The organism is Microthrixaceae bacterium, from assembly GCA_023957975.1.
GTDB lineage: Bacteria > Actinomycetota > Acidimicrobiia > Acidimicrobiales > Microtrichaceae > JAMLGM01.
In genome coordinates, this window is sequence record JAMLGM010000001.1 from 1 (window position 1) to 56,584 (window position 56,584).

The window sequence follows — 56,584 nt, forward strand, 5'->3', positions numbered from 1 at the left end:
CGCCCCGGGGGGGGGGGGGGGGGTGCTCCCCCCCCCCCCCCCCCCCGACCGTCGCGTTTTGGCGGCGGGAGGAATACGGCTAATTGAGGCGAATGACTCAGATTTGATACCTCGTGATCTTGCATGTGTCATGCGTGGTGACATTTCTGGTAATTGGTCACATTCACGAGAATTTTCCACCTGGATGGCGCGGAAACCCGATTTCTGCGGCCTAGCATGGACCTTATGAAACGCTCTCTCGCGATTACCGCCGCATCCGTCACCATGCTCGCCAGCGCCTGCATCACCGACCAAGCCCTGTGGGGATCATGCAACCCCGCAGGCGATCCGTGGGGAACCGACGGCCACTGGGTCCTCTACTGCGACAAGGGCGAGTGGGTCCCCACGATGACCGCCCAGGAGTTCGTTGACATCTCCTCCGGCAAGAACGTGACGATCGGAACCCTTCCGACCAAGCCGGCGCCGACCACGACGTCCACCACCTCGACCTCGACGTCCACCACCTCGACCTCGACCACGACCTCGACGGTGCCCGTGCCCTTGCCGGTCTATGCGTCCGGCCCACTTACGGGTGCGCCCGGAGATTCCATCACGTGGACCGGTACCTTCGACAACCTGGGCGATACCCCAGAGGTGAACTTCAACGCATTTCCGGTGGAGGTGACCGCATCGAGCCCGACCAGCATCACGTTCACGGTGCCGGCGCTCGGGTTCACACCCCCCTTGGAGGCAGACCCGTTCGTCGCCGGCGACTACGCGGTCACCGTCAACACGTGGGGCGGGACCAGCGTTCCCCAGACCTTCACTGTCACGGCGCCCTGATTCTTCGGCGATTCAACGTCGGCACAGAGCTGATGAACTTGGTCGTCGGTCATCAAGACCGACGACCAAGTCGCCTTTTTGGGCGAGAGTTCGGCGCCGCGCGGTCGTTTGTCCGGGTCGGGCCGATGCCCCGAAGCCGATAGCGTGGCGGCCATGTCCGACTTCGTTCGTGAGAAAGTGCAGGCCGACATCGATTCCGGAAGGTACGGCGGTGTCGTGCAGACCCGTTTTCCGCCGGAGCCGAACGGCTTCCTGCACATCGGCCATGCCAAGTCGATCTACCTGAACTTCGGGATCGCGGAGGAGTTCGGCGGCCAGTGCTTCCTGCGTTTCGACGACACCAATCCCGAAACCGAAGACGTGTCCTACGTCGACGCCATCCAAGAGGACCTGGCCTGGCTCGGCGTCACCCCGTCGGGGCCGCCGAAGTTCGCCTCCGACTACTTCGAGCAGCTCTATGAATGGGCCGAGGAACTGGTGCGCCAGGGGCTCGCCTATGTCGATGACCAGGACAAGGAAACTATCTCGGCCCAGCGCGGCGGTTTCGGCCAACCGGGAATCGAGAGTCCCCATCGTGACCGCTCGGTGGAGGAGAACCTCGGGTTGTTTCGCCAGATGCGCGACGGAGCGTTCGGCGAGGGCGAGCGGGTGCTTCGCGCCAAGATCGACATGCAGGCCGACAACATGTGGCTGCGCGATCCGGTCCTGTACCGCATCCGCAAGGTGGCCCATCACCGTACCGAGGACCGTTGGTCGATCTATCCGACCTACGACTGGGCACACGGCCAATCCGATGCCATCGAAGGCACGACGCACTCGATCTGCACCCTGGAGTTCGCCGAGCATCGTCCGCTCTACGACTGGTGTCTCGACCACATCGCCCTTCCTTCGCACCGGCCCGAGCAGACCGAGTTCGCTCGCCTGAACCTCACCCACACGGTGCTGTCGAAGCGCACGCTCAAGACCCTCGTCGACACCGGCGCGGTGCAGGGTTGGGACGACGCCCGTATGCCGACGGTTCGGGGGCTGCGCCGCCGCGGCTATCCGGCTGAGGCGATCCGGGCGTTCACCGATCACATCTCGGTGGCCAAGACGAACTCGGTCGTCGAGATCGAACTGCTCGAGTCCTTCGTGCGCACGCACCACAACACCCATGCCCTGCGACGCATGGCGGTGGTCGAGCCGCTCAAGTTGACCATCACCAACTGGCCCGAGGGTCACGTCGAGTGGATGGACGTCGTCAACAATCCCGAGGACCCGGCCGCGGGCACCCGGTCGGTTCCGTTCACGGGTGAGTTGTGGATCGAACAGGAGGACTTCATGGCCGACCCGCCGCCGAAGTACTTCCGCCTCACCCCCGGCCGTGAGGTGCGCCTTCGCAACGCCTATTTCGTGACCGCGACCGAGGCCGTCACCGATGACGACGGAAACATCATCGAGGTGCTCGCCACCTACGACCCCGAGACCAAGGGCGGCAACGCCCCCGATGGCCGCAAGGTGAAATCGACGATGCACTGGGTGTCACGACCCCACGCCGTCGAGGCGACGGTGCATCGTTACGAGCGCCTGTTCCGAGCGGCACATCCGGGTTCTGAGACCGGTGATGTGCTCGACGACCTCGATCCGAACAGCCGCGTGACCACCTCCGCACGTGTCGAGCCGGCACTGGGGGAGATCGCGCCCGGGGAAGTCGTGCAGTTCGAACGACTCGGATATTTCGCGGCCGACCTCGACGATCCGAGCGTGTTCCATCGCACGGTGGGGTTGCGCGACGAGTGGGCGAATATCCAGAAGCAGAAGAAGTAGGGCGCCTGGCCCTCAGGAGACGGTGCGAGAATTGCGTTCTCGTTCGCGAGATCGATATTCTTCGACCGGGTAAGTACGGGAGGCTGCTGATGAACGACGTCGTGACCGTTACGCCGGTGGCGGGATCGCTCGGCGCTGAGATCTCTGGAGTTGACCTCGGCGCCGAGCTGGACAGCGGCACGGTCGCCGCCATCCGGGCCGCATGGCTCGAGCACTTGGTGCTGTTCTTCCGCGATCAGCCGCTCACCCCGGAACAGTTCCTTGGGTTCGCCCGCACGATCGGCGAACCGGTCGAGTACAAGTTCGTTCCCGGAATCGACGGCTTTCCCGAGATCATCTCGGTGCTCAAGGAGGCCGATGAAACGGTGAATTTCGGCGGAATCTGGCACAGCGACGGCACCTACAACGACGAACCGCCCATGGCGACAATGCTCGTTGCCCGTGAGATCCCGCCCTATGGCGGCGACACGATGTTCGCCAACATGTACGACGCGTACGAGGCGCTGTCACCAGCGATGCGCGAGTTGCTCGATCCGTTGAAGGCGGTGAACAGCTCGGCGTTGGCCGATGTCTCCAAGACCCGCGAGGACCGCTACCGCGAATCGCACGACGACGATGACGAGGTTCCGCTGTATGAGGCGGTGCACCCGGTGGTGCGCACCCATCCGGAGACGGGCCGCAAATCGCTGTATGTCAACGTCGCCCACACCGAACGCTTCGACGCGATGACCGTTGAGGAGAGCCGCCCGCTGTTGGAGTTCCTGTTCCAACACCAGGTGCGTCCCGAGTTCACTTGCCGGTTCGTGTGGAAGCCGGGATCAATCGCCATGTGGGACAACCGCTGCGCCATGCACAACCCGGTGAACGACTACCACGGGTTCCGCCGCATGATGCACCGCATCACGCTCCGCGGCGAGCAGCCGGCCTAAGCCCGCCTCAATCTCGCGTTTTGTAGGTACTTTCTGTTGCTGTGGCAACAGAAAGTACCTACAGAACCGTCTTGGCTGGGCCGACCGCCGGTCGTTGCGTCACGGCCGTGGTGATGGCTGCGCTGTCAACACTGGTTGCGTGTGGCGGCGGTGAGGCGGCGACATCGCCGGCCTCGACTGCCCGCCCCGAGGCGACCTCGACGACACAGAGCCGTGGTTCGGGCGATTCGGTGTCAGAGGCGACCGATGCGCCGCTCGCGCCCGGCGCTGCGATCCAGGCTCGGCTCGCCGACGAGTTTCAGGACGCCCAGCTCGCCGCGGAGGTGTTCGCCGGATTAGGCGAGGAAGGCCGTCAGCAGTTGATCGACCGCGTCGGCGAGGATGCAGCGACGAGCGGTGTGTTGACCTACCGTCCCAAGCCCATCCCCGCTGAATCGGTCGACGCGATCATCGTGTTCTCCTTCGGGTACCGGGAAGCGGCCGACGGGTCGGTGATCGCCGGGCCGCCGAACGAACAGCTGGCCGCTGCGGCGAAAGAGTTCGCAACCGAACACGGGGTGCCGATCTACGCGCAGTTCGAAGTCGGCGACCTCCTCGTGAACAGCGGCGTCGAGCGCGTCACCTCCATTCGCCCCGACGTCGACGAGAACGGCCAGATCGTCTACCTGAGCACCAAGGGCGTCCTCGATAAGGCGCTCGCTGCGGCGGCCGGCGATGGGGTCGAGATCGGCACGGCGGGTGTGCTGTGCTTCGCCGATCACGTCGGCCGCTGCCTCATGAACGTTCGCTCCGCCGGCCTCGACGCTGGGGTGCCCGAGGGTGTCGCCTTGCCGAGTGAGTACGACCCGGAGTCTGCCCAGCCATGGACGCGCACCCGGGCCGCGTACCTCGCAACGGATCTCGCCGCACGCGCCTCGTCCTGAGCGGTCGTGTTCTGGCGTTGGGCCGTTCTGGCATTGGGCCGTTCTGGCATTGGGCCGGGCTGGCGTTGCGCGGTTCTGTAGGTAATCGCGGTGGTCATGGCAACCGCGATTACCTACAGAACGGCTGTGGCGGGTGGGCGCGGGCGCGGCAGTGGGGCGGGCGCGGGTCAGGCGGGTGGGCGCAGGTCGTCGTCGAGCGGGGTGCCGCACACGTTGAGCGCCATGGCGAGGACCCCATACGCGCCGACAGTGAAGACGAGGTCGAGCACCTGTTGTTCGTCGAACTCCCGGCGTAACGCAGCGTAGGTGTCCTCGCCCATCTGCGCGTCGGCCACCAGTTCGTCGACGGCCCGCAACAGCGCCGAGTCGAACGGCGACCAACCGGGGGCGTCTGGTCCGGCGGCGATGCGGTCGAGGTCGTCGGCGGTGATGTCGAAGTCGCCGGCGATGATCTCGTGTTGGGCCCACTCGTAGTCGCAGTGGTACACCGTGGCGACCCGCAACACGACGAGTTCACGCTGGCGCTCGGTGAGGGTCGTGGTGTGCATGACGTGCGCGTTGAATTGCATGAACGCCGCGGCCAGCGTCGGGTGATGGGCGAAGGTTCCCAACACGTTGAGCCCCTTGGGCCGACCGGGCGGCTGGGGAGGTCGCCCGTAGCGTTCGGCGCTGAGCGGAGCGAGGGCGTCTTTCATCTCCCGAGGCCAGCGTTGCGGCGGCAGGGGAGCGATGCGAGGGTTGAGGTCGTCGGTCATGGTGCTGAATATCCTCCGTCGACGACGACCGCCGAGCCGGTTTGCCATCGGGACGCGTCACTTGCCAGATAGTCATAGGCCCCGACGAGATCCGCGGCGGTGCCGAGTCCGAGCGGGTGTTTCGCGGCGATGGTGTCGATGGCCTGTTGGGGCAATTGTTCGTGGATCGCTGAGCGAAACGTTCCGGGGCACACGCAGTTCACCCGGATGTTGTCGCGGCTGTATTCGACCGCCGCAACCTTGGCGAGTTGGATGACCGCCGCCTTGGTCGCACAGTACGGCGCGGCGTGAGACCATGCGGTCAGCCCCGACACCGATGCGGTCAGGATGATCGAGCCGGATCGCCGCTCGCGCATCGAGGGCACGACCGCGGAGATGGCGTTGACCGCCCCCATGACGTTGACGTTGAAGGCCCGTTGCCAGTCTTCGGGCGTCAGGTTGTGGATCCGACCGTTGGGCGACAGCACCCCGGCGTTGGAGATCATGGCGTCGACGGCGCCAAAGCGTTCGAGCGCGAGATCGACCACCGCCTGCACGGCGGCCGGTTCGCTGACATCCGCGAGCCGGGTGGCGAGGTTGACGGAGTCACCTGTGGCCTCAATGGCGTCGAGGGTTGCGCTGAGGGAGGCGTCGCTGAGGTCGCTCAAGACGAGGTTTGTCGCCGGGTCGGCGGCGAAGTGGGTGGCGAGCGCGGCGCCGAGCGAGCCGCCCGCTCCGGTGATGACGACGGTGCGTCGAGCCGAGTTCGGGGTCGGGGTCGAGTCAGTGTCAGAGTCAGAGTCAGAGTCAGAGTCAGAGTCAGAGTTGCTGGTCATACGAGGAGATACCCTCCGTCGACGTTGATGACGGTGCCGGTGATGAACGCCGAGGCGTCCGAGGCGAGGAACTGATAGGCCCCGACCAGGTCGGTGTTGGCCCCCCAGCGGTGTTGGGCCGTGTGGCTGAGGACCCGGTCGGCGAGCTTGGGATTCTTCTTCCATCCCTCGGCGAGCGGGGAGTCGAACCATCCGGGGGCGACGACGTTCACCGTGATTCCCTCATCGGCGAAATCGAGGGCCAGGCTCTTGGCGAGGGCGACGAGTCCCGCCTTGGAGGCCCCGTAGGCGCCGAGTCCACGTGCCGATCGTTCGCCGAGGACCGAACCGGTGAACACGATCCGACCACCGGGTTGCATCACCTTCGCGGCTGCTCGGGCGCCGAGAAAGGCCGAGGTGAGGTTGACCTCGAGCACCTGTCGCCAGGTCTCCAGATCAACCGAGCGGGCATCGGCGACGACGGGGGAGATTCCGGCGTTGGAGATCCACACGTCGAGTCCGCCCCATTCGGCGATCGTGTCTGCGGCAATGCGTTCGTTGACCTCTTCGTCGGAGACGTCACCCACCACGATGATCGAGGGGCCGGGTAATTCGCTGGCGAGGGCGACGAGGTCGTGGCGGGTTCGTGCCACCAGTGTGAGTTTGGCTCCCGCGGAGGAGAACCCATGGGCAAGGAGGCGGCCAAGGCCACGGCTCGCACCGGTCAGCACGACCCGCCTTCCCGCGACGTCGCCTGGGTTGGGCCACGTCGCCGGAATCTCGATCTGTGCCGCCTCGACCTGTGCCGCCTCGACCTGTGCCGCCTCGACCTGTGCTGCCTCGGATGTGTCGCCCACGGCGTCCCCCAGAAAGTTCGGATCCCGATTCGCCCCCAGGATCTTGTACCGACCGGTACGATAACCGCTCATGGCCGGCAACGATGAACTTCTCGAGATGTATCGACGCATGGCGGTGATCCGCGGCTTCGAACAGCGCGTCTCGGTGCTCTACCGCAACGGTGAGGTGCCGGGGTTCGTCCACCTGTCGATCGGCCAGGAGGCCACCGCGGTCGGTGCGTGCTGGGCGCTGCGGAGCGACGACGTCATCACCTCCACCCATCGCGGTCACGCCCACTGCCTGGCCAAGGGGCTCGATCCGACGGCGATGTTCGCCGAACTGATGGGTCGCGACGGCGGCACCAATCGAGGTCGAGGCGGGTCGATGCACATTGCCGATCCGAACCTGGGGATCTTCGGAGCGAACGGCATCGTCGCCGCTGGCCTGCCCATCGCCGCGGGTGCGGCCACCGCGGCCCAGCTGCGGGCCGACGATGCGGTGGTCGTCGCGTTCTTCGGCGACGGTGCGGTCGCTCAGGGAGCCTTTCACGAGGCGGTGAACCTGGCGGCGGTCTGGGAACTGCCGGTCGTGTTCTTCTGCGAGAACAACGGGTACGCCGAATTCTCGCCAGCCGAAGCCCAGCACGCAGCGCCACTGTCGAGCCGTGCCGCCGGCTATGGGGTGGGGTTCACGGCGATCGACGGAAACGACGTCGTCGGCGTGGCCGAGGCGATGGGCGGAATCGTCGAATCGGTCCGCACGGGTGCTGGACCGGTGATCGTGGAGGCGACCACCTATCGCTGGCACGGCCACTACGAGGGAGATCCCGAGCGATACCGCACCCCCGAGGAAGTGGAGGCCGCCAAGGATCGCGATCCGCTCGTGGTCGCCCATCGTCGTCTGGTCGATTCCGGCACTGCGAGTGACGACATCGACCGAATCGATGTCGAGGTCGCAGCAGAACTCGACTCGGCGATCGTTACGGCTCGGGCGATGCCGGTGCCGCCGTTGGAGTCGTTGCGCGACTTCGTGGTGCGCGAGCGCCCGAGGATCGACGAGGTGGGGTGTGACACTTCTTGTAGACGGTCGTTACCAGGAAGGAATGACAGGACGATATGTCTACGAATCGCAGGAAGTTCACCGATGAGTTCAAGGCCGACGCGGTCCAACTCGTCGTGGCTGGTGACCGGCCGATCGCGCAGGTCGCCAGGGAGCTGGAGGTCAATGAGAGTTCGCTCGGGTATTGGGTGAAGGCGTACCGGGCGCAGCACCCGGACTCGGAGATCGCGCCGATGCCGGTGGAAGCGGCGCGGATCGCTCGACTGGAGGCGGAGAACCGGCGGCTGGCCGAGGAGAACGCGTTCTTGAAAAAAGCGGCGGCCTTCTTCGCGAGGGAGCAGCGGTGAGCGAGAAGTTCACGCTGATACACGCGCAGAAGGCCACCTTCACGATCGAGTTGATGACACGACTGCTCGGGGTTTCACGCGCTGGCTACTACGCGTGGGCGAAGCGTCTGGGCTTGCTGTCACCGATGGCGACGCGGCGAGCGGAGTTGACCGAGCGGATCAAGAAGATCCACGACGACTCGAACGGTGTCAACGGGTTCCGGCGGGTGCTCGCCGAGCTGGCCCGTCAGGGTGTCGCGGCGTCGGAGGGCCTGGTGCGCAAGATCATGCGGGAACTGGGGATCTTCGGGGTCCAGCCCCACACCCGCAAGCGCACCACGATCCCCGCTGAAGATGCCGTCGATCGTCCCGATCTGCTCAAGCGGGACTTCACCGCCGACCGGCCCGGTGTCCGCTTCGTTGGTGACATCACCTACTTGCGCACCGGGGAAGGATGGCTGTATCTGGCGACGGTGATCGACTTGTTCAACCGAGAGGTGGTGGGCTGGTCGATGGCCGACCATATGCGCACCGAACTGATCACCGATGCCCTGAAGATGGCCCGCACCCACGGGCGCATCGAGCCGGGCGCCCTGTTCCACTCGGATCGCGGAAGCCAGTACACCTCTGACGATTACGCCAAACTCGCGAAGGCTTTCGGAGTTCGTTTGTCGGTCGGGCGGACGGGGGTGTGCTGGGACAACGCTGTCGCGGAATCGTGGTTCTCGATGCTCAAGAACGAGATGTACTACCGGCACGCCTTCCCCACCCGGCGGAAGGCGAGATTCGCCGTGATGCAGTACATCGAGGTGTTCTACAACCGCCGCCGGCTTCATTCAGCGCTCGGCTACCGCACCCCCGTCGAGACCCGCGCCGACTACTACGCCCGGACCGCAACCGCGGCCTGAAATCCACAAAGAGACCGTCTACAAAACTTGACACAGCCCAGTCGGTGGCGTGTCAGGCGAGTAGAGCGATGTGTTGGTAGGCGTGGGTGAGGACTTCGGCGGTGGGCCAGGTGTCGATGATGCGCACGATGCTTTGGCGAGCGGTGCGGATGAGGCGGCCTGGCGTGTGGAACAGGGTCCAGCGGAGTTTCTTTGGGCGCGTGTCAGCCCAGCTGGTGGGCAGGCACACGAGTTGGAACCAGCGCACGAGATCCGCGGCGAGGCAGACGGTTTGGAGCCATGCCTGGTTGGAGTCGAAGTCACGAAACGGGAACCGGCACAGTCCGGAGTCTTTCAACCGTTGAATGTGTTGTTCGACGTGTGCGTGCGCGCGCATCGTCGCGTCCAACTCGATGGGGTCGCCGGGTTGGTCGGTGTAGAACCCCCAGTACCGGTACTCGAAGGACGGGAACAAGGATCGTTGCGCGCCGGGGTGGAGGGGTTCGCGTCGCACGATCAGCCGTGTTCGGTCCGGTAGCTTGTCGTCGTCGATCAACGAGGTGAGTTCACACACCGCGGCACCATCGCAGCGTGGCTCGCCGTTGCGGTCGAGTGCAGGGATCCAGGCGTCAACACCGATCGAATCGCTGATTGCTTCTGTCACGCCTTCGTTGGATCGGGCGGTCACGTAGAACCCGATGTTGCGTTCCCGACACGCGGCCAGGAACCCTTTCGTGCATCCAGCAGAGTCCGCTCGTACTACGACTTGGCGTACGGTCAGGTCCGGGTCGTCGTCGACATGGTGACCGACAGCGATCCTGGTGGGGAGCTGGTTGATCGCAGCGTCCAACACTGTGATGTGGTCGGTGACGGTGTTCGCGCCGGCGTTGCCCGGTCGCAGGACCGCGGCCAAGCATTCACCAGTGCCGTCAGCGAATGCGAACCATTGGGTGGAACCCGAACCCGCCCTTGAACGTTGCAGCAGTGTTCTGTTTGTTCTCCGAGTGGATCTCGATCAACGACGCGTCGATATCCAACATCACCGGCCCGGACGTTGCGATACCCGCTTGGGTCCATACCCGTTCACGCAACGGCGCCAGTACAGCAGCGATATCGGTCCGGTCTGACGCGTCGATTCCCGAGAGCGTGCGAGACACGGTCGTGTCTGAGGGAACATCGCCGAACAACGCTGGGCTGACTCCGAGGTGTTCGACATCGCAACATGTTTCGCCGCCCCCGGCGAGCGTCAACGCTGTCTGCACCAGCACTTTGCCCCGATCATGACCAGGAGTCCCGCGGCCCCGATAGGTCACCGCAGCCGACAACGCTGTGCCGAGTCCGATCCGATCAGCGAACGCCCCCAACGCGTGTAACCCGACATGAGCCACGACACCAGTTCCGCCCGCCTCTACCTTGATCTTGCGTGTGCTGTTAGCGTTCACCTGGCAAGTGCTCCCTCGATCGGCCTTCTCGATGTTTCGCAACACCCAGAAAAGCCCACCGGAGGGGCACTTGTCGCGTTTCGAGTCCCTCAACCCATATCAACCCCGCGAAGAACCAGGGCTAATGGTGTGTCGCGGAATTGATCGTCTGGGTCAGTGCGGCGCGGCCTCGCTGGACCTTGGCGATGATCTCTTCCGCGGTCTTGACCCAGACGAACGGTTTGGGGTCGTCGTTCCAGTGTGAAACCCACACATCGATCGCCTCGACCAGAGCTGCGACGCTGTTGAAGCTTCCGGTCCGCAACCGCTTGTTCGTGAGCTGCGCGAACCAGCCCTCGACCAAGTTCAGCCACGACGCCGAGGTCGGCGTGAAATGCAGATGCCACCGCTTCTGCGCCGGCTTCGCCAACCAGCGCCTGACCGGTTCGGACTTGTGCGCGGACAGGTTGTCCAACACCACATGCACCTCGAGGTGACGCGGGACGTGCAGATCGATCCACTTGAAAAAGGCCAACACATCCTGGCCGGTGTGGGTCTTGCGGGTGTCGTAGAGCACCTCGCCGGTCCCAACGTTCAACGCGGCGAACAGATCAGTCGTGCCGTTCCGCTTGTAGTCATGGGTCATCGTGCGGCCCCGCCCCGCCACCATCGGCAACGACGGTTGAGTTCGGTCCAACGCCTGACACTGGGTCTTTTCATCGAAACTGAACACCACCGCCCGCTCGGGCGGGTTCAGATACAACCCGACGACATCAACCAGCTTCTTCTCGAACTCGGGATCGTTCGACAACTTGAACGTATCGACCCGCCACGGCCGCAACTTCCGCGCCCGCCACACCCGCGCCACGGTGTCTTTACCAACCCCGTGACGCTGCGCCATCGTTCGAGTCGACCACTGCGTCGATCCATCATCAGGGACCGTGTGCAACGTGTCGGAAACGATCGCGTCGATCGTTTCCTGCGCGATCTCAGGTTTGCGGCCCCGACCTTTCGCGATCGACCCGACCGCAGCGATCCCGTCAGCCTCGAACTTGGTACGCCACCGGCGTACCGTCACCGTCGTGGTCCCGCACGCCCGCGCGATCGCCCCGTTCGACTCGCCATCAGCAGCCAACAACAACGCCGAGGACTGCACCACCACCCGATACGGCAACGACGACGACACCGCCATCCGTTCCAACTCGGCCCGATCCTCGGGTGACACCATCAACGGGGCAGCGATCTCTACCGGCACCCCACCACACTAACCCGATTCGCTATTTCAGCGACGAACCACTAAGGTGCTGGACTTCGCGGTTGCGGCTGCAAGCAGTTTCCGTGAGCCAGCTGGCGGAAGTGGCGTGCTGAGGTGCATTTGGTCAGCTGTGGCGTGCAGCTGATTGGCGCGCCACAGCCGTGGGTCCCTGGAGTTGTCCATAGCAGCATGTGTGTCTGCGGGGGAAATGAACTCGCTACTTCCGAGGAGGGATTAGCGATATATCAGTGGGAATGCAACCAGATGTAGATCTATAGACTTGGCCAACTTGCCCATTTGGTAGTTGATCCGGCTCCACCTGATTCGTGGCTCGATACCGCTCCCCTACGGCCGTAATGCTGCACTCGCCAAATGCTTCTTGTAGATCTCTATTGTACGAGATTGCGAAGCCTACTAAGGCTAGTAGCGGAATCACTAGAGCGATGACGAAGACTGCAGCGAATATTGAGCCTGATGTGAGTTTTGGCGGCATGGGCGGAGTGATCTGTTGGCTTTGGCGGGTCGCTGTCATAGGACGCTGCTATCGTAGGCGAATCCGGGAACGAAAGTACTCCGGACATGTCAAAGTTTCGTAGAGACGGTGAGTTTCAGCGGTGGGTGCACGGTCCCGGCATGATTGCCGGCACTGTCGCGCGAGGGGCAACACGGGCGGACTGGAGGTGGGGCGCCTGACGTGCGCGGATGTAGGCGAATCGCCGCCCTTAGGTATCTATGCGCTGGGGGTGAGGGTTCGGCCGATGACCATGTGTTGGATCTCGTTCGTACCTTCGCCGATTTCGAGCACCTTGGCGTCGCAGTAGAAGCGGGCGACGGGCGATTCGAGCATGTAGCCGAGTCCGCCGTGGATCTGCACGGCCTCCGATGCCGCCGACATTGCCAGGCGACTCGCCTTGAGTTTCGCCATCGACGCCTCTTTCAGGAACGGCTTGCCAGCGTCGCGTAACGCCGCCGCCCGGTAGGTCAGCCACCGGGCCGCTTCGAGTTCGGTAGCGATGTCGGCGAGCTTGAACTGAATGGCCTGGAACTTGGCGATCGGTTGGCCGAATTGTTGGCGTTGATGTGCGTAGTCGACGGCCATGTCCAACACCGCCTGCGTGAGGCTGAGCGACAGGGCGGCGATGGAGATGCGTCCGACTTCGAGGGCGCTGAGGAACTGGCTGAGCCCCATCTCGGGGTCGCCGATGAGGTGATCGTCGGGCACGAACACGTTGTCGAAGAAGAGTTCTCGGGTGTCGAGTCCCTTCCAGCCGATGCCGCGCATCTTGGGTCCCATCGTGAACCCCGGAGTGTCCTTCTCGACGACGAAGCTGGCGAACATCGCGTTGTCGTCGGAGCCGGTGCGTGCCAACAGGGTCACCCCGAAGCTCATGTCGGTGCCGGCGTTGGAGATGAACGTCTTGGCGCCGTTGATGAGCCAGCCGCCATCGACACGTTCGGCACGGGTGCGGATACCGCGGGCGTCGGAGCCGGCATCGGGTTCGGTCAGGCCGAACGCCCCGAGCGCGGTGCCTTCGGCGAGGGGGCGTAACCACCGTTCGCGCTGGTCGTCGTTGCCGAACAACAGCAGCGGCAACGAGCCGATCGTGACGTGGGCCTGCCAGGCCGCGGCGACCGACTGGTCCGCGTGGCCGATCTGTTCCATCGCTGCGACGAACCCGACCGTGGTCATCTCGATGCCGCCCCAGCGTTCGGGAATCAACATTCCGAGCAGGCCGAGTTCGCCCATTTCCCGCAGGAGATCGGTGGGACACACCGCCGCCTCCCAGGCCTCGGGTGCCCGTGGGGCGATCTCGTTGCGTGCGAAATCCCGGCACAGATGTGCAAGTTCGCGTTCTGCTTCCGTCAGCTCGAAGTCCACATTTGTATACTAACCGGTCGGTACAAAAAATTCGGGGGAATGGCTGTGCCGGGGGACGCGACATGCAACCAAACGATCTTGAACCGTCCGACCGAGGTGTCGATGTCGACGTGCTCATCGTCGGCGCCGGGGTCACGGGCATCTACCAGCTCTACCGGGCACTCGAGTGCGGGTTCAGCGCCGAGATCGTCGAGGCCGGCTCCGGGGTCGGCGGGACGTGGTTCTGGAACCGCTACCCGGGCGCCCGGTTCGACTCGGAGAGCTACACCTACGCCTACCTGTTCTCGCAGGAACTGTTCGAGGAGTGGGAGTGGAGCGAGCATTTCGCCGAGCAGGGCGAGACCGAGCGCTACCTGAACCACGTTGTCGATCGTTTCGATCTGCGCCGTCACATTCGCTTCGGCACCCGGGTTGCTTCGGCGGTGTGGGACGAGGCCGGCGCACGATGGGTCGTCACCTTCGGCGACGGTTCGAGGCGCACCGCTCGCCATGTCGTCGCCGCCACGGGCGTGTTGTCGGTGCCCTTCTACCCAGACGTCGAGGGCCGCGAGGACTTCGCGGGCGAGTCGTATCACACCGGATTGTGGCCCGCCGAGCCGGTAGATCTCGTCGACAAGCGGGTGGCGGTGATCGGCACGGGGTCAAGCGGCGTGCAGATCATCCCGGTCATCGCGCCCGAGGTCGCCTCGCTCACGGTGTATCAGCGCAGCCCCAACTGGTGCACCCCGCTCAACAACTCGCCGATCACCGCCGCCGAACAGGCCGAACTGCGGGCGAATTTCGAGGAGATGCGCGAGGTGCTCAACACCTCGATCGCCGGCTTCCTGCACGAACCCCATGACCGCAATGCCTTCGACGACACCGACGCCCAACGCCAGGCGTTCTTCGAAAAGATGTGGGCGAGTCCGGGCTTTTCGAAGATGTCGTCGAACTACCTCGACCTGTTGTTCGACGAGGCGGCGAATCGGGCCTGGTGCGACTTCATCGAGGCCAAGGTGCGTTCGATCGTCACCGACCCCGCCAAAGCCGACAAACTCGTTCCCACCGACCATCGCTACGGCGAGAAGCGTCCGCCCTTCGTCACCGACTACTACGAGACGTTCAACGATCCGAAGGTGTCGATCGTCGACCTGCGGGCCACGCCCATCGTTCGGGTGACCGAGACGGGCATCGAGACCACCGAGGGGCTCGTCGAACTCGACGTGATCATCTGGGCGACCGGATTCGACTTCGGCACCGGCGCGCTCAATCGCCTCGGCGTCGTCGGGCGTGACGGGGTGGCACTCACCGAGCATTGGGCCGACGGCCCGACGACCTTCCTCGGCGTGCAGACCAGCCGGTTCCCCAACTTCTATTTCCCGGGTGGTCCGCACGCCGCGGCGGGAAACAACCCTCGCTACAACGGCGATCAGGTCGACTTCGTCATCGACTTGTTGGTCCACGCCCGCGACCACGGATTCGACGTGATCGAGGTCGGCGCCGATGCCGAACGGCGTTGGACCGACATGGTGGATCGGGGGGCGGTGGCCGCACCGTTCGGGGAGAAGAGCTACTTCTTCGGCACCAACATTGCGGGCAAGCCGGTGAAGTACCTGCTGAACTCCGGAGGTCGGCCGAAGCTGTTCAAGGAGATCGAACGCGTGCACAACACCGACTTCGCCGCCTTCGACTTCTCGACTGCTGCGGAGTCCTCGGAGCGATGAGCCCGGCCGCGGAGGTGTCCCGAGGAGTGTTGAGCGGCCCGTCGCTTGAGAGCGTCGAGGGCATTGGCGCGCTCACCCTTGGGGGATTCCTTCGCGAGGTCACCGAACGATTCGCCACCAACGAGGCGATCGTGTTCGACGACCCGCTGACCGACCACGACGCCGGCGTTGCGACCGTGCGCCTCACCTATGCGCAGGTGTGGGAGCGAACCCGTCGCATCGCCGCCGCCCTCGTCGCCGCCGGTGTTGAACCCGGCGAGTTCGTCGGCGTCGTCATGGGCAATCGCCCCGAGGCGATCGAGTCGATTTTCGCCGCGGCCATGATCGGTGCGGTCGCGGTGCCGATGTCGACCTTCGCTCCGCCGCCGGAACTGCAGGCGATGCTCGAGATCTCGGGAGTCTCGGTCGTGGTGACCCAGCCCCGGCTGCTCGCCCGGAGTTTCGGCGACGACCTCTGCGCATTGCAGCCCCGGGTGCCTGGGCTGCGTCGCGTCGAGGTGGTGGGCGAGCCTGGCTGGGCCGAGTTTCTCGCCACGGGCGACGCTGTCGGGTCGGAGGGACTCGACGCTCGACTGGCGGTGGTGAAACCCGAGGACCCCGGCCTGGTCATCTTCAGTTCCGGCACCACGAGCCGACCCAAGGCGATGCTGCACACCAACCGGGCGCCCAGCCAACAATTCTGGGTGCAGGCGCAGATCTTCGGGCGCACACAACAGACCCGCATGTGGACGGCGTTGCCGCTGTTTTGGACCGCCGGGTTCAACACCGCTGTCGGCGCCACCCTCGCGGCCGGTGGGTGTTGGGTCGCGCAGGAGACCTTCGAGGCTGGCGAGGCGCTCGCGTTGATGGGCCGCGAGCGCGTCACCGAGCCCTACGCCATGCCCCACCAGGGAGCGGCGCTCGCCGAGCACCCGCACTGGCCGTACGCCGATCTGTCCTCGCTGCGTTGTGTGTTCGGCAAGTCGGTGTTCGCCCGGCATCCATCGGTCGACGGCGACACCGGCTGGACGATGCCGGTGGGATACGGACTTTCGGAGACCTGCGCGTTCGTGTCGGGTCATCGCAGTGACGCTGGTCGTGACGCCATGAAGCGGTCGGTCGGGGGGTTGCTGCCGGGAATCGAGGTGCGGATCTCCTCCTTCGAGACCGGCGACGCGCTCGATGTCGGCGAGGTCGGCGAGATCACGGTGCGGGGGTCGACGGTGATGCTCGGGTACCTCGGCCGCGACCCCGCAGAGTGCTTCGACGCGGATGGGTTTTTCCACACCGGCGACAGCGGCCACCTCGACTCCGCCGGTGAGCTGCACTACGACGGCCGTGCCACGGAGATGATCAAGTCCGGCGGCGCCAACATCTCCCCGGCCGAAATCGAGGTGGCGTTGCGGGCGTGCGCGGGGGTGAAACTCGCCCGCGTGATCGGCGTCGACGACGAACGTCTCGACCAGATCGCCGTCGCCTGTGTCGAGGTGGCCGACGGCGCCACGCTCACCGCGCACGACGTCACCTCGTTCCTTCGTGAACGGATCGCCACCTACAAGGTTCCGCGGCGGGTGCTGATCTTCGACGCCGGCGAGATCCCCCTCACCTCGAGTGGCACCAAGGTCCGCGACGCCGAGTTGCGTTCACTCATCGCCGAACGCGTCGCCGCCGAACGCCTCGCCGGCGAGCCAGCACCGACCGAACCCGCACCGACCGAACGTTGAATGGAGACCTCATGACATCACAGGACCAGACCTCACAGGACCAGCCGACCCTCGACACCAGCGATCTCGACCGCCACATGGGCGTGCCGATGGAGCCGGGCGAGTTGAAGGAGCCGGTCGCGCTCAACGACATCCGGCGGTGGGTGCAGGCGATGCACTACCCGAACCCCCTGCACTACGACGAGCGCTGGGCGGCCGAAAGCCGTTTCGGAACCATCGTGGCGCCGCAGCCGATGACGGTCGCCACCGACACCAGTCACGGGTGTTCTCCTGCGCAGGTCGGCAAGATTCCCAACAGTCACCTGATCTTCGGTGGCGACGACTGGTGGTTCTTCGGGCCGCGGATCTGGCCGGGCGATCACATGGTCTGTCACCGGATGCCGTACGACTACAAGGTGTCCGACACCAAGTTCGCCGGGCCGACGTGTTTCCAGCGCGGCGACACCCTCTACATCAACCAGCGCGGCGAGCGGGTGGCGCTGCAGCGTTCGACGGCGATTCGCTATCAGGTGCGTGAGGCGAAGGAGAAGAAGCTGTTCTCCGAGCCGAAGGAACCCGAATGGAGCGATGCGAAACTCGCGGAGCTCGACGAGATCAAGGGTTGGTTCATCGATCAGATCCAGACGCTGCGCCACGACCCGCGCACCTATGAGTCGGTGAGCGTCGGCGACATGCTCGCCCCGAACGTGTTGGGCCCCCATTCCCTCGCCAGTTTCACCACCGAGTGGCGGGCGTTTCCCATGACGACGTGGGGTGCGACGGCGAAGGGCCCGACCACCGTGCGGGCCGAGGAGCTCGGTTACACCAAGGAGATGGCGGGCTTTGAAGGCGACCGGCGAATGGAACGCACCAACCCCGAACTCACCGACGGCGCCTACTACGGACCGTCGCGGGGGCACCTGCAGCCTCGCTGGGCTCAACACGTCGGCATGCCGCGTGGCTACGGCTACGGGGCGTCGATGGGTGCGTGGATCATCGACTATGTGGCGGCGTGGGCCGGGGAGTGGGGCTTTGTCACCCACGCCACCTCGCAGTACCGCAACCCGGCCTTCACCGGCGACGCCACGTTCCTGTCGGGTGAGGTGATCGGCAAGGAGATCCTGCGCCGAGGCCGTCACCGCGTGAAGGTCGCTGTCGAGTTGCGCAACCAGGACGAGACGGTGATGGCCAAGGCCACCGTCGAGGTCGAGTTGCCAAGCACCGACACACTGTCCTGAGCAGCACTTTCCTGAGCAGCGCCCGTCAATGCCTTGCCCGTCAAACCCCACCGAACCAGGAGCGAATCATGATTCTCGTCGTCGTCAAACAACCCGTCCGTGCCAAGTACGCGGACGACTGGCCCGAACTCGTGCGCGAGTACACCGAGGCCACCCGCGCCGAGCCGGGCAACATCTCCTTCGACTGGTATCGCAGCCCGGAGGATCCGAACCTGTGGATCCTCGTCGAGGTGTTCGCCGACAAGGCCGCCGGCGACGCGCACACCGCGTCGGAGCACTTCGCCAAGGCGAGTGGCGAGATGGCCCGCTGGTGCGCCGCCATCCCCGAGATCATCCACATGGAGGGGCCGGGGGAGGGCTGGTCGCTCGCCGGCGAGGCCTCCTAGCGCCGTGGCACGTTCGACGATGAGACCATGTCCGAGGGAGGTGCGCCCATGACCAGCGACCGCCAACAGCCGACGTTTCCGACCTTCGACACGGTCGAGGAGGAGCGGCGTCATCGCAAGCAACGTCTCGCCGCGGCGTTTCGTCTCTTCGGGGCCTTTGGGTTCGACGAGGGGGCGGCGGGCCACATCACCGCCCGCGATCCGGAGTTGACCGATCACTTCTGGGTTAACCCGCTGGCGATGAACTTCAAGCGCATCCGGGTGCGCGACCTGTTGTTGGTGAACGCCGCGGGCGAGGTCGTGCACGGCACCTGGCGGGTGAACAAGGCGGCGTTCATGATCCACTCGCACATTCACGAGGCGCGCCCCGACGTGGTGGCGGCGGCGCATTCGCATTCGATCTACGGCAAGACGCTGTCGACCCTTCGCCAGCCGCTGCTGCCACTCACCCAGGATGCGTGCGCGTTCTACGGCGACCATGCGGTGTTCGACGACTACGGGGGTGTGGTGTTCGAACACGACGAGGGCGATCGCATCGCCGCCGCCTTGGGTTCGCACAAGGCGGCGATCCTCGCGAACCACGGGCTGTTGACCGTCGGGGCGACCGTGGACGAGGCGGCGTGGTGGTTCATCACGATGGAACGGTCGTGTCAGGCCCAACTGCTCGCCGAGGCGGCCGGCGTTCCGGTGCCGATTCCCCACGAGCAGGCGGCGGCCACAGCGTCGATGATCGGACATCCGATGTCGGGGTGGTATTCGTTCCAGCCGCTCTATGACTGGATCGTGACCGAACAACCCGACTTCTTGGAGGAGTAGGCGATGGCTGTTTCGTGGTCGATCGCACGGGCGCTCGACGACGTGCTCGCGACCGACCCGGGTCGCGAGGCGTTGGTGACGCGGTCGGCTCGACTGAGCTACGCCGACTTGGACGCCGCCGCGAATCGTGCCGCCCGGGCGCTGGTGTCGTGTGGGGTGCGCCCCGGCGACCGGGTGGCGGCGTCGCTGCCGAACGACGTCGATGTGGTGGTGGCCTTCCACGGTGCGATGCGGGCCGGGGCCGTGTGGTTGGGCATCAACCGTGCCCTCGCCGTGCCGGAGAAGCAGTTCCAACTCGACGACACCGAGGCGGCGGTGTTCATCTGCGAGAACGCCGGAGGCGCTGGGGCTGGTGGCGGTGGCGCTGGTGCCGTCGGCGGGATGACGCTGTCGCTCGGCGAGTGGCAATCGCTCGTGGCGGGGGCGTCGGATGACGCTGTTGGGATCGAGGTCGACCCGCTCGCGCCGGCGGGCATCGCCTACACGAGTGGGACGACGGGGCGGCCGAAGGGTGTGGTGCACAGCCAGCGGGGGCTGCTCGTGCCGGCGACGGTGCTGGTGGAGAGCCGGGGGTACGACTCGACGCTGCGCAAGGCCGACTGTTTCCCGTTCACGATCCTCAACATGACCGTGCTGACCACGCTGTTGGCGGCGAGGGCCGGCGGCACGACGATTCTCATGGATCGCATCGACGCCGAAGGGGTGGCCGAGTGGATCCGCGACGAGGCGGCCACGTTGTGGAATGGGCCGCCCGCGTTGTTGCATTCGCTGGCCTCGATGGACTCGGTAGCGGCGAGCGATTTGGGGTCGTTGCGCGAGGCCTGGACCGGGGGAGCGGACTGTCCAGCGACGATCCTCGACGCGTACGAAGCGAAGTTCGGCCATCGGGTGTTGAGCACCTATGGGCTGACCGAGGCGCCGACCGTGGTGTCCATCGACCCGATCGAGGCCGCGGCGCTCGATGGCAAGGTCGGCCGGGTTGAGGGGGCGAGCGGTCGGCCGTTGCCGCATCTGGCGGTGACGATCCGAGATGAGGCCGGCGATGAGGTCGCGGCGGGGGAGACCGGTGAGGTGTGCGTCGGGCCAGCGGCGGGGGACGATCGCTACCGGCTGATGCTCGAGTACTGGCGCCGGCCCGAGGCCACCGCGGAGACGTTGGCGGGCGGGGTCCTACACACCGGTGACGTCGGGTTCTTCGACGAGGCGGGCTATCTCCACCTGCGCGACCGCAAGAAGCTCGTCATCATTCGGGGCGGTGCGAACGTGTACCCGGCCGAGGTCGAGCGGGTGTTGCAGGAGATCGACGGGGTTGCGGCCTCGGCGGTGATCAGCGTGCCCGACGAGCGGCTGGGGGAGCGGGTCGTCGCGCTCGTCGAGGTGTCCGCCGAGATTGGCGATGGCTTCGACGGCGAGGCTGCCCGAGCCTGGTGCGCCTCGCAACTCGCCAAGTACAAGGTGCCCGAGCGGATCGTCGTCATCGACTCGTTTCCCCGAAACGCGATGGGCAAGATCGTGCGCACCGAGCTGCCCGCTCTCCTCGCGACCTCGGGCGAGTGAATGGCGCGCCCACAGTTCATCTGTCGCGCCCACAGTTCAACTGTGGGTAAATCCGGCCACCTGTCGAACGCCTTTGCCCACAGTTGAACTGTGGGCATAGGCGTTACCCGATCTCAGCGCGGCCGATCTCGGTGCGGCCGAGTTTGGCGGCGGCCTCGGGGACGAACGGTTCGGGAGCGAAGGGGCCGGTCGCCACCGAGGACACCTCGATCTCGGGCAACACGACGTTGGGGGCCAGGGTGTCGAGCCAGGCGATCGTGTCGACCACATCGGAGGTGCGCAGGGTCATCATCGGGAAGTGGACGTCGTCGAGCATGGGGGTCGCCACCGGTCCGGTCGTTACGACGTGCACGGCGATGCCGTCTCGCTCCACCTCCTTGGCGAGCGCCGCGGCGAACGCGTTCAGCCCGGCCTTCGACGCCGAGTATGCGGATTTGCCGGGCTGGGGTGCGTGAGCGGAACTCGAGGACAACATGACGATGCGACCCCCGGCACCCATCGCCGACAGCGCGGCGTGGGTCACCACGAAGGCCGAGGTGAGGTTGATACGCAGCACCGATTCGAACGTGGCGAGCGATTCCTTGCGCACGAAGGTTCCCTGCATGACGCCGGCGGCGTGTACGAGCAGGTCGACGGTTCCAGCTTCGGCGACGACCGCCGCGAACTGCTCGGGATCCGCGCAGTCACCCGCCACCCATCGCGCACCGATCGATTCGGCGGCCTCGGCGAGCACATCGGCGCGTCGAGCGGTGAGGACGACGTCGTAGCCCCGGCGGACCAGTTCGGCCCCGGTCGCCAACCCGATGCCGCTGCTGCCCCCGGTGATGATCGCCCGCCGTCGGGGGCCGTCGGCTCCGTGCGCCGCGGGGCTGTTGAGTTCGCTCATGGAAATCATCGTACCGACCGGTACAACTTTGGTTCTCGGTTTTCGCTAACGTGCTTCCCGTGGCTTCATTCAACGCGTTTCTCCTGTCCAAGACCGACGACGGCCAGTCCCTCGCATGGGCCGAGGTCGACGAGACCGACCTGATGGAAGGCGACGTCACCGTCGAGGTGTCGCACTCGTCGCTCAACTTCAAAGACGGTCTGGCGATCACCGGATCGTCGCCGGTCGTTCGTCGCTGGCCAATGATTCCCGGCATCGACTTCGTCGGAACCGTGCGCGACTCGTCCAACTCGGCATTCGAGGAGGGTGACACGGTCGTGCTGAACGGTTGGGGTGTCGGCGAGACCCACCTGGGCGGCTACGCGGAGTTGGCGAGAGTGCCGGGTGAGTGGCTCGTCGCACTGCCCGAGGGCATCACCCCGAGCCAGTCGATGGCGATCGGCACTGCCGGTTACACCGCGATGTTGTGTGTCATGGCACTGGAGAGCCGCGGGGTGCGACCAGCGTCGGGACCTGTCCTGGTGACCGGTGCTGCGGGGGGTGTCGGCAGCGTGGCGATCGCTATCCTCGCGGCCCGAGGCTATGAGGTCATCGCATCGAGTGGCCGTGCCGAATCCGAGGGCGAATACCTGATGTCGCTCGGTGCGACACAGATCATCGACCGTTCCGAACTCTCCGAGCCTGGGCGTCCGATGGGTAAGGAACGCTGGGGGGCCGCGGTCGACAGCGTCGGCAGTCACACCCTCGCGAACGTGTTGGCACAGACCCGCTACGGCGGCACGGTCGCGGCGTGCGGGTTGGCGCAGGGCATGGACCTGCCCACATCGGTGGCGCCGTTCATCCTGCGCGGTGTCAGCCTGCTCGGCGTCGACAGCGTGATGGCCCCGCTTGAGTTGCGCCACGAGGCCTGGCGACGTCTGGCGACGGACCTTCCCCTCGATCTGCTCGACTCGCTGACCGTCACCCATCCGCTGTCCGACGCTCCGGCGTTGGCCCAGGACATTCTCGACGGAAAGGTGCGCGGACGCGTCGTGTTCGAAGTCGCCTGATTCGTTGGCCGGCGCCGGAGCGGATTGATTGGATCGTCGGCGCTTGTGTGGCTTGACGGTGCGGACTGAAGCGGCGATTACCGGTTCCGTCGAACTGACGGGGCTCCTTACACTCGGGTCATGTCCGTGGCGATCGAGCTGTCGGACGAGGTTCTGCGCCGACTCGAAGCGGCCGCCGCGGCGCTACATGCCCCACAGACAGGCCTTGGCGAAAGCGATGCTCTCGCGAACGTTCTCGCGCTGAACCAACTTGGGTGCGCGGCGGGAGGGGGTGAGGTGGGCCCGGCTCACCGGCAATCGGTGGCGACTGCGAGTGCCTCGCAGATTCCGTGCATTCGGTCGCCGCTGAGCGAGCCAATCCGCTGAACCAACAGGGCGAGCGATACCGACTCGACGGAGTCGAGATTCACTGCACACCTGCGTTCGATCGGATCATCGCCTGGTTCGAGGACGACCTCGCTTGGTAGACCGCGGACCGTCGTCGTGCACGGGGCGATGAGAGCTCGCCCCAGTCGTGGAATGGCGACATCGCGAGACAACACAACGACTGGTCGCCGACCGATCTCCGGGTGTTCACACCACCAGAGATCACCACGTCGAGGAAAGGCGGTCATGTCGAAGCGACGGCGTTGCGGAACGACTCGAGATCACCCCAGTCGTCCGGTTCACCGATGGGGTGGTTCTCGTAGGCCTTGGCATATTCGGCGTCGATCGTCGCGCGTCTCTCGGCTGCGAGAAGCGCGGCGAGCGCAGCGTCGATCAGCTTCGAGTCGGTTGAATCGCTACGAAGGCGCCGAGCGTCGGTGAGGAGGTCGGCGTCAACGGTGGTGCTGATGCGGATTCGGGCCATTCGCAAGTATGGCACGACTATGCCACGACTATGCCACGGAAGTGCCACGGTGCTCGCTGGCGATCTCGTCGGAGGCGATGGCGCAGAATGGGTTGTTCCGCAAGCGCAGGAGCACTGTTGGGCTGATAGGCGTTCGCGGTTCGGGCGTTCGAGATGTTCACGTACGTTCGCGGGTGTAGCGAGAGGGTTGCCGTCGAGATTGACCGAAACGTCCTCGTCGGTAGTCTCCAGTGCCTCGTCGGTGGGTGGTCCGTTATTAGTGGCCACTGACGATTCGACACCGTCACCCAGACAACCCACCAAGTGACCGAACCTGAACCACCAGCGCTGACTGCTGGGCGCTGCAAGCCGCGGTACGCTCGCGCTCTTGGCAGATGTCGACGCGTACCAGTGAGACGCGCTCGAAGCCGATCTCAGGGGAGTACCAATGTCTGAACGAGCGGCGTCCGACCGAGCCGTGTCCGACCGAGCGGCGTCCGAACGAGTGCATGCATTCACCGATGATGCGCTCGGTGATGACGACGCGGTTGCGCTCGCGGAGCGTGTCCGCTCCGGAGCGGTGCATCCCAAGGAGTTGCTGGAGGCGGCGATCGCACGGGCGGCAATGGTCGACCCGACCCTTCGTGCGGTCGAAACCCCGATGTATGACCGACCCCGCACCGGCGCCGGTTCCGACGCCCCGTTTTTCGGCGTGCCGACCTATCTCAAGGACAACACCGAGGTCCTCGGCGTGCCCACCGGTAACGGCAGCGAGGCCTACGTCGCCAAGCCGGCACAGAAGGACGCGCCGTTCACCGGACAGGTCCTGTCGACCGGGGTCACCATCATCGGCAAGTCGCGGCTTCCCGAGTTCGGGCTCAACGCCTCGACGGAGTTCATGACGCGCGAGCCGACCCGTAACCCGTGGAATCCCGCCTATTCGGTGGGTGCTTCCTCGGGAGGTTCGGCAGCGCTCGTCGCGGCTGGAGTCGTGCCGATCGCGCACGCGAATGACGGCGGTGGCTCGATCCGCATCCCGGCAGCGTGTGCGGGGCTCGTCGGGTTGAAGACGACCCGCGGGCGCCATCTCATCAGTGACCGGATGAAGAAGGTGCCGATCGACATCGGAACCGAGGGCATCGTGTCTCGGTCGGTGCGTGACACGGCGGTGTTCCTCGACGGGATCGAGGCCGGCTACCGCAACCCGATGCTGCCGCCCGTGGGACGCATCGAAGGGCCCGGCAACCGGCGGCTGCGTGTCGGGGTCATCTTCGACTCCATCACCGGTCCGCCCGACGCCGACACCCGCGCCGCCGTCGAGCAGACCGTGGCGATCCTCGAGGAAGCCGGCCACCACGTCGAGGAAATCCCGCTGCCTGTCGGCCTCGGTTTCCGCGACGACTTCCTGCAGTACTGGGCGCTGCTGGCCCACGCGCTCATCGATCTCGGCAAGCACCTGGTCGCATCGGATTTCGACAAGACGAAGGCCGACGGTGTGGGGCGCGGCCTACGGGATCATCACCGGGCGAACCTGCGCCACACCCGTGGGGCGATCAAGCGCCTGAAGCAGGTTCCGGCCGCGTACGGCGAGATGTTTCGGGGCCACGAACTCGTCGTGTCGCCGGTGCTTCGCCATCCCGCTCCCGAGATCGGCTACCTGAGCCCCCAACTCCCGTTCTCGACGCTGATCGACCGGCTGTTCTCCTATGTCGCCTACACGCCGCTCAACAACATCGCCGGAACGCCGGCCATGTCGGTCCCGGCGGGGTTGTCGTCGACGGGCCTGCCGGTTGGCGTGCAGTTGCAGGGGGCGTGGGGCGATGAGCGCACGCTGATCGAGGCCGCGTACCTGTTGGAACAAGCCAACCCGTTCCCCCGCATCACCGACTGAGCCGGTCGCCGTCTCGCCGTCTCGCCGTCTCGGTTGCGTCAGACGGTGGCGACGGGGGTGAGCGGCGAGCCGACGACGCCGGGCAGGCGCAGCGGGGGAGCGGTGAGCAGGAACCGGCTTCGGTTGTGCTCGCGCAGCCACAGCGCCAGGTCGTGCAGGTACCACATCTCGCCGAGGGGCACGCCGAGTTTGAACAGGCACAGGTGATGAATGGGCAGGAACGAGTGGCGTTCGGGCTCGCGGTCCTTACCCAGCAGTCCCTCCACGGCGTAGTTGTCGGCGACGAGTGCGGAGATCTGTGAGGCCTCGATCCACTCCAACAACGCCGGGTCCTTCGCGTCGAGATAGCTCGAGGTCGTGAACAGCTTGCGGGGGTCGGGGTTGCCGCCCCATTCGAGGATCCGCGTGGCGAAACCGGTGTGGAGCAACAAGATGTCGCCGGGTTCGACGACCACGCCGTCCTCGTCCATGATCCGCTGCAGGGTCGCCAGGTCGACCGCGCGCCATTCGTCGCTCAGGTGCGCTTCGAGATCGACGAGCACACCTCGCCCCTGCACCCCGTGCGCCGCCATGTGCTCCAACCCGAGGTGATGGGCGAAACAACGGTGGCCGCTGCCGTCGCCGCGGGCGTCCTCACTCGGCCCGACGAGGTCGATGCCCGCCCGGTAGCCGTTGTAGAAGACCGGCTCGTCGACCCCGTCGCCATCCGCGTCGAACTCGGCGCCGACGTGGGCGAGGGAGTCCCACTGGGTCGAATACTGCAGCGACAACGTGACGACATCATCGGTCCACACGTCGACGTATTTCGGGTCGCCGAAGTCGGGCATCTCGCTCATGTGGACGTTGTAGAAGGTGTCGCGCACCCCCTCCATGTCCTCGGTCGGGGCGATGCGCGGCGGGTGGCGACGCTGATTGAGCGCGGTGCCGCCGGGGAAATCGAGCGGCAGGCTCAGGCAGAACGAGATGCCCTCGGTGACCTCGCGCACGCCCTCGAGCACCTTGTTCGGCGTGAGCAGGTTGATGCGACCCAGTTCGTCGTCATCGCCCCAGTCGCCCCAGGTCGAGCCCTCCGGTCGTTGCACCCAACGCTTCGCCACCTTCATACCCCCTGTTGCACGAGCCAGAGCCCGAGCGTGAGACCCCTCGCCCCTCACCCCGCTCGTTCCCCGATAACCAGTGGTCGCTATAGCGACCACTGGTTATCGGAGAACAGGCGGGTGCGGCGACGTCGTTGCCGAATTGTACCGATCGGTCTAACGTACACGCGGATTCGCGATTGAGGAGAATGAAGTATCCGAATCGCCAGAACGTCGCTGTCAGCACTGTCGCTGTCGCCAGAACGTCGCTGTCAGCACTGTCGCTGTCGGCACTGTCGCTGCCAGCACCATGTCGTTGTCGACACCTCGGGGGAGGAACCAGCCATGACCGAACGTGATTTCGTCGTCTCAGCCGACGGGCATCTGCTCGAGCCCATCACCCTGTTCAAGGAGCGCCTGCCCAAGGAACTGCGTCATCTCGCGGTGTGGGAGGAGGAGTTCGAGATCGAGCCCCTCGTCGAGGGCGGCGCCCGAGTGTTTCGCAAGCTCCACACCCCCGGGTTCGAGGGGTGGACCGTCTCTCGCTATCGCCAAACCACCGGGCGCACCCCCGAAGGCGACCCCGAACACATCCTGTCCGACATGGATGCCGACGGCGTCGACGCCCAGGTCCTGCACCCCAACCTGTCGCAGTTCGGCCTGTTCACCGACCATCACGAGATGTCGATCGCTCACGCCCGCGTCTACAACGACTACGTCATCGAGCGTTTCAGCCCGTACTTCCATCGCCTCGCCCCCACCGCACCGATCCCGCTGACCGACATCGGCGACGCCGTCACCGAAATCGAACGTGTTGCGGCCGGCGGATTCAAGGCCGTGCTGCTTCCGGCCACCGCACCTCGTCCGTACTACCTGCGCGACTACGACCCGGTGTGGGCGGCGATCCAGGACACCGGGATGAGCGTGTTCGTGCACACCCAGACCGGCGGCATCCGGGTCAACGATCCCGAGGCGCTCACCCTCAAGATCATGATGGAGAACGCCCAGCAGGTGAACCAGCCGATGACCGAGAAGATGGCGGCCAAGCGCATGGTGACCCAGGCGGTCATGCAACCCGTGGTGCCCCAGACCCTCATCTGTCAGCTCATCGGCGGCGGCGTGCCCGAGCGCTTCCCGGACCTGCATTTCTCACTCATCGAGTTCAACGCGCACTGGCTGGCATCGCTCGTCGGGTCGATGGGCAAATGCTGGGTGACCGGCATCGGTCAGGACCCCGACTGGTGGATCGGCGTGTGGGACGACACCCGCCCCAACGACGACCAACCCGGCATGGCGCAGCTGTTCAAGCTCAACGAGAAATGGCTGTACCCGCTCATGCCGAGTGAGTACGTGCAGCGTCAGTTCCACGTGTCGTTCCAGGACGACCCGGTCGCCGTCGCGTGCCGTCACGTCACCGGCCTGTCGACGATCATGTGGGGCAACGACTATCCGCACGCGGAGGGGACCTTCCGCGGCAGCCAGGAACTTCTGTCATCGCTGATGGCGGGAGTTCCCGACGAGGAGCGCAAGGCGATGGTGGGCGGAACCCTCGCAGATCTGTTGGGCTTCGAACGCACCGCAGCGTGAGCCTCGGCGCCCGAATTGCCTCAGGCCAGGATGCCCCGCAGGAAGATGTCGGCGAAGGGTTCGGCGATGTCGTGGGCGACGACGCCCTTTTCGCCGCGCAACCACAGGTAGGTGTAGTTGTGCATGCCCAGCCAGGCGAGTGTGGTGAGTCGGGGATCGAGGTCGCGGAACTCCCCGGCGTCGATGCCGGCCTGCAGCACCGACTCGACGGCCGCCTCGTAGCGTCGCCTCCGTGCCCGAAACGTCGCCGCCCGCTCCTCGGTGAGCGCCGGGAATTCGTGCAGGAACACCCACACGTGATCGGGGTAGCGGTGAATGACATCGAGCAGTTCGTCGCCGAGCAAGGCCAGCTTCGTGGCCGGGGATCCGTCGCCGTCGATCACCCGATCGGCACCCGCGAGCACCTCGTCCATCACCCGGTCGTGGATCGCTGCGAGCAGCTCCTCCTTCGAGCCGATGTAGTGGTAGAACGCGCCCTTGCCGAGCCCGTTTGCGTCGCACAATTCGACGATGCCGGTGGCGTGATAGCCCTGCTTGGCGAACACCTTGGCCGAGGTGTCGACGATCGATTCGCGGCGAGCGAGCCACTTGTCGCTCCGGGCGCGTTCGTCGGCGGGCGGGGATGGCTCGGCGGGCGAGGATGGCTCTGGCATCGTGGTTGGCTCGGACATCAGGACTCCAACGTTAACGGGGGTTCGCGGCGAGACGGTCGCTGGTACATCAGGGGGTTGGCAGCGTGAACGAACTTTCCTTCGACGACCGGGTGGTCGTGGTGACCGGCGCAGGACGCGGCATCGGACGGGCCTACGCCGAATTGCTCGCGGCGCGCGGTGCAAGCGTCGTGGTGAACGACCTCGGCACCTCGATGGGCGGCCGCGGCACCGACGTTGCGCCGGCGAACGAGGTCGTCGCACAGATCCATGACTGCGGCGGGGTGGCGGTGGCGGACGGCAACGACGTGTCGAGGGTCGAGGGCGCCGAGGCGCTCGTGGCGACCGCGCTCGAACACTTCGGTCGCCTCGACGCACTCATCAACAACGCCGGGATCATGAAGTGGGCGACCATGCCCGAGATCGACCTCGACACGCTGCAGCGCCACCTGGATGTCCACCTGATCGGCTCGTTCAACACGGCCCGCGCCGCGTGGCCACATTTCGTCAAACAGGGTCGGGGCCGCATCGTCATGACCACCTCGGCCGGCATGTTGGGACACCCAGCGAACCTGGCATACGCCGCGGCAAAAGGCGGCGTCGTTGGGCTGATGAGAGCGCTCGCGGCGTCGGGCCGGGGCCACGACATCGCTGTGAACGCGGTCGCCCCCGCGGCTGAAACCCGCATGGCGGGCCAGGCCACCGACAGCCCGCCCGACTCGCCGATGGCCCCGGAGCTGGTGGCGCCGCTCGTCGCCTACCTCTGCCACGACGCTTGCTCGGTGAGCGGCGAGATCTACGCCGCCGGAGCGGGCCGGTTCTCGCGCATGGTCATCGCCACGACCGAGGGGTACCTCGGAGGTCATGACACCACGATCGACGACATCGCGCAGAACTGGGCGGCCATCGACGACACGTCCACGCTGAGCATCTCGGCCGACCTGTTGGAATGGTCGGCCGAGTTCACCAGACACCTCCACGCTGCGGATTGACCAGCCTCACCGCTCACGCAGCTCACCGCTCACGCAGCTCACGCTTGAGCACCTTGCCCGACGGATTGCGGGGGAGTGCCTCGATGAGGGTCACCGCCGTCGGCACCTTGAACTTAGCGAGCCGTGCCCGGCAATGGTCGATGAGTTCGTCGGGCGTGGTCGCCTCGTCGGAGGTCACCACGAACGCGACCGGAACCTCGCCCCAGCGGTCATCGGGTCGTGCGACCACGGCCGCCTCGACGACCGCGGGGTGTTCATAGATCGCCCGCTCGACCTCGGAACTGGCGATGTTCTCGCCGCCCGACACGATCATGTCCTTGAGACGATCGACGATGTAGACGAACCCGTCGGTGTCGCGAACCCCGATGTCGCCGGTGTGGAACCACCCTCCCGCAAACGCCTTCGCCGTCGCGTCGGGGTCACGCCAATAGCCGGTGAACACCTTCGGGCCGCGCAACACCACCTCGCCGGGCTGATCGGCGGGCAGCGACGCGCCGTGTTCATCCCAGATGTCGAGCTCGAGGTACTGACACGGCCGACCGACGCTGCCGAGCTTGGCGATCGTGTGGTCGGGATCGAGAAAGGTGTCTCCGGACACCGTCTCGGTGAGGCCGTACGCATCGGCGAACCAGGCGGAGGGAAAGATGCGACCGATGCGCTCGATCGTCGGGATCGGCATCTTCTCGCCGCCAGCGATGATCACCTTCACCGACGACAGGTCCCGTGTTTCGATGCCCTCGACGTCCAGCACGGCGCGCACCATCGCGGGTGCCGCCCAGATGACGGTTACCTTCGATCGTTCGATCTCGTCCACCACGGCCGCGGGGTCGAAGCTGCGGTGCACGATGGTGCGCGCCCCGACCGACATCATCGAGGTCGTCACGAGATCGAGCGCACCGACGTGATACAGCGGCCCACACGCGAGCCCGACGTCCGCGCTGGTGAACCCGAGCTCCGCGACGTGCGCGGCGTTCTTCCACGCCAGGTTCTCATGGGTGATCATCACGCCCTTGGGGCGACCCGTCGTGCCGGAGGTGTACATGAGCCGGTGCAGGTCGCTGCCGGCCGCAGGGAGTCGCTCGCAGCGTTCATCGGTGGCCGCGAGGTCGTCGAAGCGATGCCACCCGGCGGCAGCTGCTGCCGCGGTCGCGGCTGGGTTGGCGCCGATCGCCACCCGCACGAGTTGGTCGTGTTCGCACAGGTCGGCCGCCGCCGCTCCCAACGCCAGGGTGTCGGCGTCGCACACGAGCGCGACGGCCTGGGAGTGATCGAGGATGTAGCGCACCTCGTCGGGGGCGAGTCGCCAGTTGATCGGCATGGCGACGGCACCGAGGGTGTTGGCCGCGAAAATCGTCGTGAGGAAGTCCGCGCTGTTGTAGGCCAACAGGGCGACGACCTGGCCGTCGTCGACCCCGAGACCCCGCAGCGACGCAGCGACCGCGGCCGAACGGTCGGCCATTTCGGCGTAGCTGATCGCCCGACCCTCGAACTCGACGATCGGCGCGTCCGGACGGCGTCGGGCGTGAAGTTCCAGCACCGCGACCCAACTCATGTCGGGAGATGTCATGGGAGTCGAGGTCATGTCAGGACCTTGCGCGATGCGAACTTCCAGGTGTCGCCGTCTGCGACGAGGCGATCGTGATAGCGGGCCACGAACTGCACCGACCACGCCTCGTCGATCTTGACCAGCAACACGACGTCGCTGATCGCGGTGGCCTCGGTGTCACTCCATGTGTCGACGAGCGTGTTGGACACGAGATGGCGTTGTGGGACTCGGGGCACCCAGCGCTCGTACATGGTGCGCAACGCCTCGATTCCCGCCGCCGGGGGTTTGCCCTCGAGCTCGAAGGACCCGTCGGCGGCGAACGTCGCGATGACATCGTCGGTCCGACCATCGTCGAGGGCCAGCGTGTAGCGGGCGATGGTCGCCCGGACCCCTTCGGACACGTCTGCGAATGTGCGACTCGACATCAAATCCCCCTGATCGACGGTGTTTATCGGAACCGTCGTTGAATGTACCGACCGGTTGGTCTAAACCTACTGCAACGATGTCGCCGGGGACGTCCCGAGCGGCCTCAGGGGGATGGTCGTGACTCACGCGTGGTCGAAACAGCCGATTCCGTATGCGGTCGAGGTGCCGGATCGGGCGCCGAAGGAGCGCTACTACAGCCAGGAGTTCTTCGATCTCGAGGCCGAGCAGCTGTGGTCGCGGACCTGGCAGATGGCCTGTCGTCTCGAAGAGATCCCCGAACCCGGCGACTTCAGCGTCTATGAGATTCTCGACCAGTCGGTGATCGTCATCCGCGGCGAGGACGGCGAGATCCGGGCGATGCACAACACGTGTCGTCACCGTGGGGTGAAGCTGGCGACCGCGCCGGGCAACTGCGCCAAGGAATTCGTCTGCCCGTTTCATGGCTGGTGTTACGACCAAAGCGGGCGCAACACGAAGATCCCGATGCGTAAGTCGTTTGCGCAGCACAACATCGACGCGGATGACGTGAGCCTCGCCCCGGTTCAGTGCGATACGTGGGGTGGGTGTGTGTGGATCAACCTCGACCCCGAGGCGCCGCCGCTGCGTGAGTCGATCGAGCCGGCGGCGAGCATCCTCGATGCGTGGAAGGTCGAGGATCTGCGGGTCGAGTGGTGGTACGCGTGCCGCCTTCCGGTGAACTGGAAGCTGGCCCAGCAGGCGTTTCAGGAGATGTACCACGTCGTGGTCACCCACCCTCAGCTCGTCATCGCGGGGATGCGATACGGCGCGCAACACGGCGAGTTCGACCCCAAACGCTTCGTCGACGCCGAGATCCAGTACCTGCACACGATGAGCGAGGGCATGGCGGGGATGGTGCACGCCACCGACGTCGCGGTTGCGGAGTCGATCCGCGACATCGACCTGCCCGCCGACCCGGCCGCGGCCATGGCGGCGTGGTACCTGGCGCTCAATACCGCTGTGGTCGAGCATCATCGCAGCCTCGGCCACGAGGTTCCCGACCTCGTCGACCTCGAGGCCAAGGGGCTCGCCGAGCCGATGGGCTACGTGTTCCCGCACTACTTCGTGTTGCCGATGTATTCGAGCGCGTCCTCCTATCGCTTCCGCCCGGTCGGGCCCGAGGAGACGATCATGGAGATCTGGTCGATGACCCGGTATCCCTCCGACGCCGAACGGCCTCGCCCGGTCCCGCCGGAGATCTGGCCACACGACGATCCGCGTTGGCCCCCGATTCCGGCGCAGGACTTCTCGAACCTGCCGCGTCAACAACTCGGGCTGCACTCGAAGGCCTTCGAGTTCATGCGACTGTCGCAGACGGGGGAGGGCCACCTGTCGAACTTCGAACGGGTCCTCGACGGGTTCCTCGCCGGGTTGCCCCACGACCGGCTCGCTTCGGCGCTTCGTGAGGTGAACGTCAACCCGCTCGAACGCCACGTCGTCGATATCGAGTTCTGATCGACGCGCCGCCGGCGCGCGGGTGCCGGCGCTGGCGCGCGAACTTTGTGCGGAAAGTGACACCACGTGTCGCTTTCCGCACAAAGTTCGCGGGATCCCGACAGGTGCTTCGCGAAAGCCTGTCAGCGTCGACGATCAGCGCACGGAAACGGCGACCCGTCGAGCGATAGCGGCGCACTGAAGTGCTCGCTCGACCGCTCGCTTGGCCACCGACGCAGCGATGGCATCGGGGTCGTACTCTGCCTTTGTTTTCAAGGGAAGGAGGCGCCGCAGGTGACGCTCGACCTCGGCCCCGTCCGTTCCTGCAACCTGCAGGAGGCTCAGAGCCTGGTCGTGGTCGTCGCCGCCCGACCTTTTGCCCAGGCGCGCACCGCAAACTGCATCGGCTGCGTTGATCGTCGCGTGGATGGCAAGGCTCGTGGCTGCGATGTTGCGGCCAGCATCGAGGTCGCTCGCGGCCGCTTCGGCAAACTCCTGCGACTTGGCCGCATAGGCGCGTACCTGCGCTGCGGTCACAGGCCGAGTCCGCCCCTGCTTACCCAACCTTGATCTCCCGAAGTTCGTCGATGGAACGGCCGTAGACGACTCGCCCCTCGCGACAGATGTCCGCCCAGACCGGATTGTCCGAGGTCAGCTTGTGCGCCACGTCATCAACGCCGACTTCGAGGATCTCGACCTGATTTCCGCTGACGTCGCGCACCCGCTGCCGCAAGGATTCGAGCCCGTCGACCCAGGAATCGTCGTCCTCGTCAATGTGGGTGGGACGTACGACGGCGAGGTCGATATCGCTTTCGGCGTCGGCCTCACCTCGCGCAAGCGAGCCAAACACGATGGCGCTGATCGGTAGGTCCACAAGTTCACTTGCTGCGCGTCCGATCTCGTCGAGGACCGACTGCCGCGAAGCCGCGAGGGCAAGCAAGGGGCCAGCGGCCACGTGGTCGAGAGCAAGGCTGAACAACGATGCTGGTGGCACCTCCCGCCGGCGAACGATGCCGAGGTAGGCGAGTCGTGGAAGCACCCGCGAGGTTTGTGCGGGGCTGATGCCGGCCAAGCGGGCAATCGTGCGAAGGTTCAGTTCATCGGTCGTTCGCGCGAGTACCTCGAGCACCCGTCCCTGAGCCCCAGGCACGATCGCCTCGATCGGTCGCACGAAGTCCATGTGCAGAGTCTATCCGGATAACTGCATTTATGGAACGAGTGTTTCAGAAAAGAGGTGAATAGCTGCGCCAACGCGGGGTCCGAACGCGAACTTTGTGCAGAAAGTGACACCACGTGTCGCTTTCCGCACAAAGTTCGCGGGATCCCGCCGAAGAGAGCCCGCCGAGCCCGGCCGACGATCAGCCGATGATCAGAGGTACAGGCCGCCGGCGACCGTGAGGGTCTGCCCGGTGATGTACTCGGCGCCGTCGGACGCGAGGTAGGCCGCCGCTGCGGCGGTGTCGTCGGGCGTGCCGGCGCGCCCCAACGGGATGTGCGGGGCAACGGCCTCTACCCCCGGGAAGTCGCCGGACTCGACCGCCTGGTCGACCATCGGCGTGTCGATGAGACACGGAGCGATCGAATTGGCGGTGATGCGCTGCGGTGCGAGTTCGGCTGCGAGCGCTTTGGTGAGCCCGATGACGCCACCCTTGGAAGCGACATAGTGGGTCATGCGCCGCGCCCCCGACAGTGCGCTCGACGACGAGATGGTGACGATGCGGCCGAAGCCGGCGTCGATCATCTGTGGAACCGCCTCCTGGACGCACCAGAAGGTGCCGGTCAGGTTCACCGCGATGATCTGTTCCCAACGCTGCGGGGAGACATCGAGCAGCGAATCAAAGCCCTCGATTCCCGCGCTCGTGACGAGAATCTCGGTGTTGCCGAGTTCGTTGCGAACCTGCCCGAACGCAGCCACCACCGAGTCGTGGTCGGCGACATCCACCGCCACTGAGATGGCCGTCGCACCGGAAGCGACCAACTCCGAGGCGGCCTTCGCCGCGGCCTCGGCGTTTCGGTCGAGCACCGCGACCTTGTGGCCGTCCGCGGCGAAACGCTGGGCGATGCCCAACCCGATGCCCGACGCTGCGCCGGTGACGACCGCGACCCGAGCGGCCCCGCTCACGAGGCGTCTCCTGCAGGGACCACGGTGTCCCATTCGAGGTGGATGTCGGTGAGGCCGCGCAGGATCCACGTGGGCTCATAGCCGAACCGCACGTCGTCGCCGGAGCCGTGGAACTCGGGGTCGAGGCGGATGTTGTGCATGCGGTCGAGGATGCGCTCGATCGTGACCTGGGCCTCGACCCGGGCGAGGGGACCACCGGGGCATGCGTGCTGGCCACGCCCGAAGGCGAGATGCGACTGGGCGTTGTCGCGGTCGAGCTTGAAATCCGCCGGGCATTCGAAGCGGCGAGGATCGCGGTTGGCGGCGCCGTTCAACAACATGACCGGGGTGCCGGCCTTGATATCGACACCGGCGACGTTGGTGGTGCGCTTGGTGAGCCGGAAGTCGGTCTTCACCGGGCTTTCCATCCGCAGGACCTCTTCGAGGAAGTTGGGGATGAGGTCGTGGTTGTTGCGCAGAAGTTCCTGGGTCTCGGGGTGCTCGGCCAGATACTTCATCGAGGCCGCCAACAGGCGTGCTGAGGTTTCCTGACCGGCGGCGAACAGGAACGTCGCGGTGCGCACCACCGAGGTGATGTCGGGCAACGTGCCGTCGGGGTAGGTGCCTTCGGCGAGCTTGGTGAGCACGTCGTTGCGCGGGTTGGCACGGCGATCGGTGAGGTACGCGGCGAACTCCTCGTCGAGCCAGCCGAGCGGGTTTTCCTCGGGGTTGCCCTCGGCCCCGGCGCCGACCTCGCCGACGTGGGCGCGCATGCCGAAACCGGCCTTGAAGCGCTGGTGGTCCTCTTCAGGGACTCCCAGGACATCCGCGACGACCAACATGGCGAACGGCTGGGCATAGGCCGAGATGAACTCACATTTCCCGTCGTCGATGAACGTATCGAGTTCGACGTCGACGAGGCGCCGCATGAACTCCTCGTTCTCCTTGAGACGCTTGGGGGTGAGGAGGCGCATGATGAGCGAGCGCTCACGGGTGTGTTCGGGGGCGTCCATGGTCACCATGTGTTCGTGCATGGGGAGGTGGTGGCGCTGCGCGGCGATTTGTTCGGTGACGTCGTCGCCCACGAGCGGTTCGGGGAACATCGCGTAGGGCCCGACGACCGAATTGCACGAGGAGAAAGTCTCGGGATCGCGGTAGATCGCAGAAGCCTCGTCATAACCGGTGACGGCGACGACTCCGAGATGGTCGAGGGGCAGCACCGGGCATTGTCCACGCAGCTCGTCGAAGTACGGATATGGGTCATCCACCAACGAGTTGTCGGTGAAAAAATCGATGCTCTTCCAATCGCTCACGTGTCCCCCACGTCATCGGCCGCAGTCGAGTTGCGGCTCCCCCTGCTGTGCGAGTGCACAGCATCATGTGCGTCAATGCCTACCACGATGCATTGCAGCGGGCAAGGCATGCGGCGAGTCGGTAGTGTGCGCCTCGCCGCCGTCGGGGAGGAGTGTGTATGGGGAAGCTGATTCCGGGGTTGCCGACCGATGTGTTCAAGAAGGTCGACGACCTGATCGCCGAGGTGCGTCCGGTGCTCGGGCGCGTCGATGCCACGCTCGTCGACGTCGAACGCACCCTCGTGGATGTCGAGGGAACCCTCGGCGACGCGACCGCGACACTCACCGAAGCGACCGCCGTGCTCACCGAGGTGAAGGGCCTGTTGGCCGTTCTCGAAGAGCGACTTGAGGTGCTCGACGACGTGCCGGCGATGAAGAAGCAGCTGGGCGACATCCACACCCTCGTCAAGAAGCTGGCCGCCGCAAACGCCAAGAAGTAGGCGCCGGGCTACAGCTTCGCCCCGGTGCTGATCGGGCGAATCATCGCGTCCTGCACATAGGAGGCGACGAGTCGCCCGTCCTCGGTGAACACCGCCGCCCGCCCGTAGGAACGGCCGTTGCCCGCATGTGGGCTGTGGTGGCTCAACAGCAGCCAGTCGCCCGCATCGAAGCGGTCATGGAAGGTGATCGTGTGGCTGATCACCGCGGTCGAGATCGACACGTGGGCCTGAGACTGGCCGACGCCGAGGTGCGGGCGCATGGCCGTCGCGATGAGAAAGCCATCCGACGCGAAGGCCAACAGCGCCTCGTCGGTGCCGCCTCCGGTCGGGGCTCCGGCCCATCGCGACCACACGTCGAGCTGCGGCGGGCCGACCAGGTCCGGGTCGTTCACGTCGACGTCGCCGACGATGCGCATCTCCCACCCGGCGAGGTGGCCGACCGGGGCGAACTCGCCGTGGCCGCTCACCGACGGGGCCGAGTCGGCGTGGCGGATGAAGTCGGGATCGTCGGCGGTGAGCAGAACGCTCGACTGGGTGCAGGCGCGGTCGCCCTGGGAGATGGTCACGGTCGCGCTCGCGAGGGATCGGCCCGTGTTGACCGGGGTGACGGTGATGTCGACGTCCTGGTCGGGTCGCCCGGCGCGAGCGAACACGGTGTGCAGGGTCATGACCCGTTTGTCCTCGTGGCCGGCGAGCGCGGCGATGATCGACTGGCCGAGCAACTGCCCGCCAAACACGACGTTGTGTCCGGTTGCGGCGTTGGGGGCACGAAAGGTGTTCGGGCCGGTTTCGGTGAGTTGGAACGACTGCAAGACATTGTCGAGGTCGGACATGTTGTGGTGCTCCTGGAGTCGGTGATGTCGGTGCGGGTGATGTCGGCGGGTGCGTGCCGAGGTCGGTCTCAGCGCTGGCTTTGTTGAGCGCGTGCGAGCAGGCCGCGGGCGATGACGAGTCGTTGGATTTCGTTGGTACCCTCGCCGATGACCATGAGGGGCGCGTCGCGGTAGTAGCGCTCGACGGGGAACTCGGTGGTGTAGCCGACACCGCCGTGGATGCGCATGGCCTCCATCGACAGTTCGAGGGCGGTCTCGCTGGCGAACAGCTTTGCCATGCCGGCTTCGACGTCGCAGCGTTCCCCGGCGGCCTTTCGGTTGGCGGCATTTTGGGTGAGGAGGCGTGCGGCTTCGAGCCGGGTGGCCATGTCGGCAATCTTGAGTTGGATGGCCTGATGTTCGGCGATCGGTTTGCCGAAGGTGGATCGCTGTTGGGAGTAGCTGAGGGCAGCGTCGAACGCGGCCCGTGCCACGCCGACGGCCCGCGACGCGATGTTGATGCGGCCCACCTCGAGCACCGAGAGGATCTGGGGCAGGCCGCGGCCGTCGGTGCCGATCAGGTTGGCCGCCGGGATGCGGTGATCGACGTAGGTCATCTCGACGGTTTCGACGCCCTTGTAGCCGAGTTTGCCGACGTTCTTGGATGTGGAGACCCCTTCGAAGACCGGCCCCGGGTCCTTTTCGACGACGAAGGTCGAGATGCCGGCCTCGGTGCGTGCGGCCAAGGCGACCACCGATGCCCGTTCGCCGTTGGTCACCCACGCCTTGGTTCCGTTGAGGACGAACTCGTCGCCGTCGCGGGTCGCCTTGCAGGAGATGTTGCGGGTGTCGCTGCCGGCGTCGGGTTCGGACAGCGACAGCGCTCCACGCCGTTCGCCAGAGGCCATCGTCGGCAGGATGCGGCGCTGCTGTTCTTCATTGCCGTGATACATGATGAGCGTGGCGCACATCGTGTGGGTGTTGATGATGCCGGTGAGCGACATCCAGCCGTAGGCGAGTTCTTCGATGATGGCGACATAGGTCAACAGATCGAGGCCGAGGCCACCGAGCGATTCGGGGATGGTGACGCCGAACAGGCCGAGGTCGCGCATCTTGGCCACGATGTCGGCGGGAAACTCGTCGGCGTGTTCGAGGTCGCCGGCGACCGGGATGACCTCCTTGGCGACGAAGCGGCGGACGGTCTCGACGATCTCGCGGCGAACCTCGGGATCGGTCGCTCCGGTGGGGGTGGAACCTTCGGGGCTGCTCATGGCGAGAATGGTACCGACCGTGGGGGTTGACGTACCTCTCAAAAAGCGAGAATGATGTTTCCGATGTCGACGTCAATATTGGATCGCAGTCTGACTCGGGCTGCGCAACGGTTCGGCGACCGCGTCGCCGTTCGCGCGGGGGAGCACTCCTGGTCCTTCGAGGCGCTCGACACCGCCGTGAGCGACGTCGCAGCGGCGTTGGGCCGACGTGGAGTCCAGCCGGGTGCCCGGGTCGCGGTCATGATGGCCAACCGCGTCGAGTTCCTCACCTCGGTGCTCGGCATCGTTCGCGCCGGGGGCGTTGCGGTCCTCATCAGCCCGGCATGGAAAAGCACCGAAGTCGCCAATGCGGTCGCGCTGACGGCACCGGTGCTGGGCATCGGAGACGACGACTCGATAGGCGTGCTCTGCGCGCAGTTGGGCGCCGAGCGGGTCGTGAACGTCACCGATGGCGAGTTCGGGTCCGGCCAGAGCGAAACAGAAGCCGTTGCGGCCCAGCGCGCTGACGCCGCAGCTGACGCCGACGCCGACGTAGACATCGACGCCGACGCCGACGCCGACGCCGACGCCGACGCCGACGCGGTGCTGGTGTTCAGTTCGGGCACGACCGGCATGCCCAAGGCGGTGCGCCACACCCATCGTTCGTTGGGCCACGCAACGCGACACTGGGTCGAGGCGTTGGGTCTGGGCCCCGACGATCGGTTCCAGGTCGCGACCCCGCCGTCGCACATCCTCGGGCTGCTCAATCTCCTCGCGGCGATCGAATCCGGTGCGACGGTTCGCCTGCACCGCCGCTTCGATCTCGACGAGGTGCTGGCCTGTATCGAGGCCGAGCGCATGACCCTGGAGATGGCGGTCGCGCCGATCGCCCTGGCCCTCGCCAATCACCCGAACCTCGAGGCCTACGACCTGTCCTCGCTGCGCTACATCATGTGGGGAGCGACTCCCGTCACCCCGAGTGTCGCCGAGACCGTGACCCGGCGAAGCGGCGTGCGATGGCTAGCGGCCTATGGAGCCAGCGAGTTGCCCGTGCTGGCCTGCAATCCGGTCGATCGACCCGACCAGTGGCGTCTCGACTCCGCAGGACTCGCCCCACGCGGCGTCGAATTGCGCGTGGTCGACCTCGACGGCGGTGAGGTGCTTGCTTCCGGCGGGGTGGGGGAGATCCAGGCTCGCGGCGAGTCGTTGATGGCGGGGTATCTGCCGGCGGAGGCGACCGACGAGGTGTTCGTGGATGGGTGGTATCGCACCGGTGACGTCGGATGGATCGAACCCGACGGGTGGGTACATCTCACCGATCGAACGAAGGAGATGATCAAGGTGAGCGGGTTTCAGGTCGCACCTGCCGAGATTGAGGCGGTGTTGTTGTCACACGATGCCGTCGTCGATTGCGCGGTGTTCGGCGTGGCCGATCCCGTCGCCGGCGAGGTCCCGGCCGCCGCGGTGCAACTCGCCGCCGAAGCCGTTATCCGCGAGGGCGAACTCGAAGGGCTCGTCGCCGATGAGCTCGCCACCTACAAGCGATTGCGCCATGTCGTGGTGGTGGACGAGGTTCCGAGACTGCCCTCGGGCAAGGTGCTTCGCCGCGTGCTGCGCGATCGATTCGCCGAACCGGTCGCCGAACCGGTCGGCGAAACGCTGGCTGGCGAAACGCTGGCCGGCTCGAAAGCTGGCTCGAAATCTGGTTCGAATGCTGGTTCGAATGCCGCCGAGGCAGAACAGGAGGAGTGATGGACGTTCGACTCTCGTCGGAACAACACGCGTTGCGTGACGCCGCGGCGCGGATCGTGGATCGTCATGGGGTGGGCGCCGTCGGCCAACTCGACGACGCCGAGCGGCGCGCCAAATTGCGCGACGCGATCGTCGAGTCGGGGTGGCTGGAGTTGCGCACGCCCGATGACGACGGGTCGGCGTTGGCCTCGGCGGTGGAAGCGGCGATCGTGGCGGAGGAACTGGGCCGTGGGTTGGCCGATGCCGCTTATCTCGGTCCGACCCTGGCGGTCGAGTTGCGGCGACTTGCCGGTGCCCCGCCGGCGGCGGGGCCCGAGACCGTGGCGATGACCTCGGACTTGTCGCGTCTGGCCGAGTCGGGGTCCACGGCCGGTTCGCGGGCACTGGCGATCGACTCGGACGGGGCGGAGTCGGCGTTGGCGGTGACCTCGCACGGGATGACGACATCGTTGGTGTCGCTTCCGGTTGCTCCGTTCAACGACCCCGACGCGCAGGTCGATCTCACGCGATCGTGCGCTGCGGTCCATGGCGGGGATCTCGACGGCGAAGCGACCCTGGACGGCGGGGATGTGGACGGCGGGGATCTGGACGGCGACGACCTCACCCGTTGGACCGCCCTCGCGCTAGCGCTCACGAGTGCCGATCTCGTCGGGGTCATGCGCGGAGCCATCGATCTGTCGGTGGACTACGCCAAGGAGCGCCGCCAATACGGGTCGCCCATCGGTTCGTTTCAAGCGGTGCAACACCTGTTGGCCGACGCCTTCGTGGCGATGGAAGGCTCGCGCAGCGTCGCCCTCCACGCGGCTTGGGCCGTCGACGCGCTCAGCCCCTCCGAGGCGCTCGCCGCCGGCGCGCTCGCCAAGGCGTACGCCGCGCGCGCCGCTCGCAACGTGTGTGAGATCGCGGTGCAGGTCCACGGAGGCATCGGCAACACGTGGGAGTGCCTCGCTCACGTCTACCTGCGCCGGGCGTTGGTTTCGACCGACATCGCCGGGGGAGCGGGCATCAACCTCGACCGGGTGCTGGCCTCGCGAGGCGTGGGGGCCGATGTGCGACCGGTTCAACAGCTTCAACCGACAGGAGCAGGCCATGGACTTCGGTGATTCGAGCGCCGAGGCGCAGTTCCGCCAACGCTTCCGCGACTGGCTGGCCGACAACAACCCGGGTCTGCCGACCTCGTCGACCGACGACGAGTACTGGGCCGGCATGGCGGCGTGGCATCAGTCCCTGCACGGGGCCGGGTTCTTTGGGATGTCGTGGCCGAAATCGGTGGGCGGTCAGGACCTTGCGAGCGTGTACGACGTCATCATCGACGACGAACTCGCCGCGGCCGGGGCGCCCCCTCGACCGAGCCTCGGCTATCTCGTGCAGGGGTTTCTCGAGCACGGTTCCCCCGAGGTGCAACAGCGCTTCCTGCCGGGCATCGTCGACGGGACCCAGCGGTGGTGTCAGGGGTTCAGCGAGCCCGACGCCGGGTCCGATCTCGCCTCGCTGCGCACCCGAGCGGACCTCGACGGCGACGAATACGTCATCACCGGCCACAAGGTGTGGACGAGCTACTCCGACGACGCCGACTGGTGCCTCGTGTTGGCCCGCACCAACCACGAGGTCCCCAAACACAAGGGCATTTCGGCATTCGCAGTGCCGATGCATCAGAGCGGCATCGAGCAGCGTCCGCTCAAGATGATCAACGGCATCACGAAGGAGTTCGGCGAGGTCATCTTCGACGAGGCCCGCGTGCCGGCGGCGAACATGATCGGCGACCCGGGCGAGGGGTGGCACATGGCCATGACCGTGGTGAGCCACGAGCGCGAGCCCGGCGAGTTGGGCTTCGTCGCCCGATACCGCAAGCTCGTCAAGGACCTCACCAAACGCGTCGCCACCGAGGGCGGTCACTCCGAACAGGTGCGGGACCTCGGCTGGGCCATCGTCGAATCGGAGATGCTGCGCCTGCACGTGAGTCGTCGCCTGTCCGACCGCCTCGACGGCATCGACCATGGCCCCGAGGGGTCGGTCGACAAGTTGTTGATGACCCAGGTCGAACAGGCGGTGGGTCACGCCTCGACGTCGATCGGCGGACTCGGTCACGGCGGAGATGACGACACCTGGCTGAAGGTGTATCTCTACAGCCGCGCCCAAAGCGTCATGGGCGGAACCTCACAAATCCAACGAAACCTGATCGCTCAACGAATCCTGGGACTGCCAACGAAATGACCGACACATCCACGACCCATTCCGTCTCCGACAACTACGGCCTGCCCGCGGAGATCCAGGTGGAGGCGCACGGCACGATCCGCGTCGTGCGGCTGAATCGTCCCGACGCGCTGAACGCGTCGAATCACGTCCTGCACGAGGCCATCGCCGATCTGTTCGAACGCCTCGGCGCCGACCCCGACATCACCGCGATCGTGTTGACCGGCAACGGTCGTGCGTTCTCGGCAGGCGGCGACTTTGAGTACCTCGACGAACTCACCAAAGACGACGCATTGCGTGAGCAGACCCTGAGTTCGGGGCGACGCATCGTCACCGGCATGGTGGCGTGTCGGCCGCCGATTATCGCCGCGGTCAACGGCCCGGCGGTGGGGCTGGGGTGCAGCCTGGTGGCGCTCAGCGACATCGTGTTCATGGCCGAGAGCGCGCATCTCGCCGACCCGCACGTCGCGCTCGGCCTGGTGGCCGCGGACGGTGGGCCCGTGGTGTGGCCGCTGCTGACGAGCATGCAGTTGGCCAAGGAATACGCCATCACCGGCGATCGCATTCCGGCCAAACGGGCCGCGGAGATCGGCCTCGCCAATCACGTGTGCCCCGACGGCGAGGTGTTCGACCAGGCGATGGCGTGTGCGACGCGCATCTCGAAGTTGCCCAAACGAACGGTGCAGGACACCAAGCGGGTGATGAACCTGCACCTCGAACGCGCCGTGCTCGGGTGCCTCGACTACGCGCTCGCGGCGGAGGACCGGTCGTTTCGTTCCCCCGAGCTTCGAGCCAACCTCGATCACCTCAAGGCCAAACAGGACGCCGCCTCCAAATAGGGCACCAGCCCGCCGGCCCGCCGGCACTGCCCGCCTCGCCCGCTTCCCTCGGGTTCTGTAGGTAATTCCGGTGGCTATGGCCACCGCAATTACCTACAGAACGCTCGGTGGGCAGAACGCCCGGTGGACAGGGCGGGCGGGCCTACAGAAGCGGGAGGGGTGGCAGTGCGCGGGACTCGATGAGCGAGTCGCCGAGTTCGCGGGTCAGGCGGCGGGCCGACCCGAGGAGTTCGTCGAGCACCAGCACCCGTCGGATCGTGAGATGCAGCGGATGCTCGGTGGTGAATCCGACCCCGGCGAGTACCTGCTGGCAGTTGCGGGCCGCGAGTCGTGCCGCCCGTCCGGAGAGGGACTTGGCCATGGCCGCGGAGGTTGCCGTGCGGTCCTGCCAGGCGGCGTCGAGCATCGCGTCGGCGGTCTCGATGGCGATGAGTACCTCGGCGAGGCGGTGGCGCACCGCCTGGAACTGCGAAATGGGGCGCCCGAACTGGATCCGGCCGAGGGCGTGTTCGACGGCCTGGGCGAGCATCGTTCGTGAGGCTCCGACCAGTTCGTGGCCGAGCGCTACCTGGGCGGCGGCCACCGCGCGCCCCCACTCGAGCGGGTCGGTGTCGAGGCGTGGCGCGTCATCGGGGGTCATCGACTCGCCACGCACCCGAAGGAGGCCGAGCGCCGGGTCGATGCCCGAGATCGGCCGCAGCGTCACCGCGGCGCTGGTCGCCAGATGCGCGACCGTGGTCGAGCCCGTGTTCCAGACGACGACATAGGAGCTGTGGCGATCGTGCCCGTCGGCGCCGGGGGATCCGAGGACGAGGCCGTGCACGTTCAGCCGGCCCTCGACCACCTGCCCGGGAACCGAGGTGGATCCGAGTTGGGGAAGCACGAGTGCGGTATCGGATCCGATGTCGTGGAGTCCGAGCGCGTGCATGAGGACGAGTTCGAGGGCGCCCGAACTCGTGGCCGAGGCCCCCTGGGTCTCGAACCATGCGGACACGGCGAGCCGTTCGTCGAACTCGAGGGCCTCAATCCAGCCGAGCTCGATGAGGGCCCGGTCGAGTTCGGCCCCCGAACAGGTCTGGGCCGCGTGGCGAAGGCTTCGCTCGAAGAGTTCGCGGTCGTCACCATCCATCAGCAGCACCTCACGATCAGCGCCCTCAGCAGCGCCCCGGTCAGCAGCACCCCGGTCACAGATCGTTTCCGAGGTCGAGGAGTCGGCGGGCGATGATGTTTCGCTGAATTTCGGCGCTGCCGCCGTAGATCGTCGCCGCCCGGGAGTACAGGAACTCGCTGCGCCATCGAGCGCTGAGCGGGTCGTCGCCGATCGTGATCGACTCGGCCAGTCCGTCCTCCGCGAGGTCGAATACGGCCTGTTCGACGGTGGCGACCAGCACCTTGTCGATGGAGGTTTCCGCGCCGAGGCGTTCGCCGTCATGCAGTCGGTACTGCGTCGAACGCGACCGGGATCGGAAGGCGTAGAGCAACTGGGTCACCTCACCGACCCGCACCGGATCGAGGGTGCCGGGACCAGCGCTGTCGAGGATCTGGCGGAGCCGCTGATGGAGAAAAGCCGCTCGATGCCACAGCGCCGTGCTGCGTTCAAACGGCAACAGGTCCATGGCCACGGCCCAGCCCTGGCCCTCCTCGCCGAGCATTCTGTCGAAGGGGACGACGACATCGTCGAAGAACACCTCGGAGAATTCCTCCACGCCGTGCATCGTCTCGATCGGCCGTACGGTGATCCCAGGGGTGTCCATGTCGACGAACAGCGCGGTGATGCCACGATGGGCCGATTCGACGGTTCCGGTCCGCACCAACAACACGCAGCGCTGCGCGTACTGGGCGAGGCTCGTCCACACCTTCTGGCCGGTGACGTGCCAGCCGTCGTCGCTGCGAACGCCACGGCAGGCGAGCGATGCAAGGTTCGACCCGGCGTCGGGCTCGGAGAACCCCTGACACCAGGTCTCGTCGCCTCGCAACAATCGGGGCACCATCTGCGCCGCCAGTTCGGGCGAGGCGTAGTCGATCATCGTCGGGGCCAGCACCTCGGTCATCGAGTAGATGCCGGGTTCGACGAGGTCGCGCGCTGCGAGTGCTTCGCCGAGGTAGGCGCGCAGCAGCGTCGATCCGCCGAGGCCGCCGACCTCGGTGGGCCAGCCGTAGCGCATCCATCCGGCGTCGAAGGTTTCGCGCTTGACCTGCGACAGATGGGCCATCTGCTCGTCGAGTGTGCCCGCTCCCTCGTGGTGGGCGGCGAGCAGTGCGGCGTTGGCGTCGAGCCAGGCGTCGAGGCCCTCGCGAAACTCTTCGAGTTCCACGGCCGCCGCTCAGCCAGCCGTCGCGTCGGCGGAGCCGGACGCGGCGGTCGGGGTCGGTCGGGTGGGGTCGTGTGCTCGCCCGGAGTCTCGTGCCCCGCTCTTGCGCAGGAACGTCATCGAACGGGTGCGGAGGCGCCACCCCCGCTCGGTGCGCAGGTAGGTGTCGGTGTACCAGCCGATGCGCATGTGGTGGTTGGTCTGATCGACGAAACACAGTGGCTGTTCGCCGGTGCCGGTTCCGGCCCCGGCGTCGAGGTCGACCACGGGAAGCCCGACCATGAAGAGCCCCTTGGGTGCGGCGGCGACCAACGTCGGGAAGTCGGCGAGTGCGTAGGTGTCTCCGAACGCGCTGTAGGTGCCATCGGAGGTGAACACGTCCATCACCGACTCGACGTCGTTCTTGGTCATGCCGACCGCGTAACGGGCGAGCAGTTGCTGCACCTCGATGACATCGTGCAGGCCGATGACGTTGTGCAGGCCGATGACGTTGTGGAGGTCGGCAGTGTCGGGGGAGGGTGACTCCATGACGTGACGATAACCAAGTTCTCGCATTCGGACAACGACCTTTCCGGTAATGAGGTGGCCGCGTAGGATGTGCGCTTGAGTTGACGCTAGACGAGGCGAATCGCCGTTCGCGGTGATTGTCGCGAGGGGGCAGAGGTGAACGGTCGCGATCCGGGTGCTGAGAGACGACGTTGGAACCTGCGAACCGTTCCTGAAGCGTTGGCTCGTCGCTATCGCGAGGAAGGCCACTGGGATGACTCGACCCTGGGCGCCACGGTGGCGGAGGGGCTGGCGAGGCGGTCGCGTCTGGAATTCAACGTCCACTCGGCGGTTCGGCCATGGTCGGGAACCTTCGGCGAGGTCGACCGCATGGCTCGCACGCTGGCCGGGTCGTTGCGGCGTGCCGGGGTTGGCCCGGGCGATGTGGTCATGTTTCAGATGCCGAACTGGCTTGAAGCCGGGGTGACCTTTTGGGCCTCGGCGTATCTCGGTGCGGTGGTCGTTCCGGTCGTGCACTTCTATGGGGCCAAGGAGGTGGCCTACATCATCGAGGCGACCGACCCGGACGTGATCGTCACCGCCGATCGCTTCGGCCACGCCGATTTCATCGAGACCTACGCTCGCCTGCTCGCCGATCGAGAGAGCCCGCTGTGGCTGGTCGCAGGTGAGACCCCGGCGGCCGACCTGCCGCAACGGGCAGTGTCGTTCGAGGCGATGTTGCGGGGCGAACCGATCGAAGCCCCCGCCACCGTCGACCCCTGCGCGCCGGCCATCGTCGCCTTCACCTCCGGAACGACCCGCGACCCGAAAGGGGTCATTCACACCCACGAGACGATCGGGTTCGAGACCCGCCAGCTCAACCAGATGTTTCCTGGCGGCGGGCCGGCTCCGATCACCGGCGCTCCGGTCGGTCACTTCATCGGCATGGTGAACGCGTTCCTGGTCCCGCTATTGCGTGAGCGGCCCGTGAACCTTGTCGATGTCTGGGATCCGGCGACGATCCTGCGTTTGATGCAGGAGCGCAACCTCGGCGTCGCCGGCGGGGCGACCTACTTCCTCACCAGCCTGCTCGATCATCCCGACTTCACCGACGCCCATCTCGCCAACATGCCCTTCGCCGGCCTCGGCGGTTCGACGGTGCCCGGAGCGGTGATGGAACGGCTCGAGCGGATGGGTATCGCTGCGTTTCGTTCCTACGGCAGCACCGAACACCCGTCGATCACCGGGTGTCTGCTGGCCGACGATGCGGCCAAGCGCCTCTACACCGACGGGCGTGCGCTCGGCGGAGTCGAGGTTCGACTGGGTGCGGACGGCGAGATCTTCAGCCGCGGCCCCGACTGCTTCATGGGCTACATCGACGCCTCGATGACCCCGAAGGTGGTCGACGATCAGGGGTGGTATCGCACCGGAGACGTCGGTGTGCTCGACGCGGACGGGTTCCTCACCATCACCGACCGGGTGTCCGATGTGATCATCCGCGGCGGTGATGCGCCTGCGCGAAGGGGCGTCGATGCCGACGATCGAGGAGGTGCGGGCGCACCTGAGTGCCGCGGGTCTGGCGAAACAGAAGTGGCCGGAGCGGTTGGTCGAGGTGGAGGAGTTTCCACGCACCCCCTCGGGCAAGGTGCAGAAGTTCCGGCTTCGTGAGCGGTTGCGCGACGAGTCGTTAGCGTGAGCGCGGCGGCGCCGATGATGGCGGTGCTGGGTATGGAAATGACGTTCTATCTCTGCGATAATGACGCTCTACAACCGGGTGACCGAAGAATCAGGGGGACTGCATGACCACGTTGACCACCGAAGCGCTCACCGAAACGGTGGGGGTGGAGATCCTCGGCGTCGATGGCGATCGATTGCTGAACGACCCCGATCTCCCCGAACAGGTGCTGTCGATTCTCGACGCGAACGGCGTCGTGTTGTTTCGCGAGCTCCACCTCGACGACGAGACCCAGGTGGCGTTCTCCAAGCGGTTGGGACGTGTGGAGACCTTCCGCAACAACCCCGAGCTGCCCGAACTGTTCCGGGTGTCGCTCGACCCGAGCGTCAACCCGACGGCCCGATACCTGCGCGGCACCTTCGACTGGCACATCGACGGTATGACCGAAGACGTGCCGATCAGCGCCACCATCTTGAGCGCCCATGTGATCGCGGCATCGGGCGGCGAGACCGAGTTCTCCAGCACCTACCAGGCGTATGAGGATTTGAGCGAGGAGGAAAAGGCCGAGTTCGAGACGATTCGAGTCGTTCACACCGTCGAAGCCTCCCAGCGACTCCACACTCCGAACCCGACCGAAGAGCAGGTCAAGATGTGGCGCTCGCGCCCCAGCAAAACCCACCCGCTCATCTGGACCCACGAGTCGGGTCGCAAGTCGGTGGTGTTGGGGGCGACGGCGGATCACATCGAAGGGCGTGACCCCGAAGAGGGGCGCCAGTTCCTGAGCGACCTGCTCGAGCGGGTGACCGTGCCCGAGCGGGTGTATCGCCACCACTGGACGGTCGGCGACATGGTGATCTGGGACAACACGGGCGTGTTGCACCGGGCGTGTCCGTACGACCCGAGCGCCGGGCGAGACATGCACCGAACGACCCTGTACGGAATCGAGGCCATCCGATGAGCCGATGGGATGGCCCGCGCACCGCGATCGTGACCGGCGGTGCGTCGGGCATCGGCCTGGCGATTGCCCAACGCCTCGCGGCCGACGGCGCCTCGGTGGCCATCTTCGACGTGAACGGTGAGGCCGCGACGACCGCCGCCGAGGGAATCGCGGTCGAGGGTGGCGCCGCACTCGGGCTGACCGTCGATGTCACCGACCGCGCTCAGATCGACGCCGGGGTCGCACAGGTCGCCGAGCGTTTCGCCACGCCGACGATCCTGGTGAACAACGCCGGTATCGAGGGGTTCGACCGGTTCTTGTCGATCTCGCTCGAGCGGTGGAACCGGGTGATCGAGGTGAGTCTGACGGGCACGTTCCAGTGCAGTCAGGCGGTCGTGCCGGGCATGATCGAACAGGGCTGGGGGCGCATCGTGAACATCTCGTCGTCCAGCGCGCAGGGTGGCCAGCAGATGATGACCCACTACGTCGCGGCGAAGGCGGGGGTGATCGGGTTCACCAAGGCGCTGGCACTCGAGCTCGGGCCCAAGGGGATCACCGTCAACACGATTCCCCCGGGGTTCATCGATACCCCGATGTTGCGGGCGAGCGCCGAGAAGGGGCTGTTGGGCGCGACCGTCGAGCATCACGCGGGCCTGACCCCGGTGCGCCGGGCGGGCCTGCCGCAGGACATCGCGGCGGCGTGCTCGTTCCTGTGCGCGGATGAGGCCAGCTACATCACCGGGCAGGTGATCGGGGTGAACGGCGGGCGCAACACGGGCTGAGTCGGGTGTGGGGAGCGCCATCCTCCATGAGATGAGAACGACCGTTCTCATCATGGGGTCGTCGGTGTGACACATGGCGGTATCGACGTTCTCCCCAGCCGCCGGTAGGCTTCTCCTCGTGAAGACGAACCCCGCAGTCGAAGCCTCCGACGAGCCGGTGAGCTGGCGCGACCAAGCGGTCGCACGCTCGCTCGACTCCGCACGAACCCGGGCCGAGAATCGCGTTCAGCGGTTTATCGACGCCGCCATCGAGCTGATGGAATCGAACGACGGCAAGGACTTCACCGTTCAACAGGTCGTCGAGCGTTCAGGGCAGTCGCTTCGCAGCTTCTATCAGTACTTCGGCGGCAAACACGAGCTGCTGCTCGCGCTGTTCGAGGAATCGATCCGCAAGACGGCCGACCAACTTCGTGCCAATTGCGACGAGGAGGCCGACCCGGCGGCCAAGCTGCGCCGTTTCGTCATCGACTATCACCGCGTCTGCCGTTCACCGGCACCGAAGAAGCGGGTGGTGCCGTCGCGCAAGCCGGTAGCGCCGGTGCTGGTGGAGTTTGCGCAGCAGCTGCTCACCGAACACCCCGCAGAGGCGGCGCGTTCGTTCCAACCGTTGGTGGCACTGTTCGACGAGGTGCTCGACGAAGCTCAGGCCGCCGGGGTGATCCGTGACGGACTGAACCGGCGACGCATCGCGGGCGTGGTGCTCGAAGCGATCATGTTCAATGCCTTCTCGGCGACCATCTCGGGCACGCCGGTCACCTCGACGGCCGAGGACGGCGAGGCGCTCTACGACTTTGTGCTGAACGGCCTCGGGGTCCGCTGAGCGGCTCGGCGTCGGCACCGGGGGCGATGATGGAATTCGCCGGCGTCAGCGCCATCGTGACGGGAGGGGCCGGAGGCCTCGGGGCGGCGGTTGTTGCGCGGTTCACCGCCTTGGGCGCGTCGGTGGTGCTCGTCGATCGCGACGAGCGGCGCTCCCTCGAGGTTGCTGAGGCCGTCGGCGGGACTGGTGCTGTCGGCGGTGCCGCCGTTGGGTCGGACCCGGGCACGGTGAGCGTGGTCGTCGGCGACGCGCTCGATGACGAAACGGTGCACGAGGCGATCGACGCGGCCCGCTCGCTCGGCCGTTTGTCGGTGCTGGTGAACTTGGCAGGCGGCGCTGTGGGAGGTGGGTCGACGGTACGCGGCGACGCCACGCCGCATTCACAGGGGTCCTTCGTCGACACCCTCATGTTGAACGTTGCCGGAACCTTCAACGTGGCGCGCCTGGTCGCTGCTGCGATGGCTCACGACGCCGGCGCCGCGTCAGCCGAGGGCGCCGGCGCCGCGTCAGCTGATGGCACCGAGGTGCCGGAGCGGGGCGTCATCATCAACACTGCGTCGATCGCCGCGTTCGAGGGTCAACGCGGCCAGGTCGCCTACGCCGCGGCGAAGGCTGCGATCGTGGGGATGACCCTGCCGATGGCCCGCGACCTTGCGCCATTCGGGATACGCGTCTGCACGATCGCCCCCGGTCCGATGGCAACCCCGGTGATGGAGCGGGTGCTCGACAAACTCGAGGTCGATCCCGCCAAGGGCGTGGTGTTTCCCAAGCGGATGGGCGACCCGGCCGAGTTCGCCCTCGCCGTGGAGATGATCGTGCGGAACCCCTACCTGAACGGCGAGACCATTCGTCTCGACGCCGCGTTGCGCCTCGCTGGAGGTTGATCCTCGCCACGACGGACCACATTCGGGTACATTCGGGTTCTCAGACGAGAGAATGGCATTCTCGCCCGGGGGTGGAGCCATGCGGCGTTGGCTGCGGCGTTCGATCTGATGTGGGCGGTGGCCTGGTTCGGGAAGGGTTGAGTTGTGCGTATCGGAGTGATGGTCGGTCCCGAGCGGGGTCGTTACGCGACAAAGGTCGAACGGATGCTGGCCGATGCCGCCTGGGCGGAGGAGGCGGGGATGTCGACGGTGTGGATTCCCCAGATCCCCGACGACTTCGACGCACTGACGGCCGCCGCGCTGATCGCCCAGGCGACGACTCGCGTCGAGATCGGCACTGCGGTGTTGCCGGTGCAGCCTCGTCACCCGATCGCGCTCGCGCATCAGGCGCTGTCGGTGCAGACGGTGGCGAAGGGGCGTCTGTCGCTCGGCCTCGGCGTGTCGCACCACTGGGTCATCGACGAGATGTTGGGGTTGCCCTACGAGCGGCAGCTCGCGACGATGCGGGCGTATCTCGACGTGTTGGATCAGGCCTTCGCCGGCCCCGGCGTCGTGCGGGTCGACAACGGGTTCTTCCGGCTCAATCAGCCGCTCGACATCACCGACATCACCCCGACGCCGGTGCTGATCGCCGCGTTGGGTCCCAAGATGTTGCGCCTCGCCGGGGAACGCACCGATGGCACGATCCTGTGGCTGGCCGACGAGCGGGCGATCGGCGATCACATCGCCCCGGCCATCAACGCTGCGGCCGAAGCGGCGGGGCGTGCGCGTCCCCGTATCGTCGCCGGAGTGCCGGTGTGTCTGTGTGGGCCCGACGAGGTCGACGTGGCGGTGGCGCGAGCGAACCGGGTGCTGTCGGAGGCCGAGATCTCGCCGAACTACCAGAAGCTGCTCGACCACGGCGATGCGCGAAGCATCGGCGACATCCTCGCGGCGGGTACCGAGGAGATGATCGAGCGGAGGCTGCGGTCGTTCGCGGACGCCGGGGTCACCGACGTGTCGGTGCGGGTGGTGCCGATCGGCAACGACCGCGACGAGTTGATCGCCTCCTCCAAGCGCACCCGCGCCTATCTCGCTTCACTCCGCGGCCAACTCGCCTGACCCGCTGCCCGCCATACCTGTTCTCCGATAACCAGTGGTCGTGATCACGACCACTGGTTATCGGAGAACAGGCGGCGGGGGAGAACAGGCGGTGAGGCGAGGCGGAAATGGGCTTCTCATCTGAGGAGATCCATGATATCGTCATCACCGTTCACTCGATCGGAGGGGTCCGTAACAAATGGCACATTTCCCGAAACCACCTGAGGGCAGCTGGACCGAGCATTTCGGCCTCGACACTGCTCCCGTCTCCTACGACGACTCGATCACCGAAGAGCACTACCAGCTCGAACAGGCGGCGATCTTTCAAAAGACGTGGCTCAATGTCGGTCGTGTCGAACAGCTGCCCCGCACCGGCGCCTACTTCACCAAGGAACTCGACGCCGCGGGCACCTCGATCATCGTGGTGCGCGACGCCAAGGGCACCTCACGGGCCTTCCACAACGTGTGTCGCCACCGCGGCAACAAGTTGGTCTGGCAGGACTACCCGCGCGAGGAAACCTCGGGAAGCTGCCGGCAGTTCACCTGCAAGTACCACGGGTGGCGTTACGACCTCGAAGGCGCCCTCACCTTTGTTCAGCAACAGGAGGAGTTCTTCGACCTCGACATGGCCGAGTTCGGCCTGGTGCCGGTTCGCTGCGAGACCTGGGAAGGGTTCATCTTCGTCAATTTCGACGACGAGGCAGCGCCGCTGCGCGACTACATGGGCCGCCTCGGCGCCGGTATCGAGGGATACCCGTTCGAAAAGCTGACTCAGGTGCACAAGTTCCGTGCCGAGGTCGGGTCGAACTGGAAGCTGTTCATCGACGCGTTCATGGAGTTCTACCACGCGCCGATTCTGCACGCGAAGCAGGCGGTGGCCGAGGAGTCGGTGAAGCTGCAGGGCTACGGGTACGAGGCACTTCACTACGACATCGACGGGCCGCATTCGCTGATCTCGTCCTGGGGTGGGATGTCGCCGCCCAAGGATCTCAGCATGGTCAAGCCGATCGAGCGGGTGCTGCGCAGCGGCCTGTTCGGGGTGTGGGACGCACCGGATCTCGGCATCGACGAGTTGCCGGCGGGCCTCAATCCGTCCGGCAGCAAGTCGTGGGGTGAGGACTCGTTCCTGTTCTTCCCGAACTTCATGATCCTGATCTGGAAGCCGAACTGGTACCTCACCTACCACTACTGGCCGACCTCGCATAGCAGCCACATCTTCGAGGGCACGCTGTATTTCGTCCCGCCGACGAACGCATACGAGCGGCTGCAGCAGGAACTCGCCTCGGTGACCTTCAAGGAGTACGCACTCCAGGACGCCAACACCCTCGAGGCCACCCAGACCATGATCGAAAACGGCGTGGTCGAGACGTTCCCGTTGTGCGACCAAGAGGTGATGCTGCGTCACCTGCACACCGTCGCCCGCAAGTACGTCGATGACCACCTGAGCGAGACCGGCACGACCGTTCGCATCTCGGCGGCGAGCTGAAGGAGTATCCGATGAGCAAGCTTCCTGCACAATTCTCCGCCCTCGAGCCGTACGCCGACTGGGCGTTGCCGAGCGAGACCGACCGCTACGCCAAACGACTCGCCTCGACCATGGACGAGTTGCAAGCCTTCTATGACGTGGCCTTCCCGGCGCTCACCGACAGCGTCGAGTACCTGAAGTCGGTGAGCCTGGAGGACATCTCCGAGGAGAATCAGAACCTGCTGTGGTTGTTCTCCTCGCTGGTGACGGTGTCGTTCCCGGTCGAGGTATGGCGCCAGCCGCGTGTTCCCGAGAGTGGCGCGGCCGAGGTCAACATCATCGTCGAACCGGTGCCATAAACCCCGAATCTGACCTGATCATCTCCCTCCCGCACCGTTCTCCGATAACCAGTGGTCGTGATCACGACCACTGGTTATCGGAGAACTGGCGGTTTGGGGGCAGGTCTGAGGGTCAGCGGGGCAGGCCGAGCACCCGTTCAGCGACGATGTTGCGCTGGATCTCCGAGGTGCCACCGGCGATCGTGCCGGCGAAGCTGCGCAGGTACCGTTCGAACCATCCGGCGTTGTAGGCGTCCATCTGCATGTGGTTGTACTCGCCGACGAGGCGGGTCTGATCGAGTGCGAGCGGACCCAGTTGTTCGACGGCGGCGACCGATGCGTTCTGGATGGCCTCGGAACCGAACATCTTGAGGATCGACTGTTCGGTCGACTCCACACCGCGGCGGGTCTTGGCGAGGGTTCGGTAGCCGAGCAGCGTCATGGCCTGTGCGTCGATGGCCACCGATGCGTACCAGTCGAGCAGGCGAGCATCATCCGCCATGTCGGCGTCGTGCGCAGCTCGACCGAACGAGACGAGGAAGTCGTCGAGGCGCTGGGAGTATTCGAGCCACAACATGGCGCGCTCGTGGCCGAGGGATCCGTTGGCCACGCCCCATCCGCCGTTGAGGGGGCCGAGCAGATTCTCCGCAGGTACGCGGGCGTCGTCGAAGAACACCTCGTTGAAGTCGAGGTCGTCGGGCGAGATGATCGAACCGAACGGGCCTCGCTCGACCCCGGGGGTGTCGGTCGGAACCAGCAACACGCTGATGCCTTTGTGCTTGGGTGCGTCGGGGTCGGTGCGCACGAAGGTCAAGATGACGTCCGCGTCGTGGGCGCCGGAGGTCCACACCTTCTGGCCGTTCAGGACGAAATCGTCGCCGTCGCGCACGGCGGTGGTGCGCAGGCTGGCGAGGTCGGAGCCGGCGTTTGGTTCGCTCATGCCGAGCGCTGCGGTCATCTCGGCGCGAAGGATCGGCACCGCCCAACGCTGCATTTGTTCGGGGGTGCCGAAGCTGAGGATGGACGGGGCGATGATGCCGAGCGCCTGAGGATTCATCGACGGGGCGATGTTTCGCCGACCCATCTCCTCCAACACGACGAACTGTTCGAGCAGCGAGGCGTTGCGGCCACCGAACTCGGGCGGGTTGCCGGGAACGAGCCACCCGGCGTCGAACATGGTCTGCTGCCACGCCCGCGACCACGCAGGCACATCCGCGGTCGAACGGGGCCGCTGGGCCGCCATCTGAGCGGTCGGGAGGTTGGCGTCGAGCCAAGCTGAGAACTCGGCGCGGACCGATTCGATGGCGTGGTCGAAGGTGAGTTTCATCGGGCGGCTCCCGTGCTGGTTTCGAAGGCGGCGGCCATGACGAGTCCTCCCACCACGGCCCGGTGATCTGCCGCGCCGCCGAAGATCAATTCGAGGGCCTTCGCCCGGCGGACATAGAGGTGGATGTCGTTTTCCCAGGTGAAACCGATGCCGCCGAAGAGCTGGATGCTGTCTTGGAACACGAGTCGTTGGGCCTCGCCCGCCGCTGCTTTGGCCATGGCCGCGGCGAGAGGTCGGCGAGCGTCATCCTCGGCGATCGTGAGTGCCGCGAAGTAGGCCA

54 protein-coding genes and 1 pseudogene (1 of these 55 cut by a window edge) are annotated in these 56,584 nt (G+C 66.0%); 30 read left to right on the plus strand and 25 right to left on the minus strand.

The genetic code is table 11. The features are described 5' to 3' along the window. Positions 1-225: 225 nt before the first annotated feature. The 4 genes from M9952_00005 (at position 226) to M9952_00020 (ending at position 4,480) form a co-directional block, all read left to right on the plus strand. The gene (locus M9952_00005; GenBank protein MCO5311314.1) at positions 226-822 is read left to right on the plus strand and encodes an IPT/TIG domain-containing protein; all 597 of its coding nucleotides are present in this window, start codon (positions 226-228) and stop codon (positions 820-822) included. Positions 823-975: 153 nt separating this feature from the next. After that, positions 976-2,628 carry a glutamine--tRNA ligase/YqeY domain fusion protein gene (locus M9952_00010; GenBank protein MCO5311315.1) on the plus strand — a complete coding sequence of 551 codons (1,653 nt, stop codon included), beginning with the start codon at positions 976-978 and terminating at the stop codon, positions 2,626-2,628. Between the two features lie 89 nt (positions 2,629-2,717). Continuing rightward, a complete protein-coding gene (locus tag M9952_00015) occupies positions 2,718-3,557 on the plus strand; it encodes a TauD/TfdA family dioxygenase (GenBank protein MCO5311316.1) in 840 nt (279 codons plus the stop codon). A 113-nt stretch (positions 3,558-3,670) separates the two neighbouring features. Further along, positions 3,671-4,480, plus strand: coding sequence for a hypothetical protein (locus M9952_00020; GenBank protein MCO5311317.1), 810 nt, complete (start codon positions 3,671-3,673; stop codon positions 4,478-4,480). A gap of 167 nt (positions 4,481-4,647) precedes the next feature. Here M9952_00020 and M9952_00025 read toward each other — a convergent pair whose 3' ends face one another. The 3 genes from M9952_00025 to M9952_00035 are packed head-to-tail and all read right to left on the minus strand — an operon-like array spanning position 4,648 to position 6,958. Next, the gene (locus tag M9952_00025) at positions 4,648-5,235 is read right to left on the minus strand and encodes a carboxymuconolactone decarboxylase family protein (GenBank protein MCO5311318.1); all 588 of its coding nucleotides are present in this window, start codon (positions 5,233-5,235) and stop codon (positions 4,648-4,650) included. Then, positions 5,232-6,050: an SDR family oxidoreductase gene (locus M9952_00030; GenBank protein MCO5311319.1), complete on the minus strand. Its 819-nt coding sequence runs from the start codon at positions 6,048-6,050 to the stop codon at positions 5,232-5,234. The genes M9952_00025 and M9952_00030 overlap by 4 nt, the downstream gene beginning before the upstream one ends. Next, entirely contained in the window at positions 6,047-6,958 is a 912-nt protein-coding gene (locus M9952_00035; GenBank protein ID MCO5311320.1) for an SDR family oxidoreductase, read from the minus strand. The genes M9952_00030 and M9952_00035 overlap by 4 nt, the downstream gene beginning before the upstream one ends. Here M9952_00035 and M9952_00040 point away from each other — a divergent pair. Beyond that, positions 6,957-8,117, plus strand: a complete 1,161-nt coding sequence (locus M9952_00040) for a thiamine pyrophosphate-dependent dehydrogenase E1 component subunit alpha (protein MCO5311321.1) — start codon at positions 6,957-6,959, stop codon at positions 8,115-8,117. The two genes, M9952_00035 and M9952_00040, sit on opposite strands and share 2 nt — an antisense overlap. Next, positions 8,042-9,159, plus strand: a protein-coding gene (locus M9952_00045) for an IS3 family transposase (GenBank protein ID MCO5311322.1) whose coding sequence is annotated in 2 segments (ribosomal slippage) — positions 8,042-8,243 and positions 8,243-9,159 — 1,119 coding nt in all. Because the reading frame shifts where the segments join, the coding sequence is not laid out codon by codon here. Before M9952_00040 ends, M9952_00045 begins: the two co-directional genes overlap by 76 nt. A 52-nt stretch (positions 9,160-9,211) precedes the next feature. Here the strand turns inward: M9952_00045 and M9952_00050 are convergent. The 4 genes from M9952_00050 to M9952_00065 form a co-directional block, all read right to left on the minus strand. Continuing rightward, positions 9,212-10,051 carry a transposase gene (locus M9952_00050; GenBank protein MCO5311323.1) on the minus strand — a complete coding sequence of 280 codons (840 nt, stop codon included), beginning with the start codon at positions 10,049-10,051 and terminating at the stop codon, positions 9,212-9,214. Positions 10,052-10,067: 16 nt separating this feature from the next. Then, the gene (locus tag M9952_00055) at positions 10,068-10,526 is read right to left on the minus strand and encodes a transposase (GenBank protein MCO5311324.1); all 459 of its coding nucleotides are present in this window, start codon (positions 10,524-10,526) and stop codon (positions 10,068-10,070) included. Between the two features lie 175 nt (positions 10,527-10,701). Then, complete coding sequence (locus M9952_00060; GenBank protein ID MCO5311325.1) at positions 10,702-11,787, minus strand: IS630 family transposase; 1,086 nt, start codon at positions 11,785-11,787, stop codon at positions 10,702-10,704. Positions 11,788-12,544: 757 nt separating this feature from the next. Then, complete coding sequence (locus M9952_00065) at positions 12,545-13,693, minus strand: acyl-CoA dehydrogenase family protein (protein MCO5311326.1); 1,149 nt, start codon at positions 13,691-13,693, stop codon at positions 12,545-12,547. Positions 13,694-13,755: 62 nt separating this feature from the next. Here M9952_00065 and M9952_00070 point away from each other — a divergent pair, with 62 nt between their 5' ends. The 6 genes from M9952_00070 to M9952_00095 all read left to right on the plus strand — a co-directional run bounded on the left by M9952_00070 (position 13,756) and on the right by M9952_00095 (position 21,075). Next, entirely contained in the window at positions 13,756-15,396 is a 1,641-nt protein-coding gene (locus M9952_00070; GenBank protein MCO5311327.1) for an NAD(P)/FAD-dependent oxidoreductase, read from the plus strand. Further along, a complete protein-coding gene (locus M9952_00075; protein ID MCO5311328.1) occupies positions 15,393-17,099 on the plus strand; it encodes an acyl--CoA ligase in 1,707 nt (568 codons plus the stop codon). The genes M9952_00070 and M9952_00075 overlap by 4 nt, the downstream gene beginning before the upstream one ends. Before the next feature lie 11 nt (positions 17,100-17,110). Beyond that, positions 17,111-18,316, plus strand: a complete 1,206-nt coding sequence (locus tag M9952_00080) for a MaoC family dehydratase N-terminal domain-containing protein (GenBank protein MCO5311329.1) — start codon at positions 17,111-17,113, stop codon at positions 18,314-18,316. A gap of 68 nt (positions 18,317-18,384) precedes the next feature. Then, positions 18,385-18,702, plus strand: coding sequence for an antibiotic biosynthesis monooxygenase (locus tag M9952_00085; protein ID MCO5311330.1), 318 nt, complete (start codon positions 18,385-18,387; stop codon positions 18,700-18,702). 48 nt (positions 18,703-18,750) lie between these two features. Further along, the gene (locus M9952_00090) at positions 18,751-19,518 is read left to right on the plus strand and encodes a class II aldolase/adducin family protein (GenBank protein MCO5311331.1); all 768 of its coding nucleotides are present in this window, start codon (positions 18,751-18,753) and stop codon (positions 19,516-19,518) included. Positions 19,519-19,521: 3 nt separating this feature from the next. Continuing rightward, positions 19,522-21,075 carry an acyl--CoA ligase gene (locus M9952_00095; protein MCO5311332.1) on the plus strand — a complete coding sequence of 518 codons (1,554 nt, stop codon included), beginning with the start codon at positions 19,522-19,524 and terminating at the stop codon, positions 21,073-21,075. A 103-nt stretch (positions 21,076-21,178) separates the two neighbouring features. On the opposite strand, the gene M9952_00100 is transcribed toward M9952_00095, so the two are convergent. Beyond that, a complete protein-coding gene (locus tag M9952_00100) occupies positions 21,179-21,961 on the minus strand; it encodes an SDR family oxidoreductase (protein ID MCO5311333.1) in 783 nt (260 codons plus the stop codon). A gap of 59 nt (positions 21,962-22,020) precedes the next feature. On the opposite strand from M9952_00100, the gene M9952_00105 reads away from it, so the two are divergent. Further along, on the plus strand, positions 22,021-23,010 hold the full coding sequence (locus M9952_00105) for an oxidoreductase (protein MCO5311334.1): 990 nt from the start codon (positions 22,021-22,023) through the stop codon (positions 23,008-23,010). A 287-nt stretch (positions 23,011-23,297) separates the two neighbouring features. Here the strand turns inward: M9952_00105 and M9952_00110 are convergent, their stop codons facing one another. Together M9952_00110 and M9952_00115 are read right to left on the minus strand one after the other, a co-directional pair. Further along, the gene (locus M9952_00110) at positions 23,298-23,624 is read right to left on the minus strand and encodes a type II toxin-antitoxin system PemK/MazF family toxin (GenBank protein MCO5311335.1); all 327 of its coding nucleotides are present in this window, start codon (positions 23,622-23,624) and stop codon (positions 23,298-23,300) included. Then, a pseudogene (locus M9952_00115) lies at positions 23,621-23,860 on the minus strand (hypothetical protein). Before M9952_00115 ends, M9952_00110 begins: the two are co-directional and overlap by 4 nt. 427 nt (positions 23,861-24,287) lie before the next feature. Between M9952_00115 and M9952_00120 the strand changes: the two are divergent. Continuing rightward, positions 24,288-25,730: an amidase gene (locus M9952_00120; protein MCO5311336.1), complete on the plus strand. Its 1,443-nt coding sequence runs from the start codon at positions 24,288-24,290 to the stop codon at positions 25,728-25,730. Positions 25,731-25,768: 38 nt separating this feature from the next. Here the strand turns inward: M9952_00120 and M9952_00125 are convergent, their stop codons facing one another. Next, positions 25,769-26,833, minus strand: coding sequence for a cyclase family protein (locus M9952_00125; GenBank protein MCO5311337.1), 1,065 nt, complete (start codon positions 26,831-26,833; stop codon positions 25,769-25,771). A gap of 318 nt (positions 26,834-27,151) precedes the next feature. Between M9952_00125 and M9952_00130 the strand changes: the two genes are divergently transcribed. Continuing rightward, entirely contained in the window at positions 27,152-28,393 is a 1,242-nt protein-coding gene (locus M9952_00130) for an amidohydrolase (GenBank protein MCO5311338.1), read from the plus strand. Positions 28,394-28,413: 20 nt separating this feature from the next. On the opposite strand, the gene M9952_00135 is transcribed toward M9952_00130, so the two are convergent. Beyond that, complete coding sequence (locus M9952_00135) at positions 28,414-29,064, minus strand: TetR/AcrR family transcriptional regulator (protein ID MCO5311339.1); 651 nt, start codon at positions 29,062-29,064, stop codon at positions 28,414-28,416. Positions 29,065-29,129: 65 nt separating this feature from the next. Here M9952_00135 and M9952_00140 point away from each other — a divergent pair, with 65 nt between their 5' ends. Next, entirely contained in the window at positions 29,130-30,035 is a 906-nt protein-coding gene (locus M9952_00140; protein MCO5311340.1) for an SDR family NAD(P)-dependent oxidoreductase, read from the plus strand. Between the two features lie 22 nt (positions 30,036-30,057). Here the strand turns inward: M9952_00140 and M9952_00145 are convergent, their stop codons facing one another. Continuing rightward, positions 30,058-31,617, minus strand: a complete 1,560-nt coding sequence (locus tag M9952_00145; GenBank protein ID MCO5311341.1) for a long-chain fatty acid--CoA ligase — start codon at positions 31,615-31,617, stop codon at positions 30,058-30,060. Beyond that, positions 31,614-32,006, minus strand: a complete 393-nt coding sequence (locus M9952_00150; GenBank protein MCO5311342.1) for a nuclear transport factor 2 family protein — start codon at positions 32,004-32,006, stop codon at positions 31,614-31,616. Before M9952_00150 ends, M9952_00145 begins: the two co-directional genes overlap by 4 nt. A 118-nt stretch (positions 32,007-32,124) precedes the next feature. Between M9952_00150 and M9952_00155 the strand changes: the two genes are divergently transcribed. Then, positions 32,125-33,480: an aromatic ring-hydroxylating dioxygenase subunit alpha gene (locus M9952_00155; protein ID MCO5311343.1), complete on the plus strand. Its 1,356-nt coding sequence runs from the start codon at positions 32,125-32,127 to the stop codon at positions 33,478-33,480. 135 nt (positions 33,481-33,615) lie between these two features. On the opposite strand, the gene M9952_00160 is transcribed toward M9952_00155, so the two are convergent. The 4 genes from M9952_00160 to M9952_00175 form a co-directional block, all read right to left on the minus strand. Continuing rightward, positions 33,616-33,996 carry a hypothetical protein gene (locus M9952_00160; protein MCO5311344.1) on the minus strand — a complete coding sequence of 127 codons (381 nt, stop codon included), beginning with the start codon at positions 33,994-33,996 and terminating at the stop codon, positions 33,616-33,618. A 19-nt stretch (positions 33,997-34,015) separates the two neighbouring features. Then, the gene (locus M9952_00165) at positions 34,016-34,639 is read right to left on the minus strand and encodes a nucleotidyltransferase domain-containing protein (protein ID MCO5311345.1); all 624 of its coding nucleotides are present in this window, start codon (positions 34,637-34,639) and stop codon (positions 34,016-34,018) included. 189 nt (positions 34,640-34,828) lie between these two features. Next, positions 34,829-35,581 carry an SDR family oxidoreductase gene (locus M9952_00170; protein MCO5311346.1) on the minus strand — a complete coding sequence of 251 codons (753 nt, stop codon included), beginning with the start codon at positions 35,579-35,581 and terminating at the stop codon, positions 34,829-34,831. Continuing rightward, positions 35,578-36,873 (minus strand): cytochrome P450, encoded by a 1,296-nt coding sequence (locus M9952_00175; GenBank protein ID MCO5311347.1) that lies wholly within the window; start codon positions 36,871-36,873, stop codon positions 35,578-35,580. Before M9952_00175 ends, M9952_00170 begins: the two co-directional genes overlap by 4 nt. Before the next feature lie 158 nt (positions 36,874-37,031). On the opposite strand from M9952_00175, the gene M9952_00180 reads away from it, so the two are divergent. After that, entirely contained in the window at positions 37,032-37,352 is a 321-nt protein-coding gene (locus tag M9952_00180) for a hypothetical protein (GenBank protein MCO5311348.1), read from the plus strand. 8 nt (positions 37,353-37,360) lie between these two features. Here the strand turns inward: M9952_00180 and M9952_00185 are convergent, their stop codons facing one another. Both M9952_00185 and M9952_00190 read right to left on the minus strand, forming a co-directional pair. Beyond that, positions 37,361-38,185: a thioesterase family protein gene (locus M9952_00185; protein MCO5311349.1), complete on the minus strand. Its 825-nt coding sequence runs from the start codon at positions 38,183-38,185 to the stop codon at positions 37,361-37,363. Positions 38,186-38,253: 68 nt separating this feature from the next. Beyond that, on the minus strand, positions 38,254-39,435 hold the full coding sequence (locus M9952_00190; protein MCO5311350.1) for an acyl-CoA dehydrogenase family protein: 1,182 nt from the start codon (positions 39,433-39,435) through the stop codon (positions 38,254-38,256). 63 nt (positions 39,436-39,498) lie between these two features. Here M9952_00190 and M9952_00195 point away from each other — a divergent pair, with 63 nt between their 5' ends. The 4 genes from M9952_00195 to M9952_00210 are packed head-to-tail and all read left to right on the plus strand — an operon-like array spanning position 39,499 to position 44,198. Continuing rightward, on the plus strand, positions 39,499-41,166 hold the full coding sequence (locus M9952_00195) for an acyl--CoA ligase (protein ID MCO5311351.1): 1,668 nt from the start codon (positions 39,499-39,501) through the stop codon (positions 41,164-41,166). Then, complete coding sequence (locus tag M9952_00200; GenBank protein ID MCO5311352.1) at positions 41,166-42,269, plus strand: acyl-CoA/acyl-ACP dehydrogenase; 1,104 nt, start codon at positions 41,166-41,168, stop codon at positions 42,267-42,269. The genes M9952_00195 and M9952_00200 overlap by 1 nt, the downstream gene beginning before the upstream one ends. Beyond that, positions 42,256-43,380, plus strand: coding sequence for an acyl-CoA dehydrogenase family protein (locus M9952_00205; GenBank protein ID MCO5311353.1), 1,125 nt, complete (start codon positions 42,256-42,258; stop codon positions 43,378-43,380). Before M9952_00200 ends, M9952_00205 begins: the two co-directional genes overlap by 14 nt. Continuing rightward, positions 43,377-44,198, plus strand: coding sequence for an enoyl-CoA hydratase/isomerase family protein (locus tag M9952_00210; GenBank protein MCO5311354.1), 822 nt, complete (start codon positions 43,377-43,379; stop codon positions 44,196-44,198). Before M9952_00205 ends, M9952_00210 begins: the two co-directional genes overlap by 4 nt. 142 nt (positions 44,199-44,340) lie before the next feature. Here M9952_00210 and M9952_00215 read toward each other — a convergent pair whose 3' ends face one another. The 3 genes from M9952_00215 to M9952_00225 are packed head-to-tail and all read right to left on the minus strand — an operon-like array spanning position 44,341 to position 47,038. Next, positions 44,341-45,327, minus strand: a complete 987-nt coding sequence (locus M9952_00215; GenBank protein ID MCO5311355.1) for a hypothetical protein — start codon at positions 45,325-45,327, stop codon at positions 44,341-44,343. 55 nt (positions 45,328-45,382) lie between these two features. Beyond that, positions 45,383-46,513, minus strand: a complete 1,131-nt coding sequence (locus tag M9952_00220) for an acyl-CoA dehydrogenase family protein (protein MCO5311356.1) — start codon at positions 46,511-46,513, stop codon at positions 45,383-45,385. Positions 46,514-46,522: 9 nt separating this feature from the next. Then, positions 46,523-47,038 carry a nuclear transport factor 2 family protein gene (locus M9952_00225; protein ID MCO5311357.1) on the minus strand — a complete coding sequence of 172 codons (516 nt, stop codon included), beginning with the start codon at positions 47,036-47,038 and terminating at the stop codon, positions 46,523-46,525. A 135-nt stretch (positions 47,039-47,173) separates the two neighbouring features. Here M9952_00225 and M9952_00230 point away from each other — a divergent pair, with 135 nt between their 5' ends. From M9952_00230 to M9952_00265, 8 genes are all read left to right on the plus strand, one after another. Further along, a complete protein-coding gene (locus M9952_00230) occupies positions 47,174-48,664 on the plus strand; it encodes an AMP-binding protein (GenBank protein MCO5311358.1) in 1,491 nt (496 codons plus the stop codon). 131 nt (positions 48,665-48,795) lie between these two features. After that, complete coding sequence (locus tag M9952_00235; GenBank protein ID MCO5311359.1) at positions 48,796-49,629, plus strand: TauD/TfdA family dioxygenase; 834 nt, start codon at positions 48,796-48,798, stop codon at positions 49,627-49,629. Next, positions 49,626-50,390: an SDR family oxidoreductase gene (locus M9952_00240; protein ID MCO5311360.1), complete on the plus strand. Its 765-nt coding sequence runs from the start codon at positions 49,626-49,628 to the stop codon at positions 50,388-50,390. The genes M9952_00235 and M9952_00240 overlap by 4 nt, the downstream gene beginning before the upstream one ends. Before the next feature lie 118 nt (positions 50,391-50,508). Continuing rightward, on the plus strand, positions 50,509-51,210 hold the full coding sequence (locus tag M9952_00245) for a TetR/AcrR family transcriptional regulator (protein MCO5311361.1): 702 nt from the start codon (positions 50,509-50,511) through the stop codon (positions 51,208-51,210). A gap of 29 nt (positions 51,211-51,239) precedes the next feature. Continuing rightward, positions 51,240-52,094, plus strand: a complete 855-nt coding sequence (locus M9952_00250) for an SDR family NAD(P)-dependent oxidoreductase (protein MCO5311362.1) — start codon at positions 51,240-51,242, stop codon at positions 52,092-52,094. A gap of 144 nt (positions 52,095-52,238) precedes the next feature. Then, the gene (locus M9952_00255; protein ID MCO5311363.1) at positions 52,239-53,195 is read left to right on the plus strand and encodes a TIGR03564 family F420-dependent LLM class oxidoreductase; all 957 of its coding nucleotides are present in this window, start codon (positions 52,239-52,241) and stop codon (positions 53,193-53,195) included. Positions 53,196-53,373: 178 nt separating this feature from the next. Beyond that, positions 53,374-54,660 (plus strand): aromatic ring-hydroxylating dioxygenase subunit alpha, encoded by a 1,287-nt coding sequence (locus M9952_00260; protein MCO5311364.1) that lies wholly within the window; start codon positions 53,374-53,376, stop codon positions 54,658-54,660. A gap of 11 nt (positions 54,661-54,671) precedes the next feature. After that, positions 54,672-54,998 carry a hypothetical protein gene (locus M9952_00265; protein MCO5311365.1) on the plus strand — a complete coding sequence of 109 codons (327 nt, stop codon included), beginning with the start codon at positions 54,672-54,674 and terminating at the stop codon, positions 54,996-54,998. Positions 54,999-55,110: 112 nt separating this feature from the next. Here M9952_00265 and M9952_00270 read toward each other — a convergent pair whose 3' ends face one another. Together M9952_00270 and M9952_00275 are read right to left on the minus strand one after the other, a co-directional pair. Continuing rightward, on the minus strand, positions 55,111-56,304 hold the full coding sequence (locus M9952_00270) for an acyl-CoA dehydrogenase family protein (protein ID MCO5311366.1): 1,194 nt from the start codon (positions 56,302-56,304) through the stop codon (positions 55,111-55,113). After that, positions 56,301-56,584 carry the end of an acyl-CoA dehydrogenase gene (locus tag M9952_00275; protein MCO5311367.1) on the minus strand. Its footprint extends 667 nt past the window's final position, so only the last 284 of its 951 coding nucleotides appear in the window; its start codon lies off the right edge, out of view; its stop codon occupies positions 56,301-56,303. The genes M9952_00270 and M9952_00275 overlap by 4 nt, the downstream gene beginning before the upstream one ends.

What these genes read in the sequence shown, in the direction of transcription:
- M9952_00005 (MCO5311314.1), top strand. Translation starts at nt 226, where the DNA reads ATGAAACGCTCTCTCGCGATTACCGCCGCATCCGTCACCATGCTCGCC.
- M9952_00010 (MCO5311315.1), top strand. Translation starts at nt 976, where the DNA reads ATGTCCGACTTCGTTCGTGAGAAAGTGCAGGCCGACATCGATTCCGGA.
- M9952_00015 (MCO5311316.1), top strand. Translation starts at nt 2,718, where the DNA reads ATGAACGACGTCGTGACCGTTACGCCGGTGGCGGGATCGCTCGGCGCT.
- M9952_00020 (MCO5311317.1), top strand. Translation starts at nt 3,671, where the DNA reads ATGGCTGCGCTGTCAACACTGGTTGCGTGTGGCGGCGGTGAGGCGGCG.
- M9952_00025 (MCO5311318.1), bottom strand. Translation starts at nt 5,235, where the DNA reads ATGACCGACGACCTCAACCCTCGCATCGCTCCCCTGCCGCCGCAACGC.
- M9952_00030 (MCO5311319.1), bottom strand. Translation starts at nt 6,050, where the DNA reads ATGACCAGCAACTCTGACTCTGACTCTGACTCTGACTCTGACTCTGAC.
- M9952_00040 (MCO5311321.1), top strand. Translation starts at nt 6,957, where the DNA reads ATGGCCGGCAACGATGAACTTCTCGAGATGTATCGACGCATGGCGGTG.
- M9952_00035 (MCO5311320.1), bottom strand. Translation starts at nt 6,958, where the DNA reads ATGAGCGGTTATCGTACCGGTCGGTACAAGATCCTGGGGGCGAATCGG.
- M9952_00060 (MCO5311325.1), bottom strand. Translation starts at nt 11,787, where the DNA reads ATGGTGTCACCCGAGGATCGGGCCGAGTTGGAACGGATGGCGGTGTCG.
- M9952_00070 (MCO5311327.1), top strand. Translation starts at nt 13,756, where the DNA reads ATGCAACCAAACGATCTTGAACCGTCCGACCGAGGTGTCGATGTCGAC.
- M9952_00075 (MCO5311328.1), top strand. Translation starts at nt 15,393, where the DNA reads ATGAGCCCGGCCGCGGAGGTGTCCCGAGGAGTGTTGAGCGGCCCGTCG.
- M9952_00080 (MCO5311329.1), top strand. Translation starts at nt 17,111, where the DNA reads ATGACATCACAGGACCAGACCTCACAGGACCAGCCGACCCTCGACACC.
- M9952_00085 (MCO5311330.1), top strand. Translation starts at nt 18,385, where the DNA reads ATGATTCTCGTCGTCGTCAAACAACCCGTCCGTGCCAAGTACGCGGAC.
- M9952_00090 (MCO5311331.1), top strand. Translation starts at nt 18,751, where the DNA reads ATGACCAGCGACCGCCAACAGCCGACGTTTCCGACCTTCGACACGGTC.
- M9952_00095 (MCO5311332.1), top strand. Translation starts at nt 19,522, where the DNA reads ATGGCTGTTTCGTGGTCGATCGCACGGGCGCTCGACGACGTGCTCGCG.
- M9952_00100 (MCO5311333.1), bottom strand. Translation starts at nt 21,961, where the DNA reads ATGAGCGAACTCAACAGCCCCGCGGCGCACGGAGCCGACGGCCCCCGA.
- M9952_00110 (MCO5311335.1), bottom strand. Translation starts at nt 23,624, where the DNA reads ATGACCGCCTTTCCTCGACGTGGTGATCTCTGGTGGTGTGAACACCCG.
- M9952_00120 (MCO5311336.1), top strand. Translation starts at nt 24,288, where the DNA reads ATGTCTGAACGAGCGGCGTCCGACCGAGCCGTGTCCGACCGAGCGGCG.
- M9952_00125 (MCO5311337.1), bottom strand. Translation starts at nt 26,833, where the DNA reads ATGAAGGTGGCGAAGCGTTGGGTGCAACGACCGGAGGGCTCGACCTGG.
- M9952_00130 (MCO5311338.1), top strand. Translation starts at nt 27,152, where the DNA reads ATGACCGAACGTGATTTCGTCGTCTCAGCCGACGGGCATCTGCTCGAG.
- M9952_00135 (MCO5311339.1), bottom strand. Translation starts at nt 29,064, where the DNA reads ATGTCCGAGCCAACCACGATGCCAGAGCCATCCTCGCCCGCCGAGCCA.
- M9952_00145 (MCO5311341.1), bottom strand. Translation starts at nt 31,617, where the DNA reads ATGACCTCGACTCCCATGACATCTCCCGACATGAGTTGGGTCGCGGTG.
- M9952_00150 (MCO5311342.1), bottom strand. Translation starts at nt 32,006, where the DNA reads ATGTCGAGTCGCACATTCGCAGACGTGTCCGAAGGGGTCCGGGCGACC.
- M9952_00165 (MCO5311345.1), bottom strand. Translation starts at nt 34,639, where the DNA reads ATGGACTTCGTGCGACCGATCGAGGCGATCGTGCCTGGGGCTCAGGGA.
- M9952_00180 (MCO5311348.1), top strand. Translation starts at nt 37,032, where the DNA reads ATGGGGAAGCTGATTCCGGGGTTGCCGACCGATGTGTTCAAGAAGGTC.
- M9952_00185 (MCO5311349.1), bottom strand. Translation starts at nt 38,185, where the DNA reads ATGTCCGACCTCGACAATGTCTTGCAGTCGTTCCAACTCACCGAAACC.
- M9952_00190 (MCO5311350.1), bottom strand. Translation starts at nt 39,435, where the DNA reads ATGAGCAGCCCCGAAGGTTCCACCCCCACCGGAGCGACCGATCCCGAG.
- M9952_00195 (MCO5311351.1), top strand. Translation starts at nt 39,499, where the DNA reads ATGTCGACGTCAATATTGGATCGCAGTCTGACTCGGGCTGCGCAACGG.
- M9952_00200 (MCO5311352.1), top strand. Translation starts at nt 41,166, where the DNA reads ATGGACGTTCGACTCTCGTCGGAACAACACGCGTTGCGTGACGCCGCG.
- M9952_00205 (MCO5311353.1), top strand. Translation starts at nt 42,256, where the DNA reads ATGGACTTCGGTGATTCGAGCGCCGAGGCGCAGTTCCGCCAACGCTTC.
- M9952_00210 (MCO5311354.1), top strand. Translation starts at nt 43,377, where the DNA reads ATGACCGACACATCCACGACCCATTCCGTCTCCGACAACTACGGCCTG.
- M9952_00215 (MCO5311355.1), bottom strand. Translation starts at nt 45,327, where the DNA reads ATGGATGGTGACGACCGCGAACTCTTCGAGCGAAGCCTTCGCCACGCG.
- M9952_00225 (MCO5311357.1), bottom strand. Translation starts at nt 47,038, where the DNA reads ATGGAGTCACCCTCCCCCGACACTGCCGACCTCCACAACGTCATCGGC.
- M9952_00235 (MCO5311359.1), top strand. Translation starts at nt 48,796, where the DNA reads ATGACCACGTTGACCACCGAAGCGCTCACCGAAACGGTGGGGGTGGAG.
- M9952_00240 (MCO5311360.1), top strand. Translation starts at nt 49,626, where the DNA reads ATGAGCCGATGGGATGGCCCGCGCACCGCGATCGTGACCGGCGGTGCG.
- M9952_00250 (MCO5311362.1), top strand. Translation starts at nt 51,240, where the DNA reads ATGGAATTCGCCGGCGTCAGCGCCATCGTGACGGGAGGGGCCGGAGGC.
- M9952_00260 (MCO5311364.1), top strand. Translation starts at nt 53,374, where the DNA reads ATGGCACATTTCCCGAAACCACCTGAGGGCAGCTGGACCGAGCATTTC.
- M9952_00265 (MCO5311365.1), top strand. Translation starts at nt 54,672, where the DNA reads ATGAGCAAGCTTCCTGCACAATTCTCCGCCCTCGAGCCGTACGCCGAC.
- M9952_00270 (MCO5311366.1), bottom strand. Translation starts at nt 56,304, where the DNA reads ATGAAACTCACCTTCGACCACGCCATCGAATCGGTCCGCGCCGAGTTC.